This window comes from Mycobacterium sp. D16Q16, from assembly GCF_002013745.1.
Classification (GTDB): Bacteria; Actinomycetota; Actinomycetes; order Mycobacteriales; family Mycobacteriaceae; genus Mycobacterium.
In genome coordinates, this window is sequence record NZ_MAEY01000022.1 from 1 (window position 1) to 54,634 (window position 54,634).

General features: G+C 64.7%; 66 protein-coding genes, 1 tRNA gene and 2 pseudogenes (1 of these 69 cut by a window edge). 23 read left to right on the plus strand and 46 right to left on the minus strand.

Annotated features, from left to right (window positions below):
• The 20 genes from B4394_RS19675 to B4394_RS19770 all read right to left on the minus strand — a co-directional run.
• Positions 1 to 721: hypothetical protein (locus B4394_RS19675; RefSeq protein WP_217697779.1), on the minus strand; the 721-nt coding region annotated here is incomplete at its 3' end.
• Positions 722 to 946: 225 nt separating this feature from the next.
• Complete coding sequence (locus B4394_RS19680; protein WP_078316020.1) at positions 947 to 1,267, minus strand: hypothetical protein; 321 nt, start codon at positions 1,265 to 1,267, stop codon at positions 947 to 949.
• Positions 1,264 to 1,569: a hypothetical protein gene (locus B4394_RS19685; RefSeq protein WP_078316021.1), complete on the minus strand. Its 306-nt coding sequence runs from the start codon at positions 1,567 to 1,569 to the stop codon at positions 1,264 to 1,266. Before B4394_RS19685 ends, B4394_RS19680 begins: the two co-directional genes overlap by 4 nt.
• Entirely contained in the window at positions 1,566 to 1,928 is a 363-nt protein-coding gene (locus B4394_RS19690; protein WP_078316022.1) for a hypothetical protein, read from the minus strand. Before B4394_RS19690 ends, B4394_RS19685 begins: the two co-directional genes overlap by 4 nt.
• Entirely contained in the window at positions 1,928 to 2,518 is a 591-nt protein-coding gene (locus B4394_RS19695) for a hypothetical protein (protein WP_078316023.1), read from the minus strand. The genes B4394_RS19690 and B4394_RS19695 overlap by 1 nt, the downstream gene beginning before the upstream one ends.
• The gene (locus tag B4394_RS19700; RefSeq protein ID WP_078316024.1) at positions 2,515 to 2,877 is read right to left on the minus strand and encodes a hypothetical protein; all 363 of its coding nucleotides are present in this window, start codon (positions 2,875 to 2,877) and stop codon (positions 2,515 to 2,517) included. Before B4394_RS19700 ends, B4394_RS19695 begins: the two co-directional genes overlap by 4 nt.
• 300 nt (positions 2,878 to 3,177) lie before the next feature.
• The gene (locus B4394_RS19705) at positions 3,178 to 4,014 is read right to left on the minus strand and encodes a DNA adenine methylase (protein ID WP_286142122.1); all 837 of its coding nucleotides are present in this window, start codon (positions 4,012 to 4,014) and stop codon (positions 3,178 to 3,180) included.
• Positions 4,011 to 4,427 carry a hypothetical protein gene (locus B4394_RS19710; RefSeq protein WP_078316025.1) on the minus strand — a complete coding sequence of 139 codons (417 nt, stop codon included), beginning with the start codon at positions 4,425 to 4,427 and terminating at the stop codon, positions 4,011 to 4,013. Before B4394_RS19710 ends, B4394_RS19705 begins: the two co-directional genes overlap by 4 nt.
• Positions 4,424 to 4,993 (minus strand): 3'-5' exonuclease, encoded by a 570-nt coding sequence (locus B4394_RS19715; RefSeq protein ID WP_078316026.1) that lies wholly within the window; start codon positions 4,991 to 4,993, stop codon positions 4,424 to 4,426. The genes B4394_RS19710 and B4394_RS19715 overlap by 4 nt, the downstream gene beginning before the upstream one ends.
• A 10-nt stretch (positions 4,994 to 5,003) precedes the next feature.
• Positions 5,004 to 5,864 (minus strand): SPFH domain-containing protein, encoded by an 861-nt coding sequence (locus tag B4394_RS19720; RefSeq protein WP_078316027.1) that lies wholly within the window; start codon positions 5,862 to 5,864, stop codon positions 5,004 to 5,006.
• A 13-nt stretch (positions 5,865 to 5,877) separates the two neighbouring features.
• Positions 5,878 to 6,720 carry a DUF2303 family protein gene (locus B4394_RS19725; RefSeq protein WP_078316028.1) on the minus strand — a complete coding sequence of 281 codons (843 nt, stop codon included), beginning with the start codon at positions 6,718 to 6,720 and terminating at the stop codon, positions 5,878 to 5,880.
• 27 nt (positions 6,721 to 6,747) lie between these two features.
• Positions 6,748 to 7,092, minus strand: coding sequence for a YfdP family phage-associated protein (locus tag B4394_RS19730; protein ID WP_078316029.1), 345 nt, complete (start codon positions 7,090 to 7,092; stop codon positions 6,748 to 6,750).
• 2 nt (positions 7,093 to 7,094) lie between these two features.
• Positions 7,095 to 8,219, minus strand: a complete 1,125-nt coding sequence (locus B4394_RS19735) for a hypothetical protein (RefSeq protein WP_078316030.1) — start codon at positions 8,217 to 8,219, stop codon at positions 7,095 to 7,097.
• Entirely contained in the window at positions 8,216 to 9,112 is an 897-nt protein-coding gene (locus B4394_RS19740) for a PD-(D/E)XK nuclease-like domain-containing protein (protein ID WP_078316031.1), read from the minus strand. Before B4394_RS19740 ends, B4394_RS19735 begins: the two co-directional genes overlap by 4 nt.
• Complete coding sequence (locus B4394_RS19745) at positions 9,109 to 9,360, minus strand: hypothetical protein (RefSeq protein ID WP_232784698.1); 252 nt, start codon at positions 9,358 to 9,360, stop codon at positions 9,109 to 9,111. Before B4394_RS19745 ends, B4394_RS19740 begins: the two co-directional genes overlap by 4 nt.
• Positions 9,361 to 9,365: 5 nt before the next feature.
• Positions 9,366 to 9,896, minus strand: a complete 531-nt coding sequence (locus B4394_RS19750; RefSeq protein WP_078316033.1) for a DUF7448 domain-containing protein — start codon at positions 9,894 to 9,896, stop codon at positions 9,366 to 9,368.
• Positions 9,896 to 10,105: a hypothetical protein gene (locus B4394_RS19755; protein WP_078316034.1), complete on the minus strand. Its 210-nt coding sequence runs from the start codon at positions 10,103 to 10,105 to the stop codon at positions 9,896 to 9,898. Before B4394_RS19755 ends, B4394_RS19750 begins: the two co-directional genes overlap by 1 nt.
• Positions 10,102 to 10,485, minus strand: coding sequence for a DUF732 domain-containing protein (locus B4394_RS19760; RefSeq protein WP_078316035.1), 384 nt, complete (start codon positions 10,483 to 10,485; stop codon positions 10,102 to 10,104). The genes B4394_RS19755 and B4394_RS19760 overlap by 4 nt, the downstream gene beginning before the upstream one ends.
• Positions 10,486 to 10,591: 106 nt before the next feature.
• Positions 10,592 to 11,410, minus strand: coding sequence for a phage antirepressor (locus B4394_RS19765; protein ID WP_078316036.1), 819 nt, complete (start codon positions 11,408 to 11,410; stop codon positions 10,592 to 10,594).
• Positions 11,407 to 11,634: a helix-turn-helix domain-containing protein gene (locus B4394_RS19770; RefSeq protein ID WP_078316037.1), complete on the minus strand. Its 228-nt coding sequence runs from the start codon at positions 11,632 to 11,634 to the stop codon at positions 11,407 to 11,409. The genes B4394_RS19765 and B4394_RS19770 overlap by 4 nt, the downstream gene beginning before the upstream one ends.
• 93 nt (positions 11,635 to 11,727) lie before the next feature.
• On the opposite strand from B4394_RS19770, the pseudogene B4394_RS25960 reads away from it, so the two are divergent.
• Positions 11,728 to 11,946, plus strand: a pseudogene (locus B4394_RS25960) (helix-turn-helix domain-containing protein); the annotation flags it as partial.
• 34 nt (positions 11,947 to 11,980) lie between these two features.
• On the opposite strand, the gene B4394_RS19780 reads toward B4394_RS25960, so the two are convergent.
• Positions 11,981 to 12,053, minus strand: a tRNA-Thr gene (locus tag B4394_RS19780).
• A gap of 57 nt (positions 12,054 to 12,110) precedes the next feature.
• Positions 12,111 to 13,316, minus strand: coding sequence for a DNA polymerase III subunit delta' (locus B4394_RS19785; protein ID WP_078316038.1), 1,206 nt, complete (start codon positions 13,314 to 13,316; stop codon positions 12,111 to 12,113).
• Between the two features lie 163 nt (positions 13,317 to 13,479).
• Here B4394_RS19785 and B4394_RS19790 point away from each other — a divergent pair, with 163 nt between their 5' ends.
• Positions 13,480 to 14,970, plus strand: coding sequence for an adenylate/guanylate cyclase domain-containing protein (locus B4394_RS19790; protein ID WP_078311551.1), 1,491 nt, complete (start codon positions 13,480 to 13,482; stop codon positions 14,968 to 14,970).
• On the opposite strand, the gene topA is transcribed toward B4394_RS19790, so the two are convergent.
• The 3 genes from topA to B4394_RS19805 all read right to left on the minus strand — a co-directional run bounded on the left by topA (position 14,967) and on the right by B4394_RS19805 (position 18,852).
• Positions 14,967 to 17,756 (minus strand): type I DNA topoisomerase, encoded by a 2,790-nt coding sequence (gene topA / locus B4394_RS19795; protein WP_078311552.1) that lies wholly within the window; start codon positions 17,754 to 17,756, stop codon positions 14,967 to 14,969. The genes B4394_RS19790 and topA overlap by 4 nt on opposite strands.
• A gap of 188 nt (positions 17,757 to 17,944) precedes the next feature.
• Positions 17,945 to 18,532, minus strand: a complete 588-nt coding sequence (locus B4394_RS19800; RefSeq protein WP_078311553.1) for a hypothetical protein — start codon at positions 18,530 to 18,532, stop codon at positions 17,945 to 17,947.
• A 116-nt stretch (positions 18,533 to 18,648) separates the two neighbouring features.
• Positions 18,649 to 18,852, minus strand: a complete 204-nt coding sequence (locus B4394_RS19805) for a cold-shock protein (RefSeq protein WP_078292536.1) — start codon at positions 18,850 to 18,852, stop codon at positions 18,649 to 18,651.
• A 337-nt stretch (positions 18,853 to 19,189) separates the two neighbouring features.
• Between B4394_RS19805 and B4394_RS19810 the strand changes: the two genes are divergently transcribed.
• A complete protein-coding gene (locus B4394_RS19810) occupies positions 19,190 to 21,499 on the plus strand; it encodes a DEAD/DEAH box helicase (RefSeq protein WP_139360329.1) in 2,310 nt (769 codons plus the stop codon).
• Here B4394_RS19810 and B4394_RS19815 read toward each other — a convergent pair.
• Both B4394_RS19815 and B4394_RS19820 read right to left on the minus strand, forming a co-directional pair.
• Positions 21,496 to 22,599 (minus strand): NADH:flavin oxidoreductase/NADH oxidase, encoded by a 1,104-nt coding sequence (locus tag B4394_RS19815; protein ID WP_078316040.1) that lies wholly within the window; start codon positions 22,597 to 22,599, stop codon positions 21,496 to 21,498. The genes B4394_RS19810 and B4394_RS19815 overlap by 4 nt on opposite strands.
• Before the next feature lie 93 nt (positions 22,600 to 22,692).
• Positions 22,693 to 23,652: an alpha/beta hydrolase gene (locus tag B4394_RS19820; protein WP_078311556.1), complete on the minus strand. Its 960-nt coding sequence runs from the start codon at positions 23,650 to 23,652 to the stop codon at positions 22,693 to 22,695.
• A 46-nt stretch (positions 23,653 to 23,698) separates the two neighbouring features.
• Here B4394_RS19820 and B4394_RS19825 point away from each other — a divergent pair, with 46 nt between their 5' ends.
• Genes B4394_RS19825 through B4394_RS19835 form a run of 3 tightly spaced genes read left to right on the plus strand, consistent with a single transcriptional unit; the run spans position 23,699 to position 25,659 of the window.
• Positions 23,699 to 24,343, plus strand: coding sequence for a TetR/AcrR family transcriptional regulator (locus B4394_RS19825; protein ID WP_078311557.1), 645 nt, complete (start codon positions 23,699 to 23,701; stop codon positions 24,341 to 24,343).
• Between the two features lie 30 nt (positions 24,344 to 24,373).
• Positions 24,374 to 25,294, plus strand: a complete 921-nt coding sequence (locus B4394_RS19830) for a carbon-nitrogen hydrolase family protein (protein ID WP_078316041.1) — start codon at positions 24,374 to 24,376, stop codon at positions 25,292 to 25,294.
• Positions 25,291 to 25,659, plus strand: coding sequence for a hypothetical protein (locus tag B4394_RS19835; RefSeq protein ID WP_078316042.1), 369 nt, complete (start codon positions 25,291 to 25,293; stop codon positions 25,657 to 25,659). The genes B4394_RS19830 and B4394_RS19835 overlap by 4 nt, the downstream gene beginning before the upstream one ends.
• A 93-nt stretch (positions 25,660 to 25,752) precedes the next feature.
• Here B4394_RS19835 and B4394_RS19840 read toward each other — a convergent pair whose 3' ends face one another.
• Positions 25,753 to 26,769, minus strand: coding sequence for a LacI family DNA-binding transcriptional regulator (locus tag B4394_RS19840; protein ID WP_176138344.1), 1,017 nt, complete (start codon positions 26,767 to 26,769; stop codon positions 25,753 to 25,755).
• A gap of 154 nt (positions 26,770 to 26,923) precedes the next feature.
• Here B4394_RS19840 and treA point away from each other — a divergent pair, with 154 nt between their 5' ends.
• Entirely contained in the window at positions 26,924 to 28,594 is a 1,671-nt protein-coding gene (gene treA, locus B4394_RS19845; protein WP_078316044.1) for an alpha,alpha-trehalase TreA, read from the plus strand.
• 53 nt (positions 28,595 to 28,647) lie between these two features.
• On the opposite strand, the gene B4394_RS19850 is transcribed toward treA, so the two are convergent.
• From B4394_RS19850 to B4394_RS19865, 5 genes are all read right to left on the minus strand, one after another.
• Entirely contained in the window at positions 28,648 to 29,082 is a 435-nt protein-coding gene (locus B4394_RS19850; RefSeq protein WP_286142162.1) for an Rv3654c family TadE-like protein, read from the minus strand.
• Positions 28,991 to 29,266, minus strand: coding sequence for a TadE family type IV pilus minor pilin (locus B4394_RS25815; protein WP_286142125.1), 276 nt, complete (start codon positions 29,264 to 29,266; stop codon positions 28,991 to 28,993). Before B4394_RS25815 ends, B4394_RS19850 begins: the two co-directional genes overlap by 92 nt.
• A 50-nt stretch (positions 29,267 to 29,316) precedes the next feature.
• Positions 29,317 to 29,484, minus strand: a complete 168-nt coding sequence (locus B4394_RS19855; protein ID WP_502688392.1) for a DUF4244 domain-containing protein — start codon at positions 29,482 to 29,484, stop codon at positions 29,317 to 29,319.
• Positions 29,485 to 29,559: 75 nt separating this feature from the next.
• Positions 29,560 to 30,144, minus strand: coding sequence for a type II secretion system F family protein (locus tag B4394_RS19860; protein WP_078311562.1), 585 nt, complete (start codon positions 30,142 to 30,144; stop codon positions 29,560 to 29,562).
• Entirely contained in the window at positions 30,141 to 30,914 is a 774-nt protein-coding gene (locus B4394_RS19865) for a type II secretion system F family protein (RefSeq protein WP_078311563.1), read from the minus strand. Before B4394_RS19865 ends, B4394_RS19860 begins: the two co-directional genes overlap by 4 nt.
• Positions 30,915 to 31,253: 339 nt before the next feature.
• On the opposite strand from B4394_RS19865, the gene B4394_RS19870 reads away from it, so the two are divergent.
• From B4394_RS19870 to B4394_RS19890, 5 genes are read left to right on the plus strand one after another with little or no spacing between them, the layout of a single operon-like run.
• Complete coding sequence (locus tag B4394_RS19870) at positions 31,254 to 32,021, plus strand: hypothetical protein (protein WP_078316045.1); 768 nt, start codon at positions 31,254 to 31,256, stop codon at positions 32,019 to 32,021.
• Between the two features lie 58 nt (positions 32,022 to 32,079).
• Positions 32,080 to 33,282, plus strand: a complete 1,203-nt coding sequence (locus tag B4394_RS19875) for a helix-turn-helix domain-containing protein (protein WP_078316046.1) — start codon at positions 32,080 to 32,082, stop codon at positions 33,280 to 33,282.
• Between the two features lie 15 nt (positions 33,283 to 33,297).
• A complete protein-coding gene (locus B4394_RS19880) occupies positions 33,298 to 34,506 on the plus strand; it encodes a tyrosine-type recombinase/integrase (protein WP_078316047.1) in 1,209 nt (402 codons plus the stop codon).
• Positions 34,493 to 36,745 (plus strand): tyrosine-type recombinase/integrase, encoded by a 2,253-nt coding sequence (locus tag B4394_RS19885; RefSeq protein ID WP_078316048.1) that lies wholly within the window; start codon positions 34,493 to 34,495, stop codon positions 36,743 to 36,745. The genes B4394_RS19880 and B4394_RS19885 overlap by 14 nt, the downstream gene beginning before the upstream one ends.
• Positions 36,738 to 37,136, plus strand: coding sequence for a DUF6262 family protein (locus tag B4394_RS19890; RefSeq protein ID WP_078316049.1), 399 nt, complete (start codon positions 36,738 to 36,740; stop codon positions 37,134 to 37,136). The genes B4394_RS19885 and B4394_RS19890 overlap by 8 nt, the downstream gene beginning before the upstream one ends.
• Before the next feature lie 229 nt (positions 37,137 to 37,365).
• Here B4394_RS19890 and B4394_RS19895 read toward each other — a convergent pair whose 3' ends face one another.
• Complete coding sequence (locus B4394_RS19895; RefSeq protein WP_078316050.1) at positions 37,366 to 37,725, minus strand: Rv2640c family ArsR-like transcriptional regulator; 360 nt, start codon at positions 37,723 to 37,725, stop codon at positions 37,366 to 37,368.
• A 94-nt stretch (positions 37,726 to 37,819) separates the two neighbouring features.
• Here B4394_RS19895 and B4394_RS19900 point away from each other — a divergent pair, with 94 nt between their 5' ends.
• From B4394_RS19900 to B4394_RS19915, 4 genes and pseudogenes are all read left to right on the plus strand, one after another.
• On the plus strand, positions 37,820 to 38,323 hold the full coding sequence (locus B4394_RS19900; RefSeq protein WP_078316051.1) for an ArsI/CadI family heavy metal resistance metalloenzyme: 504 nt from the start codon (positions 37,820 to 37,822) through the stop codon (positions 38,321 to 38,323).
• Positions 38,320 to 39,372, plus strand: a pseudogene (arsB, locus tag B4394_RS19905) (ACR3 family arsenite efflux transporter); the annotation flags it as partial. The gene B4394_RS19900 and the pseudogene arsB, both read left to right, overlap by 4 nt.
• Positions 39,373 to 39,435: 63 nt before the next feature.
• A complete protein-coding gene (locus B4394_RS19910) occupies positions 39,436 to 40,104 on the plus strand; it encodes an arsenate reductase ArsC (RefSeq protein ID WP_078316052.1) in 669 nt (222 codons plus the stop codon).
• A gap of 74 nt (positions 40,105 to 40,178) precedes the next feature.
• Positions 40,179 to 40,592 carry an arsenate-mycothiol transferase ArsC gene (locus tag B4394_RS19915; protein ID WP_078316053.1) on the plus strand — a complete coding sequence of 138 codons (414 nt, stop codon included), beginning with the start codon at positions 40,179 to 40,181 and terminating at the stop codon, positions 40,590 to 40,592.
• Positions 40,593 to 40,843: 251 nt separating this feature from the next.
• Here the strand turns inward: B4394_RS19915 and B4394_RS19920 are convergent, their stop codons facing one another.
• A complete protein-coding gene (locus B4394_RS19920; protein WP_109558416.1) occupies positions 40,844 to 41,302 on the minus strand; it encodes a hypothetical protein in 459 nt (152 codons plus the stop codon).
• Between the two features lie 288 nt (positions 41,303 to 41,590).
• Positions 41,591 to 41,854 carry a helix-turn-helix domain-containing protein gene (locus B4394_RS19925; protein ID WP_078316136.1) on the minus strand — a complete coding sequence of 88 codons (264 nt, stop codon included), beginning with the start codon at positions 41,852 to 41,854 and terminating at the stop codon, positions 41,591 to 41,593.
• A 62-nt stretch (positions 41,855 to 41,916) separates the two neighbouring features.
• Here B4394_RS19925 and B4394_RS19930 point away from each other — a divergent pair, with 62 nt between their 5' ends.
• Positions 41,917 to 42,615 carry a hypothetical protein gene (locus B4394_RS19930; RefSeq protein ID WP_078316055.1) on the plus strand — a complete coding sequence of 233 codons (699 nt, stop codon included), beginning with the start codon at positions 41,917 to 41,919 and terminating at the stop codon, positions 42,613 to 42,615.
• A gap of 314 nt (positions 42,616 to 42,929) precedes the next feature.
• On the opposite strand, the gene B4394_RS19935 is transcribed toward B4394_RS19930, so the two are convergent.
• Complete coding sequence (locus tag B4394_RS19935; RefSeq protein ID WP_078316056.1) at positions 42,930 to 43,298, minus strand: helix-turn-helix transcriptional regulator; 369 nt, start codon at positions 43,296 to 43,298, stop codon at positions 42,930 to 42,932.
• Positions 43,299 to 43,703: 405 nt separating this feature from the next.
• Between B4394_RS19935 and B4394_RS19940 the strand changes: the two genes are divergently transcribed.
• On the plus strand, positions 43,704 to 44,195 hold the full coding sequence (locus B4394_RS19940) for a hypothetical protein (protein WP_005112744.1): 492 nt from the start codon (positions 43,704 to 43,706) through the stop codon (positions 44,193 to 44,195).
• 87 nt (positions 44,196 to 44,282) lie between these two features.
• On the opposite strand, the gene B4394_RS25820 is transcribed toward B4394_RS19940, so the two are convergent.
• Positions 44,283 to 44,477: a hypothetical protein gene (locus tag B4394_RS25820; protein WP_236743267.1), complete on the minus strand. Its 195-nt coding sequence runs from the start codon at positions 44,475 to 44,477 to the stop codon at positions 44,283 to 44,285.
• A gap of 117 nt (positions 44,478 to 44,594) precedes the next feature.
• On the opposite strand from B4394_RS25820, the gene dcd reads away from it, so the two are divergent.
• The 3 genes from dcd to B4394_RS19955 all read left to right on the plus strand — a co-directional run bounded on the left by dcd (position 44,595) and on the right by B4394_RS19955 (position 47,698).
• Positions 44,595 to 46,184 carry a dCTP deaminase gene (gene dcd, locus B4394_RS19945; protein ID WP_237161458.1) on the plus strand — a complete coding sequence of 530 codons (1,590 nt, stop codon included), beginning with the start codon at positions 44,595 to 44,597 and terminating at the stop codon, positions 46,182 to 46,184.
• The gene (locus B4394_RS19950; protein WP_078316057.1) at positions 46,165 to 46,506 is read left to right on the plus strand and encodes a hypothetical protein; all 342 of its coding nucleotides are present in this window, start codon (positions 46,165 to 46,167) and stop codon (positions 46,504 to 46,506) included. The genes dcd and B4394_RS19950 overlap by 20 nt, the downstream gene beginning before the upstream one ends.
• A 304-nt stretch (positions 46,507 to 46,810) precedes the next feature.
• Positions 46,811 to 47,698: an alpha/beta fold hydrolase gene (locus B4394_RS19955; RefSeq protein WP_078316058.1), complete on the plus strand. Its 888-nt coding sequence runs from the start codon at positions 46,811 to 46,813 to the stop codon at positions 47,696 to 47,698.
• A gap of 108 nt (positions 47,699 to 47,806) precedes the next feature.
• Here B4394_RS19955 and B4394_RS19960 read toward each other — a convergent pair whose 3' ends face one another.
• The 6 genes from B4394_RS19960 to lpqS (B4394_RS19985) form a co-directional block, all read right to left on the minus strand.
• Positions 47,807 to 48,385, minus strand: a complete 579-nt coding sequence (locus B4394_RS19960; protein WP_078316059.1) for a carbonic anhydrase — start codon at positions 48,383 to 48,385, stop codon at positions 47,807 to 47,809.
• A 136-nt stretch (positions 48,386 to 48,521) separates the two neighbouring features.
• Positions 48,522 to 49,556, minus strand: coding sequence for a PLP-dependent cysteine synthase family protein (locus B4394_RS19965; protein WP_078316138.1), 1,035 nt, complete (start codon positions 49,554 to 49,556; stop codon positions 48,522 to 48,524).
• A gap of 220 nt (positions 49,557 to 49,776) precedes the next feature.
• A complete protein-coding gene (lpqS, locus tag B4394_RS19970; RefSeq protein ID WP_286142129.1) occupies positions 49,777 to 50,310 on the minus strand; it encodes a putative copper homeostasis (lipo)protein LpqS in 534 nt (177 codons plus the stop codon).
• Positions 50,307 to 50,699: a putative quinol monooxygenase gene (locus B4394_RS19975; protein WP_078316060.1), complete on the minus strand. Its 393-nt coding sequence runs from the start codon at positions 50,697 to 50,699 to the stop codon at positions 50,307 to 50,309. Before B4394_RS19975 ends, lpqS (B4394_RS19970) begins: the two co-directional genes overlap by 4 nt.
• The gene (locus tag B4394_RS19980) at positions 50,693 to 51,013 is read right to left on the minus strand and encodes a hypothetical protein (protein WP_078316061.1); all 321 of its coding nucleotides are present in this window, start codon (positions 51,011 to 51,013) and stop codon (positions 50,693 to 50,695) included. The genes B4394_RS19975 and B4394_RS19980 overlap by 7 nt, the downstream gene beginning before the upstream one ends.
• Before the next feature lie 120 nt (positions 51,014 to 51,133).
• Positions 51,134 to 51,568 (minus strand): putative copper homeostasis (lipo)protein LpqS, encoded by a 435-nt coding sequence (gene lpqS / locus B4394_RS19985; protein WP_078316062.1) that lies wholly within the window; start codon positions 51,566 to 51,568, stop codon positions 51,134 to 51,136.
• 153 nt (positions 51,569 to 51,721) lie between these two features.
• Between lpqS (B4394_RS19985) and B4394_RS19990 the strand changes: the two genes are divergently transcribed.
• On the plus strand, positions 51,722 to 53,275 hold the full coding sequence (locus B4394_RS19990; protein WP_078316063.1) for a multicopper oxidase family protein: 1,554 nt from the start codon (positions 51,722 to 51,724) through the stop codon (positions 53,273 to 53,275).
• 91 nt (positions 53,276 to 53,366) lie between these two features.
• On the plus strand, positions 53,367 to 54,014 hold the full coding sequence (locus B4394_RS19995; protein ID WP_078316064.1) for a DUF1942 domain-containing protein: 648 nt from the start codon (positions 53,367 to 53,369) through the stop codon (positions 54,012 to 54,014).
• A gap of 77 nt (positions 54,015 to 54,091) precedes the next feature.
• On the opposite strand, the gene B4394_RS20000 is transcribed toward B4394_RS19995, so the two are convergent.
• Together B4394_RS20000 and B4394_RS20005 are read right to left on the minus strand one after the other, a co-directional pair.
• On the minus strand, positions 54,092 to 54,442 hold the full coding sequence (locus B4394_RS20000) for a hypothetical protein (protein ID WP_078316065.1): 351 nt from the start codon (positions 54,440 to 54,442) through the stop codon (positions 54,092 to 54,094).
• Positions 54,443 to 54,550: 108 nt separating this feature from the next.
• On the minus strand, positions 54,551 to 54,634 hold the final stretch of the coding sequence (locus tag B4394_RS20005) for a hypothetical protein (protein WP_078316066.1). It continues 354 nt past the right edge of the window; only the last 84 of its 438 coding nucleotides appear in the window; its start codon lies off the right edge, out of view — the gene reads right to left on this strand; the stop codon is at positions 54,551 to 54,553.

Sequence of the window (54,634 nt, forward strand, 5' to 3'; positions counted from 1 at the left end):
GGTCGTTGGGGTCCGGGGCGGGCGGCTCTGGTGACGTTCCCCTGTTACTTAACCCCCTTTGGCTGCTGGCTGTAAGGCTGTAGGGCTGAGGGCTGCAGGGAATCGGCACCGAATTCGATTGGTTATCCGGTTGGTAATCGACACCGGGGTCCGGATCGCCGTTGCGATTGGTAATCCCATTGGTATTCGGGACCGTAAGGGGATCACCGTTCGATACCGCATAGGCATTGGTATAACCGATCGCCTCGGCATCGGGTCGGTTCATCAATCCGGTCAGGTCGGTGGCGGTGTCCTTGTGGGTCCACGACGAGAATGCGGGCGACTCAGAACGCACCCGTTTGACCTCGGTAACGATTGCTGCGCGTAGCGATTTCGATGCTGCGCTGCCGTAGGCCTTGACGACCGCAGCGGCCATCTTGGGGTTGCGTAACAGCTCGTCGTTGCGGATGTAGGTGCGCACGAGCGCTTCCTCGGTGTCCAGATCGAACAGTACGAACCGATCCCGCTCCAAGGCTGCAGCGGCGCGTGTGAGGCGCTCCAGGGTCATGTCTGCGGCCTTGCCCACGAGCCGCTTAGGACGCCAGTCGACGACGCCCGCAAGGGACAGGTCGGGATGGGTCAACAGCACCCGCGTGTAGAGCCATTGAGCGTCGGCCGGCAAAGCCTCGAACTCGTCATCGCCGTTGATACTCACCCGAATACGGGCATAGTCGCGTGCCACTATCCAGCCTTCCTAGTTGTGCCGATTGCGTGCATACCTCCAGTATTGAGCCGGGTGTGCACCCCCCTCACACCCCAAAATCTCAGTTCCATGCCCGGCATCACGCAGCCCTGCGATGCGTCTTGTGGCATTCCTCGCACCTCGGACGGCCGGGGCTGTGCGGCGCGGTCTTGCAGTCGACACACAGACCGGCGCGATATGCCGCTGAACTCTCGGGAGTGCGGGTCACGACAAGCACCCCCATGACGTGCACCCAGGAGCCCCGCACATGCGCGCGCAGTCACCCTGCCGGGTCGGGTTGTGCTCGCCGTTCAGCGGCACCTGGTGCACCTGGTCGAGTGCGTGCAGCGCCTTGCGGACGAGTGCCCAAGGCCCGTCGCCGTACCGGTGCTCGACGGTGACCGTATGCCACTGTCCGTCGCACTTAGCCTGGACGACATAGTTGTTCACGTCGTCGAGTAGCGGTCGACCCGGGGAGGTGCGTTGAATCGTCATGCCCTCGCGGATCGACTGGCCGTTGACGTGCAGCTCGAAATGAAGCGTCACAGCATTGGCCAATCCGCGATCGAGTGCTCCGGATCGTGGTTGGGCGTACCGAGCGTGAACGAACTGCCGTCAGCTTGGTAGTGACTGATCCGGTGCCAGCCCCTTGCTTTCGGGGTCCGTATGGACACCACCTCGCCACCGATGACCGGCGAGTGAGCGCTCCACACATGCATGCGTCGTAGGTTGATCAGCCGGTGCTCGCGGTCGGTGAACTTCCACTTGCGGCCCCAATAGATGAGCGTGCAGCGGTGCGGTATCTGGTTGCGCCACAGGACCACCAGGGGCTCGGGTGGCGTACTCATGGCACCACCTCGAACATCGGTTCCATCTGTGCCTCGAGCGCCGCCGTATGGGTGCGCTGCCGGGTCTGCGCGTGGTGCTCCGCGTCGTAGTGCAGATGGCACCCTTGGCACATTGCGCGCAGGTTCTCGTCGCGGCAGTCCTCGGGGGTGTGGTTGAGGTGCGCGACGGTGAGGACAACCGTGCTGCCGGTGCCGTAGGCGTCCTCTCCATTGCGGTTTGGGCAGCGGCCAGCATGGGTACCACGCCCGCACTCGCCCACGCATTCACAGCGGTTCCCGGCGCGCACCTCACGGATGCGGCCTGAGATCAGACTCCAGGCCTTGGGGTATCGGGCGCGGTTCTCTGGACGGATGGGCATTACGAAACCGCCGTCTTGGCCGTGTCGTACCGGCTGATGCCCCACACGATCGCGTGCAGCGCGACGAGGAAGTGAAAGTCAAAGTCCTTGAGCTCCCACTCGCACGAGTCATAGAACTCGAAATCGCCATGACGGAAACGGATTAGCGCGTCGTGCGCCATGGCCTCGTCGGCCATGTCGCCGTAGTCGTCGCGCAGTACCTCATCACGGATGGCCCGCCAGAGCGGCCGATGCGGTCCTTCCTTCCACCTACACCAGTCGCGGAAATGGTCATATACACGTCGCTTGAATGTCTCCTGGGAAAACGACATTGAGCGCACCGGACCGCACAGCTTTTCGGCCCAATAGTGCGGGTTGACGTACCCGACTGGGTGCCGGAAGAACTCGAACATGTCGGGGATGCGCGCGAAATGAAAGTCCTCCAGGTCGCCCGTGATCACCAGGTGGCCAGGCCACGTCACGAGATCGAATCGCCAGATGCCGGTACCCGGCTCTTGGAACCGGATGTGCCGGTACAGGCCTTCATCTCGAAGCACCGTCATCTGGTGCTCGCGGGTGGATACTTCGAGCATTTCCTCGGGGGTCGTCATCCCTGCACCCACTCGCGAACCGTTGTGCCGTCCGGGCATTCGATGACGAGCGCAGGATCCTCCGGCCGGCCCGGGCGAGCACCGAACCTGACGGGCCATCGCCACCCGTGCGCCGGATCTGCGTGCAGCACGGACAGCACCCAACCCTCGCCAACGCCACGCAATGACGGGTCCTCGTCGTGCAGCGCACGGACCCATAGGCGCTCACCGCTCGGTGCTTCCATAACCACGATCACGCCGCCGTACGCGCCGAACTCCTCATCGAACGCGCCCGCGACCTCCAGCAGGTCGTCGCTGGCGCCGTAGATGATGATCTCGCTCATGCCGTTGTCTCCGTTCGCTTTCGGGTTGTTGCTCATGTGCCACTCAATTCGATGACCTCAATGGGGCCGTGTGGGAACGCATCTTGCTGGGCCGTCCGGCATTTGAAGCACTCGCGGGCGATGCGGTCGGACTGGAATTCGCGTGCGCACCGCATGCAGACGAACCGGAACCATGCCCGGGCGGTGGTCATACGCCCGCACCGAAGTCGAGCATGGTGTCGGCGTGTAGGCAGGCCGGGCTGAACCACAACCGTTCTCGGCGCCCGGCCTTGGCGTCTGTGTTGTACCCAGCGCCCCCGCCGGCGCGCCCCACGTCAACCGTCCAACCGTGCTCGATCAGCGCATCATGCTCGGTGTCAAAGCCGCACAGCACGATCCGGTAGGACGGGTCCGCGGTGAGGCACCATTCACGGACTGCGGCCGAGATGTTTTGGGCGGCCTCACTGTCGGTGTTGGTGGTGGCGTACAGGTCGGCGCTGACGGCGTACGGCGGGTCCAGCAGCACCCCGATGTGGCTATTCCGGCGTTGACGCCGCGGCCCGCGTTCCCCAGAGCGGGCAGCTCACGGTTCACCCCCTTGCCCGCATCCCCGAGGTGCGGCAGCGCGCGGTTGACACCTTGCCCCGCGGTGCTCAGGCACGGCAGTTCCCGGTTCACGCCCCTGCCCGCGTTCCCCAGACTCGGGATCATGCGTGTAATCCCCGGGGCCCCCGAGCGTTCCTGCTTGCGAAGGTGTCCGTTCACCACACGCCACGGGCCCGGGTTCCACGGGTCACCGATACCGCAGGCCATGACATACAGCCACCATCCCGCGGCTTTGGCGTCGTAGTGTTCTGGGTCGCCCTCCAGCCACGCAACCAGCTCGGGTGTGCGGCGGTCCTGCAGCCATGCCAGGCGGGCGTGGTAGTCGATCTCGGTCACCGGCCCGGCCGCGTGCGCGGCCGCATCGGCAGGTCCGAGTTGTATGGCGCGCCAGGCGTTGACGAGCCAGCCGTCGGAGTCGTTGAGAGTTTCGACGCGGCGGCCGGTGAACCGGGGACGGGCCAACAGGACGGCGGCGGATCCGGCGAACGGTTCCACGTAGCCGCCGACGTCCCCGAGAGCGTCCCAGATCTTCGGCGCGGCGCGGCGCTTGCCGCCGAAGTACGGGAACGGGGCAGAAAGATCAGTCATGCAGCGACCTTCGCTTTCTCGCGTTCCTCGCGGGCCAACTCGATCAGGAGTTCTGAGCGGCCAAACCCGTTGCGTTGCATCTGTTCAACCATGGAGTTGTAGGTGATGCCCATGCGGCGGGCGGCCTCGTGATCGGGTACGCCGATGAACTGGTACTCGGCCCATCGGCGCGCGAACGGTTTCCCGGTCTCCGGCGGCAACTTGGGGTCCATCCACATCACGAGGTCGCGGGTGGCTGGGGAGCAAGTCCTCTGTTGGCCGCGAAGGATCTGGCGCAACGTGGTGACCAGCTTTCCGGGGCTGCCATTGGCGGCTGCGATGGCGTTGATGGTCCAGCCGATCGCCTGGAGCTTGAGCAGGTGCTCGCGCACAGGGGTGGCGTCGATATAGCGAGGCAGGGTCGGGGTGCTCACCGCGCACCCCCGCGTGTTCCCAGCCGGGTGTCCACATAGAACTCGCGCATATCCGCATAGCGCTCGCGCAGCTTCACGAACGCCTTGGCGGTGGCCTCTGCGTCCCCGAGTGCCGAATGCGGGCAGCGGTTCTCAACGTTGAGCAAGGTGAGCACGTCGTGCAGTCCCGGCAGCTCGGACGGGTCACGCCCGAGTGCCGGTGCCGCGTAGGCTGCGAGATCCGCTTTCCGGTGGTGCCAGGTCGGTTTGGCGATCTCGCGTGTGACCAGTGCTGCGTCAAATGTCGGGTTCGACCCGGCGAAGGTGTTGTCGCGCAGCAAGCGTGCGAGCTTCGCCCACATGTCGTCGGTGTCGTCCGGGTTGAGCATCTTGTGGAACACGCCACGTTCGAAGTAGCGGTTGATGGCGAACGCCTGCGGCTCGACATCGACTTTGGTCAGATCGACGTAGGGGACGAATTCGAGTACTTCGCCGGTGTCGACGTTGATGGCCGCAACCTCGATCGGCGCGCACTGCGGACCGAGGCCGGTGGTTTCCAGGTCTACGACGATGAGGTTGCGGGACATCAGATCTCCTCTACTTGGCGGCAATGGTGGGCATGACGGGGGTGGGCCAGCACAGCAGGGCCAGGCCCTTCTCGCGGGCAATGTCGAGGCACTTGGAGACCAGGACGTTGGGGTCATGTGAGACCGAACCGGCCAGCTCACCGTTGGCCTTGGCCTGCTCGACGGCTGTCTTCTTTGCCTGCTCGGCAACAGCTGTCGCTGCCCGTTCCTGGTTGAGCTGGTTGATCTTCTGCTCGGTGCCGTCGTCGTAATCGATGGTCGGCACAGCCACGTCGAGGATGTCGACTTGATCGCCCACCTTGGCCGCCAGGATGACCTTCGCTTTCTCTGAGAGCTCGGGCAGCGGCGAGCGGTCGAGGTTCTGCGGCGCCAAGGGATCGAACGACGCGAACACCTCATTGAGCGCCACCTGCAGATTGCGAGTGACCAGGTTGGCGCGCACGTTGTCGAATGTCTTGTACTGCACGAACAATTCGGGTGTTGCGTCCTGCTTGATCTGCCAGCGCACCGACACATCGGCATCCGCGGTCGAGCTATTGCCCAGGCGCACCTTGATTCGGCTGTCGCCCTTGTGCTGGTCGATCTGGACGGCGCCGTCCATCTCGGTCACCTGCGCCCATGGCGCCTTGAGGTGCAGGCCGTTGGACAGCGTCGATCCAGTCGGCCGGCCGAACGTCGTCTCGATACCGATCTGCCGAGTGCCGACAACGGTGGTCGAGGCGAACACCAGGAAAATCAGGCCGATGAACCCGGCAATCACGGCGACGACGAACGACGCTGACCGCTCGTCGCCCCGCAGGAACAGCGCGACAATCACGGCGATCACCGTGATGACCGCGGAGATCAGGAAGAACCACATTGATATGGGCATCGTTGATCCCCCCTTACTTTCCGAGGTTCGCGGCGTAGACGGGCACACCGAGGGCTTCGGCGAGCTCACCGGTCTTCTGGGTCCACGCGTCGCGCACCAGATGTAGGTACGGCTGCGGGAAGAGGCCGAGCCCCAGTTGCCCCTGGGAGATGTTCAGGCGCAGCCAGCACCGGATCTCGATCAGCGGGTAGTCCTCGAATGGCCTCGCCGCCAGGGTGATCTCACGTGGCACCTCCAGTTGTCGGGTCGCGGTGCCCGCCGAGGCCTTGACCTCTTCGCTGTAGGTCAGGTTCACGCTGCCGGTGGCGCGTTTGATGGTCGACTCGAATGCCCCCTTGCTTGATGCTCGGACGCTGTCGGCGATCTCCACGATCTCGGCTGCGGGGTGGCTGGTGATCAGATGCCCGGCCTGCTCGATCAGGTCGCCGAATTCCAGTTGGGTGTGGAATCTGCCGTCGGCGGCGTTGAACAGGGTGGCCCAGTCGGGATCGGCGACGAACTGCAGGGCAAGCACGTCGTTGCGGCGGGTGTAGTCGGCGGCGGCGTCCGATCCGAGCTCGTTGTAGATGACGCTGACTTGGCCTTTGTCGCGATTGCCCCACACGGTCGAACGTCCGTCGAGCAGCGGCCGACGGGTGACCTCGGCCAGGAATGAGGCGGTGTCAGTGACGGTGCGACGCTCGGGGGCCCGCGGTGGGAAGGCCTGTGGCGCTCTGTCGCGCACGTCGATGATCTGGTTTTCCAGACCGTTCTCGCCGTTGACGGTGGCCAGGTAGACCGGTCCGTCGCCGCTGATTGTCTCGGTCGGCACGAGCTGAATCGTGTGGTCGGGAAGTTCAAGAGTCTTGTCGGACATGGGTATTACTCCTTCGGTGGTGGTGGGTTACTTGCTGAGGCCGTAGTACATAGCAGCGTTGTCCCGGGACAGGTGGCCGTCGCCGTCGTCGAACCAGATGGACTTGACGGACTCTTCGACCGGCTTGCCGTCAACATCGATTTCGATTCCGACAGCGCCGGATTCGAGCGCGGTCACGGTCGCCTTGATCGTGATGGTTCCGCCCTTCTTGCCGGTCACATGCGCGGCCTCGACACACTGAGCCAAGAGCTTGGAGGCCTTGAGCTGGGCGCGACCCTTGTCGTGGGCGGTGAGCACGACAATGAAGTCGGTGACCTCACCGGGGCCAACTTCGGTGCTCGCCTTTGCTTCGCTGGTTTCGTTGTCGGACATGGTTATTCATTCCCTTCGGTTGTGGTGGGTTGTGCTGCTGATTGGTTGAGAACGTCGGTCACTACCTCGGCCTCGGCCTCGGATAGGTCGTTGATGTCGGCGATTTCGTGGCCGATGACCGTGGCCAGGTGTGCGAGTGTCTTGGCGGTTGCCTCGGCGCCACGCAATGAGTAGCCCGCGTTGCCGAGTAGTCCACGGATGGTGCCGATCGCCTTCTTGGTGGCCCGGAACTCGCCGCGTGAGTTGTACTCGCCGGGTGCTTCGGCTGGTGCCGGTTCGTCCGGTCCGTCCGGTTCCGGTTCCGGCGCTGGTTCTGCCTGCGGCGTCTCGGCGGCCTTGGCCTTGATCTCCTCGGCGCTCACCCCGGCGACCGGTGGGAACATCTCGGCCTTGTCGAAACCGTCACGGGTGATGGACGTGTAGGTGATGCCCATCTGTGCGACATCGCCCGCGTCCCAGGCCCCGCGCTTCTTGCCGAGTTTGGTTTCCATCTGCGCCTCGGTGATGTTGATGGCGCGGAAGGCGGCGATCATCTTGTCGATGCGTGCCGGGAGAGGCTCGCCCTCGCCGTTCTCCAGGGTGGCTTTGCAGATGTCTTGCGCCAGTTCGGTGAACCACTTGGGCAAGATCGCCGAGATGCATTCACGGACCGCGCGGGCGCCCGCATTGCTGTTGTTGTTCGTGATGTCGCCCAGGTCGGTCAATTCTTCGCGGCGCCCCTTTGCCATGCGGGCGTGCGGGACGATGAACGTGCGGTTTGACCGGGTGTTGGTCTGCACGTCCCATGCCCAGGATTGGATCTCTGATTCGCCCTTGGTGTCGTTGCGGGCCAGCTCGTTGACGCCGTACTGGGTATTGCCCCAGATGCGTGCGAGCTCGCGCAGCAGGTGCACAGATGGGCCGGTGCCCCGGTTGGGGACGCGATAGAACGCCTGCTTGGCCATGGCCATCCGGCTGCACGCGTCCCTCATTTCTGCCTCGGCGCGCTGCAAGTCACGTGGAATCTGTTGGGCCACAATGACGGCTGACTGGACCTCGGCGACGGCACGTGACTGCTCGACCGATGTGGCCTGGCTGACTGCCGTGCGCGGTGCGGCGCCAACCGGCTGGTACGGGGTGACGGTCATTGATCAAGGTCTCCTTCTTGCTGGTAGCGGGCGTAACTGGGCAGAGAAACCGAATGCACGCGCTGGCCGTAGTCGGGCCAGTGGTCGGCGGCGGTGCATTGGGCGTAGAGGTTGATCGCCTTGCGATTGCGGCGCCGGCCGAGCTCGATGTCCTCGGGGTCGAGCTCCATCACCGTCACCGGGTAGGGCGCCGTCTTGGATTGCACGACGAACAGGAACGCGGCGTCGTCGGCGATCTCGCACGCGGCCAACCCGTCGAGGTACCACGGCGCTTGCTGGTGATAGCCGTATTCGGCTGCAGCCTTGGCGAAGTGGCCCGGATGCGCGCTGGTGCTGGTCTTGTAATCGACCACGATCAGACGCCCCCGGCCGGGATTGGGCAGCCAGTCCGGCCGGAACCGCAGGCGTACGTCCGTCTCGGGGTCGTGCCAATACCCGGACAGCTCCGGTGTCCCATCGGATAGCAGCGGCCCAGCGAGCGGATGCTCGCGGACCCTGGCGGCCATCGCCTTGGCCTTGGCCACCTCGGCGATATGCATGGGGATCTGGCCGAGCTTGCGTGCTTCCGCGGCCGCCTGCTGCCACATGGCCGTAGACGTGGGCGACTTGGAGGGGGTACCGTCCTTGTTCAGCCCGTGAACGGCCGGATCCAGCTCGGCAATCTCGCTGCCCTCGCCCAGTACGAACTTGTGGGCCACATGCCCGAAGTCGTATTGCGGCTTAGGTTCTGGTGGCTGCTGGCGCTGGTGGTGGAAGATCTCCGGGGAGGACGGGGCCAACAGCGCACGGGCGCCCGACGATGACAGGCTGGTGCGGTCGCCGTGGTAGACCTCATCGGGAATGCCGCTGTATATGCCGTCAGCGGTGGGGATTTCGGCGACGCTGTTGTTCACGCTGCCACCCCCGCGATTTCCTCGGCGCGCTCGTCGAGCAGGTTGGTTGTCACGGTGTCCGGGTCGAATCCGATGGCCAGCGCCATCATCAGCTGCGCAGCCTTGACGGGGTGGCGCAACCACATTGAGACGAGCTCGCTGTGCACCTGACGAGGGTCCGTATCGCGCACGGCCTCGACGAGGCGGTACAACACGCCCTTGAGGACGCGCATGTTCGTCTCGTAGCTCTCGTCAACATCGATCTGCATGACGCTCACCTGCCCGCCTCCAGCTCGCGGCGAGCGGAAGGGAGCGCGACTGTCTCAGAGACGATCTCGCCCTCCAGCGGACCAACTGCGATATCGAACCCGTAGCCGTAGTAGAACGCGTTGCCCGCAGACCAGTCGACCTCAAGTTCCATCACGTCACCGAAGTCGGCGAAGATGTGCCACTTGGTAAAACCGTCCGTGCTGGCAACCCCGGTGATGATGTGGTCCACACGCTCGGGGTGCAGGAGGAACTTCTCCAGGGTGGTGCTCGCGCAGCAATCCCAGGTGTCGGCGATGACCACCTGCACCCCGCTATCGAGGGTCAGCACGAGCCCGGTAAGCGACTCGCTGTAGCAGTTGCGCTTGCCGTCATACGGGCCGAGGTTGACCGTTTGGCCTTTGTCGGCCTTGGTGATTCGCCGACCAACGACGCACTTAGCCAGCTCCGCGACGTTCTCAGGCATGGTGCCGTCGTCCTCGGCATATCCGTCAGGGTGGTTGTCCACCGAGTCGGGTGGGTACGGGTTGTTCGTCATCACGCACCCGCCTTGAGTGCGTCACTGTGCTCGTCGCGGTTGTCGCGATCGGTGAAGAATTCCGACAGAGCGCGTTCGAGGTGATCTAGTTCGAAGTCGCTGACGTAAACCCCCGTGTCCTCGGCGGTCTCGGTGAGCGCATCCATGACGGCGGTCACCTTGTCGACCGCCTTGTTGAGTTGCAGGACGTTTGGTGAGGCGATGGTCATGCTGCCCGCCCCTGGCTCTGCAGCGGCGAAGCGTAAGCGTTGATGTAGGACTTGAGCAGTGGCGCATGGCGTTTGCACCAGCCCGCGACCGAGCCGACGATGATCTGCGAGGACTGATCGAGGCTGTACCCGCGCGCGGAGAGCGCCCGATACGAGTACCGGATACCCCCGAAATTGGGCTGCGCGTCCAGCTCATTGCACACCCGCCAGCCGCTCGTGGCCACGAAGTCATCGGTCACCGGATCGGCGTGCGATGGTGGGCTGGCCAGCAGCATCGCGGCCAGCACGGCGATAGCCGTCAGGGCCACGGTGACCTTGTCGTAGCAGCTCATCCGGCGCCGTCGGCGCATGCGTGGCCTGCTCGGGATATGTTGGGACATGCCAATTCCTCTCAGTAGGATTGGTTGAAGGGGAATCCCGGCAGTTTCTGTTTGGCGACGTGACTGCCGGGATTTCTGTATTCAGTTGTGGTGGAGCGGATTTCGGCTATGCCGAGACGGCGGTCACGAGTCTGTCCGCGCCGCCTAGTCGTTTATGAAGTTCTTGAAGCCCCTTGGGTGTGACCCGGATGGTTGGGTCGGATACGCGCATTTCGCCGGATGGCTCATGCAGGAACGGACTGCCGAGTTTTTCGGCGAGTCGGCCGATGTCGACCTGGGCCTGATACGCCTTCCACGCATGAGTGCTCGAGTTGCGGAAGATCCAGCCCTCGGCCGCCATGTAGCTGAACAGCCGGTCGCGGCCGATTGAGATCGCCGGGTCGCGGCTGAGCACCTTGGCGGCGTCGGCCACGCCGTAGTCGCCGCTGGACTCGGCCATGTGCGACCACGCCGATGCCGGCGCTTCGAGCTCCTTGGCGCGAGACTCGGCTTCGAATCGGGCGCGGGACTCGATCTCGGCGCGGTCCTCGGCGTCGATGACCATCTGAGCAAGCTCGCGCTTGGAGGGCAGCTCGCGCGGCTGAGCGGGGTAGGCGCTGTACGTGCCGGTCTTGCGGATCGCGGGTAGCACCTCGCGGGCGATCCAACGCTTGAACCGCTGCGCTCCCTCGATCTGGCTGCCGAGGATCGCCGCATAGAGACCGGGCTCGCTGATCACGCCAAGGGTCTGTGGCCCGCCAGGGGTACTCACTGACTGAGTACCCCTCTCATCCGCATCGAGACGGCGCAGCATGTTGTGGGCATCCCGGTAGCCGAGGGTTCGAGCGACATCTGCGCCTACGAACCACGGCTCACCGTCGACATTGCGCAGCACCCGGATGTGTTGGTGGTCCTCGAAGGTGAAGAACTCCAGATCGGCGGTCACGAGGCCGCCCTGTCCGCGCGCTTGCCCGTTACCTTCTCAGCGCGACGAGCGGCGAACCGTTCGACATCGCGGCGGCGGAACACGAAGACGCCCGCCCTCGCCGTTGGGATGACCCGGAACGGCTTGAGAGCTCCCCGCTTGACCATCCGTGAGACGGCCGAGGGTGTGACGTTCAAGACCTCACATACTTCTCGGGTGAGGATTTCATTCCGTGCGGAAGTCATAAAATGATGATTACACGGATGTTATTCATTCAGCAAGAGATGATCTGATCGTAATATCTGGACAGCACACAATGTTGTGCCTAGAATCGGGTTATGACCACAGCTTATGAACCGGGGACAGTCCCTGAATTTGATAAGGCTGACCGACTGAAGAAGGCGGTCAGTGTGTCGGGCGTAGCGGTCTCAGAGATGGCCGAGTACCTCGGCGTCAGGCAGGAAACACTCAGCCGTTACCTCAATGGCAAGACGGAGACACCGCTCGCGATCGTCAGATTGATCGCGATGCGGACAGGCGTACCGGTGGACTGGATCATGACCGGCAATGTGCCCGGCGGACCGGGACCGGAGCTGCCCGGGGGAATCGAACCCCCGACCTATTCATTACGAGTGAATTGCTCTACCGACTGAGCTAGGGCAGCGTGCCGGGCGAACCCAGCGCCCGAGAGTCTACGGCACCCCCGCCACGACTCCCAATCTCATTCCGACGGGCGCAGCGCCTGCCCTGCCGTCGCGACCAGGGCATCGATTGCGAACTTGGGCTTCACGTTCATCGCCAGTGCTTCGCGGCACTCCAGGACGGCCTCGATGCATTGCAGGAGCTGTTCGGGCGGCACCCTGTCGACCATCGGCCCGAGCCGGTCAGCCATATCGGGGTGATGCAACGTCACACGGCCTTCGTCCGCAGCGCCGAACGACAGCACCAACGCGTCTCGGAAGTAAGTGGCCAGATCGATGAGCGTGCGGTCCAGGGCATCTCGCGATGCCCGGGTCTGGCGCGATTTTTGCTTACGTTCAAGGTCCTTCAGGACACCTGCGGAACCGCGCAGCGCAGTCGCCGCACCCTTACCGGTGCCCCCGGCCCCCAGCGCGGTCTTCAGTTCTTCCTCTTCGGCCTCGTTACGCGCGGCCGTCAGCTCCTTGGCCTCGACATCGGCGCTGCTCACGAGTTCCTCGGCCGCCGCATACGCCCGCGTCGGGGTGGCGGCCTCCCTGGCCAGGCCCAGCGCTCGCAGACGCCGTGCACGGGCCTGCTCATCGGTGGCAAGTCTGCGCGCCCGCCCCACATGGCCGCCGCTCACCGACGCCGCCCACTGCGCCTGCTCGGCATCAATCCCGTCGCGTTCCATCAACACCTGCGCGATGGCTGCCACCGAAGGAGTGACGAGCGCCACATGCCGACAGCGGGAGCGGAGGGTGATCGAGATATCCTCGGGGTCCACCGACGGCGCGCACAGCAGAAACACCGTCCGTGGCGGCGGCTCCTCAACAACCTTCAGCAGAACATTGCCGGCGCCCTCGGTCAACCGGTCGGCATCCTCGATGAGCACCACGAGCCAACGCCCGGTGCTCGGCCGGCGCCAGGCCGCCTGCACAATGGCGCGCATCTCGTCCACACCGATCGATAACCCCTCGGGAACGACTCTGCGCACGTCAGCATGGGTCCCGGCCATCGTGGTCGTACAGGCACGACATTCCCCGCAGCCCGCGGCACCTTCGGATTCGCACTGAAGGGCAGCGGCAAAACACAAAGCCGCCACCGACCTGCCCGACCCCGGCGGTCCGGTAAACAACCACGCATGGGTCATCCGGCCCGCGTCATTGCCGCGTGCAGCCAATGCCGCAGATGAGAGCGTGGAAACCACCGCTCCCTGATCCACCAGGCGACCGAAAACCCCGCTCATCGTCTACCAACCCTAGCCGCCGGATCCGACGCGAAGAACAAGCCGCACAGGCGTGTGAAACGCTGCCGTCACCGCCGACAGCTACGGTTAACGGGTGACTGGCGCGGAGGGAAGGGCAGACCAGCGCCCGCTTGCACGCGCAGCCCGGTATTCGCGGTGGGTCATGCGCACGCCGTGGCCCCTCTTCATCATGGGTATCGCCCAGTCCAACCTCGTCGGCGCACTGTTCGTGTTGGGCTTCCTACGGTTCGGGCTCCCACCGAGTGACCGGGTGGAGCTGACCGAGCTCGGCACGCAGCGGCTCATCATCCTCGGTGTCTCACTGTTCATTCTCTTTGTTGCCGGCGCGATCGTGAGCACCTACCTGCTCCTGCCCGTGCTGCGCTGGCAGTACAGTTCCCCGGACTTCGAGTCCGAGGGGTCCGAGGATGTCCGCGTCCGCGCCCTACAGATGCCCTTCTACCGCACCGTCATCAGCGTGGCGACGTGGCTTGTGGGTGGCGCGATATTCGTCGCCGTCACCTGGTCATCTACCCATAGCTCGGTGCTGGTCGCCGCATTCGCGACGGTGCTCGGGGCCACCACGACCAGCATCATCGGGTACCTGCAGTCCGAGCGCGTCCTGCGCCCCGTGGCGATTCAGGCACTGCGCCGCGGAGTGCCGGAAAATGTCACAGCCCCAGGCGTTATCGTCCGCCAGGTCCTCACCTGGGCACTGAGCACCGGCGTGCCGATCCTGGCAATAGTGCTCACCGTCGTGGGGCAGCGCGCGGGTTACCTGAAGTCCAATGCCGATAACCTCACCGGCTCCATCCTGATCCTGGCGATCATCGCCCTGGCGATCGGACTGATGGGCACCCTGCTGGTGGCCACCTCGATCGCCGATCCGCTGCGCCAATTACGTTGGGCACTCAGCGAAGTGCAGCGCGGCAACTACAACGCCCACGTACCGATCTACGACGCCAGCGAGCTGGGACTGCTGCAGGCCGGGTTCAACGACATGGTGCGCGATCTCGGCGAACGACAACGCCTCCGTGACCTCTTCGGCCGCTACGTCGGCGAGGACGTCGCACGCCGGGCGCTCGAATACGGCACCGAGCTTGGCGGTCAGGAACGCAGTGTGGCAGTACTTTTCGTGGACTTGGTGGGCTCCACTCAGTTGGCGTCCACGCGTGGCCCCGCAGTGGTCGTCCGGGTCCTCAACGAGTTCTTCCGGGTGATCGTCGACACCGTCAACAAGCACGGCGGATTCGTCAACAAGTTCCAGGGCGACGCGGCGCTGGCTATCTTCGGCGCTCCCATTGATCATCCCGACGGCGCCGCGGCCGCGTTGGCGGCCGCCCGTGAGCTGGCCGACGAGCTCACCAACGTATTGGGCTCCAACGATTTTGGTATCGGCGTCTCTGCCGGACGCGCCATCGCCGGCCACATCGGGGCGCAGGCGCGCTTCGAGTACACCGTCATCGGCGACCCCGTCAACGAGGCGGCCCGGCTTACCGAGCTGGCCAAGAACGAACCCGGAAACGTGCTGGCGTCAGCTTCCGCGGTCATGGAGGCTCGCGACGAGGAAGCACTGCGCTGGAACGTCGGTGAGACCGTCGAGCTGCGCGGCCGGAACGTGTCGACACAGGTCGCACGTCCGCGCCACAGCTAGGTCGCTTTCTTGGCAGCAGCCTTCTTCGCGGGGGCCTTCTTGGCCGGAGCCTTCTTCGCGGCCTTCGCCGGTGCCTTCTTGGCCCGCTTCACCGGACCGCGCGCGCGACGGTCGGCAAGTAACTCCGAGGCCCGCTCGTCGGTGATCGACAGCACGTCATCGCCCTTACGCAGGCTGGCATTGGTCTCGCCATCGGTGACGTAGGGACCAAAGCGGCCGTCCTTGATCACCATCGGCTTGCCGGTCGTCGAATCCACACCCAGCTCACGCAGCGGGGCCGCCGAGGCCGCCTGTCCGCCACGGCGTTTGGGCTCGGAGTAGATCTTCAGCGCCTCGTCAAGGGTGATGGTGAACATCTGATCCTCGGTGGCCAGCGATCGAGAGTCCGTGCCGCGCTTGAGGTACGGGCCGTAGCGCCCGTTCTGCGCGGTGATCTCCTCGCTGCTGGCGGGATCGACACCGACCACACGCGGCAAGGACAGCAGCTTGAGTGCGTCCTCAAGCGTCACAGTCTCCAGCGTCATGGACTTCAGCAGCGAGCCGGTGCGCGGCTTGGGCCCTTCCACCTTCTTGGCGCCCCGCTTCGGCTTCGCATCCGCTTCCACGGCGTCGAGCTGCTCGGGCGGCGCGGGCAGCACCTCGGTCACGTAGGGGCCGAAACGTCCATCCTTGGCAACGATTTCGTGTCCGGTCTCCGGGTCAACACCCAGCGTCCGGCCCTCCTGCGGAATCGCGAACAGTTGTTCAGCCATCTCGACCGTCAGCTCATCGGGCGTGACACCGTCCTTGACGTTGGCACGCTGCGGGATGAGCGCCCCGGCCTCCCCGTCCGGATCGGCCACCATCCGCTCCAGGTACGGCCCGTTCTTTCCGACGCGCACATAGATGGGGCGGCCCTGGTCGTCGTCGAACAACTTGATCGAGTTGACCTCGCGAGCGTCGATCTCCTCCAGGTTGACACCCACCAGGCGCTTCAGACCGCCGGCGCGGGCCACCGAGCCCTCGACGCCGTGCTCGCCACCAAAGTAGAAGGCGTTCAACCAGTTTGTGCGCCGTTCGTTACCGGAGGCGATCTCGTCGAGGTCGTCCTCCATGGCGGCGGTGAAGTCGTAGTCGACGAGACGGCCGAAGTGCTGTTCGAGCAACCCGATCACCGCGAACGCGGTCCACGAGGGCACTAGCGCGCTGCCGCGCTTATGTACGTAGCCGCGGTCCTGGATGGTCCGGATGATCGACGAGTAGGTCGACGGACGCCCAATTCCCAACTCTTCCAACGCCTTGATGAGCGAGGCCTCGGTGTAGCGAGCAGGCGGATTGGTGGTATGCCCATCTGCGGACAGTTCGGTGACCGTGACGGTCTGGCCCTGCTTGAGCTGTGGCAGGCGGCGTTCCTCATCGTCGGCCTCGCCACCAGCCAATTCATCCACGGTCTCGACGTACGCGGACAAGAAGCCGGGGAACGTGATGGTGCGACCGCTCGCGGTGAACACCACCTGCTCGCCGGAGGTGGCGGTACCCGCGAGGCGCAGGCTCAGCGTGGTGCCACGGGCGTCGGCCATCTGCGAGGCAACCGTGCGCTGCCAGATCAGCTCGTACAGGCGGAATTCGTCATTGTCGACCAACGAATGCAATTGCCCCGGAGTTTTGAATGTCTCGCCTGCCGGGCGAATAGCCTCGTGCGCTTCCTGCGCATTTTTCACCTTGCGGGTGTATTGCCGTGGCGAGGGATGCACGTATTCGCTTCCGTACAACTCCGCGGCCTGGCTGCGCGCGGCAGTCAATGCCGATTCCGACAGCGTCGTCGAGTCGGTACGCATATAGGTGATGTAGCCGTTTTCGTACAGCCGCTGCGCGATGCTCATGGTGCGCTCGGAGGAGAACCGCAGCTTGCGCCCGGCTTCCTGCTGCAGCGTCGACGTCATGAACGGCGGGTAAGGCTTGCGGGTGTACGGCTTCTCTTCGGCGGATGCGACCGTCAGGGTGGCGTGAGACAGCCCAGCGACGAGGGCGTTGGCCCGCACTTCGTCAAGGACCAACACATCGTCGGCCTTCTTGACCTGGCCCAGGGAGTCGAAGTCGCGGCCGGAGGCCACTCGCAGTGCGTCAACGCTCAGCAGACGGGCATTGAAACGTGGGGGCTTGGCCTCACTACCGGCGTCCAGCTCGGCGCCCAGGTCCCAATACCCGGCACTACGGAACGCCATGCGATCGCGTTCACGCTGGACGATGATCCTGGTCGCCACCGACTGCACACGACCGGCGGACAGATTCCGGCCGACCTTCTTCCACAGCACGGGGCTGACCTCGTAGCCGTAAAGGCGGTCCAGGATGCGACGGGTCTCCTGCGCATCGACGAGGTTGTTGTCGAGGTCACGAGGGTCCTGGGCGGCCGCAAGGATGGCCTGCTCGGTGATCTCGTGGAAGACCATGCGCCGCACGGGCACCTTGGGCTTGAGAGTCTCCAGCAGGTGCCAGGCGATGGCCTCACCCTCGCGGTCACCGTCCGTTGCGAGATAGAGCTCGTCAACGTCCTTCAAAAGGCCCTTGAGTTCGGTGACGGTGCCCTTCTTATCCGGGCTGACGATGTAGAGCGGCTCGAAGTCTTGATCGACGTTCACTCCAAGACGGGCCCAGGGTTCGGACTTGTACTTGGCGGGAACATCGGCAGCGGCACGGGGCAAGTCCCGAATGTGGCCACGCGACGACTCGACGACGTATCCGTCGCCGAGATAGCCAGCGATCTTGCGGGCCTTCGTCGGTGATTCGACGATGACGAGCCGTCGCACCTGCTTCGTCTCCTTACCTGCGCATTAAGCCGCATATGTACGGTGTAGGGGGCGGTCCACCGTGGTCACAAGATGACACCCCCGCGCCAATTGCGCAAACCTAGCCTTCCATATAGGCGTCGGTATTCCCGATGTCAGGGTGGCCAAAAGCGTGTCCGAGTCCTCACTAAACCGCTGCTAAAACCCGGTCAGACCCTCGGCCAGACGCGGAATGCATCGGTGTCGCCGGGTGGTTCTCCGATGTTTTCCAGTAGCCGCCCCAGTCTGCGTCTTCCACTGATCCGCAACGCGGGATTGGCACCGCGTGTTCCGATCAAGGTCGGAGCAATGCCCACTCGCATCAGCGCTGCCGCCAGCGGGGAATGCGTATCGGGGGCATGTGGGTCCAGTCCCAGGAGGTACCTGTCGGCCTCCGGTGAGCCTGCGGCGAGTACCCATGCCCGCAGCTCACGTGCACCCGGTAACCATTGCGCGGGCACGGTTTTCACCGCGCCGCGAGTCCACTCGCGCGCAACCGGCAGCACTGCGGGATCCATGGCGGTACGCACCAGCGGATGGTTCTCCGCGCCCGTCTCGGTGTGGCCCAGTTCCGCCTGCAGACCGGTTTCGGTGATCATCTCGGCCAGTGCCAGCGCACGCCACGGCTGGTCCACGACCACCGAAATCCGGGCACCCCCCGCGCCGACCACGACCTGGCCCGGTCCGGCCAGCAGCCCCGCCAAATCGGTGACCTCCGGAGGCACCGACTCGGCGGAAAAGAAGGACAGCTGGCTCACAGTCACAGACAGTACTTTCTCCGCGAGCTAGGGGGCTCTCCCCGCGCGCGGGGAGTTTCTTGGAACGAGAAACGCCCCCGGCACATGGCCGGGGGCGTTCCTTCGACGGATGTGGGTCAGACGGCGCGAACGCCGGTAGCCTGCGGGCCCTTGGGGCTCTGGCCTACCTCGAACTCGACCTTCTGGTTCTCTTCAAGGGTACGGAATCCGTTGCCCGAGATTTCGGTGTAATGGACGAAGACGTCAGCGGAGCCGTCCTCGGGCGCAATGAATCCGAAGCCTTTTTCCGCGTTGAACCACTTCACAGTTCCCTGTGGCATTTCTTTGATCTTTCTTTACTTGGGTTCGACATACCCGTTCGGCACGTCGGGCCCCGTTCCGACCGCCATACCCCGTGGAATGATCCTCGCAGTAACCGCGATCACAACGTCGATCCTGCGAGTGCAAAACACGAACACAGAAGCTGCGACCCCCTTAAGTAGAGCATGTTTGGGGCGTTGGCGATAGCGGTGTGCCACATAATTGCCGGGAAGTTCGGTGAACAGTGGCGAAACTTCGACCCTCTTTCGGCCTGCCTTACCCTGGCGTTATGGCCATCTGCGGTAGCGAGCACGGCGCCGTTTTGGCACAAGTGTGCAGGTCACGAGGTGTTTTGCGGTGACGGTTGGGTACGGTCGCGAACTGCTGGATCTCATCGTGGCGGGCACGCCCAGCGGCGAGACCCCGGTGCGGCATGTTTGTGATATCCCCGCGCGAAATGCCGAGGTGGCGGCCTGGCCCCCGTGGGCGCATCCCAACGCAGTCGCCGCGTTTGCGGCCCAGGGGGTGACCGTTCCGTGGTCGCACCAGGTCGCTGCCGCCTCCCTGGCGTTCGCGGGACGCCATGTGGTGGTAGCCACCGGAACCGCATCCGGGAAGTCCGTCGCCTACCAGCTGCCGATCCTGACCGCCCTGGCCGAGGAGCCGCGGGCACGCGCGCTCTATCTGGCGCCCACCAAGGCACTGGGCCATGACCAGCTGCGCTCGGTACGCGAATTGATCACGGGGATGGAAAGTTTCGAGCGAGTGCTGCCCTGCGCGTACGACGGGGACAGCTCCAACGAGTTACGGCGGTTCGCCCGCGAGAGCTCGCGGTGGATCTTCACCAATCCCGACATGATGCATGTGTCCTTGCTGCATAACCACACCCGGTGGTCGGTGTTCCTGCGCGGATTGCGCTACCTCGTCGTGGATGAGTGCCATTACTACCGAGGAGTTTTCGGGTCGAATGTGGCTCTCGTCCTGCAGCGGCTGTTGCGCATGTGCGCACGGTACGGTTCGCATCCGACGGTGGTATTCGCCAGCGCCACGACCTCGAACCCCGGTTCGGCAGCCCAAGCACTCATCGGACAGCCGGTCGAAGAAGTGATCAGCGATGGGTCGCCTCACGGGATGCGCACGGTGGCGCTGTGGGAACCGCCCTTGCTGCCAATCACCGGCGAGAATGGGGCACCCGTGCGGCGCCCGGTCAGCACCGAGGCCTCCCGACTACTGGCCGATCTGGTCCAGGAAGGCGCGCGAACGCTGGCTTTCGTCCGATCGCGGCGCGGAGCGGAGATGACGGCGCTCGGTGCCGCCCATCGGCTCGCCGAGGTCGATCCGGCGCTGGCATCCCAGGTCGCGGCATATCGGGCTGGGTATCTGCCGGAGGACCGCCGGGCATTGGAGCAAGCGTTGTCGACGGGCGTGTTGACCGGCGCGGCAACGACGAACGCTCTGGAGCTGGGCGTCGACATCGCCGGATTGGATGCCGTTGTGGTGGCAGGTTTCCCGGGCACTGTGGCCTCATTCTGGCAGCAGGCCGGCCGCTCCGGCCGCCGGGGACAGGGCTCGTTGGTGGTGCTGGTCGCTCGTGACGATCCACTGGACACCTACCTGGTTCACCATCCGAGCGCGCTGCTGGACAAGCCGATCGAGGCAGTGGTGATCGATCCAACCAATCCGCATGTGCTGCGACCTCATCTGCTGTGCGCGGCAACAGAACTGCCGTTGACCGAGGACGACGTACGATCCTTAGACGCAGCGGATGTGGTTTCTGAGCTCGTCGACGACGGCCTCCTACGCAAGCGGCCCGGCGGATACTTCGCGGCCCCGGGGCTCAATCCCTATGCAGCCGTGGATATCCGTGGATCGATCGGCGGCCAGATCGCGATCCTGGAGGCCGACACCGGGCGGGTACTGGGAACCGTCGACGCTGGCAGAGCCCCGGCGGCGGTGCATCCGGGAGCGGTCTATCTGCATTCCGGCGAGACGTATCTGGTCGATTCTCTCGATTTTGGTGACGGAATTGCCCTGGTGCACAACGCTACTCCTGACTACTCGACATTCGCCCGGTCCACCATCGATATCGCGATCACGGGTGAGGGCGAGCGGGTAAACCTGGGTGACATACAGATTGGGCTGGTGCCGGTGGATGTCACCCACCAGGTGATCGGCTATCTGCGCAAGCTGACAACCGGCGAGATCCTCGACTTTGTCGAGCTCGACATGCCGTCCTCGACATTGAGCACCAAAGCGGTGATGTACACGATCACCCCGGAAGCGTTGGCAGTCATCGATATCGACACGCTCGCCACGCCCGGTGCCTTACATGCCGCAGAGCACGCCGCTATCGGCCTGCTCCCGTTGGTCGCCAGCTGCGATCGCGGCGATATCGGTGGGGTGTCGACCGCGCTGCAACCCGAGACCGGCCTACCGACGGTATTCGTCTACGACGGCCATCCCGGCGGCGCGGGTTTCGCTGCGCGTGGATACGAGCAGCTGGCGATCTGGCTGGGTGCCACCGCCGACGCCATCCAGGCGTGCGAATGCGAGGCGGGGTGCCCGTCATGTGTGCAATCGCCCAAGTGCGGCAACGGGAATTCCCCGCTGGACAAGGCCGCGGCCGTCAAGGTGCTGCGATTGGTGCTGTCCCGGCTGCCGGGCTAGAAGGCGCGCGCGTACTGCTTGGGCACTGCGGGGCTCAGCTCGGCACCCAGCTCACGCGCTGCCCGCCGTGGCCAGTATGGGTCGCGCAGCAGCTCGCGGCCCAGCAGCACCGCGGAAGCATCACCGGCGGCAAGGATCGATTCGGCCTGATGCGGCTCGGTGATCATGCCGACTGCCGCCGCCGGAAGGGTTGTTTCGGTCTGGATGCGCCGAGCGAACCGCACCTGGTATCCGGGTCCTGTCGGAATCCGGACATGCGACACATTGCCACCCGTCGATACGTCGATGAGGTCTACCCCTCGTTCCTGCAACTGCCTGGCCAGCTCGACCGTCTGGTCGGGTGTCCAGCTGCCGGCCTCCAGCCCGGGCTCCTCGGACACCCAGTCAGTCGCCGACACCCTGACGAACAGCGGCAGGTGCGCGGGCCAGACAGTGCGTACCGCCGTGACGGTGTCCAGGGTGAGCTTGGCGCGGCCAGCGAATGAGCCACCGTATTCATCGCTGCGGAAATTGCTTGCCGGAGAAAGGAACTGATGCTGGATGTAGCCGTGCGCAGCGTGCACCTCAAGCACCTGGAAGCCCGCCCGCAACGCACGCCGCGCGGCCTCCACATAATCCTCGATGATCGTGGTGAGATCGGCGGGGGTGGCAGCCGAAGGTGGCACGAAGTCGCCATACGGCGCATCGGTAGGGCCAATTGTCTGCCAGCTCAACGGGTCCGAGGGGTCCAGTGAGCGGTGCCCATCCCACGGCGCGACGGTCGACGCCTTGCGCCCGGCATGTCCGAGTTGCACCGCGGGGACGGCGCCAAAATCCTTGACACGTTCCACGATGGCCGCCCAGGCCCGTTCCTGAGTGACGTTCCACAGTCCGGTGTCATACGGAGAGAGCCGGCCCTGCGCGTTGACGGCGGTGGCCTCGGTGAACACCAACCCGGCGCCGCCGACCGCGCGGCTGATCAGATGGGTGCGGTGCCAGTCGTTCGGCACACCGGTCAACGAACCGGTCGGGTCCGCCGAGTACTGGCACATGGGCGACATCCAGATCCGGTTGGGGATTGTAATGTCGCGCAGCCGGTACGGCTCGAACAGCAGGCTCATGGTCCGAAGGCTCCTCGCGTCGGGTCGGCGGCCAGCACGGCTGGCCCGGCACAATCCAACGCAGACGCGTGCCGAATATTTCCCGCGCCGGATTTACCCGGTCTGCTCGGTCGCCTGCTCCTGGTCGGACACCGAAAGCGCCTCGCGGATGAAGTCGGCGGAGAGAACGACGGCCTCGGCCGTATCGCGCGAGACGGCGATGGCCGGGAAGGCATGCAGCTGCCACGAGTAGCTGTGCACCTTGGCCACCACACCCGCACCAGTAAGCTTCTCCGCGAGCTCCAGAGCGTCAGGCTCCAGGAACTCGTCCTGTGCGGTGATGAGCAGCGTTGGCGGGAATGCCTCGACCGGTACCGATATCACCCGACGTTCTCCAGTGAATTCCACTGGACCCCTGTCGAATTTGGGTGCCAACTTCGCCAGCTTACCCTTGGGCAGGTATGCGTCGTGTCGGCTGGTGCTGGACGGATTGGCGGCCAGGTCCAGATCAAGCAACGGTGAATACCCGACATAGGCAACGGGTTTCGACAGCCCGTGGGTGTGCGCATATTCGATGACCTTGCCGCTCAGGTAACCGCCTGCCGAGTCTCCGACGACGATCACCCGTGTGTAGTGCTGGAGTAGCTCGCGGTAGGCCTGCACTGCATCCGCCACCGAGGAGCCCACACCGACCTCCGGCAGCTGCCGGTAGTCGAGCACGTAGACGGGGATCTGAAGCTGGCGCGCCAGCAGACCGGTGATCTTGCGGTGAGTGGCGGGGCCGCACGCGATGAACGCACCGCCGTGCAGATAGAGGATGGCGGTATCGGAGTCGCCGGCTTGCGTCCCGGCCGGCACCATCAGATCCGTCGGTCTGTCGGCCAGCGCGATCCGCGTCCGCGCGATGCCGGGTGCGTCGGGACCCCGCTGGGCGCCCCGGTCCAGCCATTTCAGCTGCCGAAGACCCGCGTCGAAGATCGGGAACAAGATCAGCAGCGGCTTGACGAAGAGCAGGACGAACAGAAACGGCAACCGGGCCTTGAGACCCAACTTGGGGTGCAGGGTGACGACCATTCGGTAACGCTACCGCCATCAGTTCGTGCGCCCGTAACCTCGGTGGGTGTCTGAGACCAGGGCCCGACGTCAAGACCGTCGCACCGCAGTAACGACCGCGGCCATCCTCGATGCGGCCGAGGGACTCTTCGTGGAGCGCGGGTTCCACGCGGTCACGATGGATGCCATCGCCGATGCCGCCGATCTCGCGGTCGGCTCGATCTACCACCACTTCAAGAACAAGGAACGTCTCTACCTCGCACTTGTTGAGCGGGCCCTGTTGGTCAACGAGCAAGCGATGGCCGCGGCCTTCGGCGATGGGCGTACACCCATGGAGGAACTGCGCGCCGCCAGCGACGCCTACTGCGATTTCCATCTGCAGAACCCGGGGTACTTCCGCATGATCGCCCTGCGCACCCTGGACGTCCCCCCCGGCGATATGGCCGACGAGGTCGAGCGCCGGATCGCCGACAAGGTCGAATCGCTGGTCGGCGACATCGCCGACGTGCTCCGCCGTGCCGACACCGCGGGTGAGCTGCACTGCCCCGATCCGGTCCGGACGTCGATCTTCCTATGGGGCGCCTGGAACGGTGTGCTGTCACTCAATTTGCGGCCCGACCGGCTGCGACTTGAGCCCGCCGAAATGCAGCGCGTCCTGGCGCTGGGTCGCGAGATCATCGAACGCGGCCTCATCCGCAACAAACTCTTGTAGGAGCGTTCAATTTTGTAGTAGCGTTCGGTTATGGTGCTGGCGGCGGCGATCCAAACCGAAGCAGTCATGGGAGATGTGGACGCGAACCTGGACAGATGCTCCGCGCTCGCTGATATGGCCGGGCAATCCGGGGCGCGGATCATCGCGTTGCCCGAGTTCTTCACCAGCGGGATCGCCTTCGACCCGTCCTTGAAAGATGCCACTCTGCCCTTCTCGGGAGCCGCCACCGAACTGCTGTGCTCGCTGGCTCGTCGCTACAACGCGCTCGTCGGCGGCTCGTTCCTGTGCCGAGACGAGGACGGGCACGTCCGCAATGCCTACGTCGCTGCAGACGCAACCGGGGTGGTCGGACGTCACGACAAGGACCTGCCGACCATGTGGGAGAACTCCTTCTACATCGGCGGTCAGGACGACGGGGTGTTCCGCGCGGGGACGTATGCGGTCGGGGCGGCAGTGTGTTGGGAGTTGATGCGCACCCGCACGGCACAACGCATGCGTTCACGCGTCGACCTGGTGATGACAGGCTCCGGCTGGTGGTCAATACCGCCGTGGCACCCACGCGCGACCTTTGAAGGGATGGAACGTCGCAACCGCGAGACGGCCCGGGCCGCAGCGGGAACTTTCGCGAAATATGTTGGAGCTCCAGTGATTCACGCCGCGCACGTTGGCGACTTCCGCTGCGCCATGCCCTGGCTCCCTCTCGAATACCGGGGCCATTTCGAGGGATCCACCCTTATCACCGATAGCGCCGGGCACATCATCGCCGAACGACGTCCCGAGCAGGGCCAGGGCATCCTTCTCGGCGATATCGACCCGGGGCGTCAGATACCCACGGCCGAGATTCCCCATCGCTTCTGGCTGCATCCCCGTGGCGTACTGCCCACCGCGGCATGGCATTACCAACGATGGCATGGCCGACGGTGGTATCGCAGAAACATGGTGGGCGCATGAACCTCGTGGTGCGCATAGGACTGGCCGAGCTGGCGTTCGGCGCGATGATGGGGTGGACGGTGGCCGCGAACTTCCTTGCCCCGCAACTACTCAGACGCATCGGCGTGACGAACGGGCGCAGGTTTCTGCAGGCCCACCTGGACTACATCATGATGGGTGTACTCCTGATCGCGGTGGGCCTGGCCGTACCGGGTATACCCGGCTGGCTGGCCGCGGTCGTGGTCTTTGGCGCGCTATTGAATCCAACCCTGTTTCTCCCCATGGCGTTCAAGGAGAACATCACATCCTCTGCCAGCTTCAAGGCCGCCACGTTCACCTCATTCGTGGCGATGAGCGGCGGACTGGTCCTGGTTGCGGCGTTCTGATGCGTAAGAGCGTGCACACCAAGTACATCGGCCATGTCGACGATCGTGGATGCCCGCGCATCGTCAGTCGCCACACGCTCAGCAATGTGGCGTTCAGGTTGTGGAGCGGATCACCAGCTGTGGGATGAGCACCGTCCTGGTGGGGGATTGCCCAGGGTTGCTCATCAAGGATTGCAGAAGTCCGGCGCCGATCCGCCCGGCTTCTTCGAAGGACAGCCGGATCGTTGTCATGCCCAGGCTTTCGGCCAGGATTCCGTCGTCGAACCCCACGACCGCCAGCTGCTCGGGCACTACTACTCCCATCGCCCGGGCTCCGGCCAGAACACCGGCCGCGAGTGCATCGTGATGAGCCACGATGGCAGAAGGGCGTTGCCCACCAGCAAGAAGGCTGGTGGCGGCTTCCGTTGCCAGTGTGATGTCGTTGGCCGCGAGCACGATCTCGTCGAGCTGGTATCCATTGGCGGCGCCGCCCGCCTCATTGAATGCACGACGCATACCGTCGCCGCGCAACATCACTGACGACACATAGGCTTTCGAGCGCTGCGGTTCACACAGATACACGATGCGGCGGTGCCCGCGGTCTATGAGGTGGCTCGCCGCAAGGTAACCCGCGTGCTCGTCATCGAACCCGACATGAGAGAAGTTGGGATGGGGTGCATCGACGAGCACCACCGGCGGCCCCCAACGAGTCAGCCGGTCGGCTCCCTCTGCCGACAGCGGCAGCCCCATGACGATGGCCCCGTCGACATCACCGCGAATGGGCAACGTATCTAGGCGTGGCGATGGAGCCTCGGCCGCCGACGGCGCATCGCAGACGAGCACGTCCACGTCATGCGGGCTGAGTGCGTCAAGCACTCCCACCAGCTGAAGCCGGAAGGAGTCGTAGCTCGTAAAGGGCGCGATCACCGCGATGCGTCCGGTGCGTTCCTTTCCGCGTTCCGACGGGGTAGAGCCGGGACGGTAGCCGAGTTCGCCCGCTGCCTCGACAACCCGCTCCCTCGTCCTCTCACTGACGCGGTTCGGATGGTTGATGGCCAGTGACACCGTCGAAATGCTCACCCCTGCGCGCTCGGCGACATGGTAGATCGTCACTCCCCCAGAGCTCGTCACGACCATCAGCCTAGCCGCCCCCGCGACCACGTATAAAGTGGTTCATCGAAGCACTTCGACACGCGACGGTCAGCTACTTAAGTTCTTGCGGTCGGCCCTGTCCAAGGCCACATCTGCGGCCCAACCCAGAACACACAATGAGGAGACACCTACGGTGAAGCCATGGCAGGCCGAATCAGCCACCTTGACCAGAACCAGATCTGCACTGCGGCTTCGCAAGACGATTACCGTAGCCACCGCCTGCCTGACCATTACTGGCTGCGTTTCGCTGACAGAAAGCGAGAATCGGGCCGCTACGCAGTCCACTCAGCCGACCGCCAGTGCCCTACTGCCGCAGCCGCCACACCAACTCTACGGAGACCTCTTCGTCGCGGTGCAGAGCTCACAGCTATACCCCGATCAGAAGACCTTCGTCGATTCCGTTCTAGATACCGACCCGGCCACAATCGTTCAGCTATACCAGCGACAGAAAACAGAACCGGGCTTCTCCCTGAAGGCCTTCACCGAACAGCACTTCACACCACCTGCCGATGAGGGCGTCACACCACCACCAAACCAGACGCTGCGTGAGCACATCGACTGGCTATGGCCCAGGCTCACAAAAACCAGCGTCTCTGTGCCACCGAACAGTTCGTTGATCCCGCTACCCAAACCGTATGTGGTGCCGGGCGGGCGGTTCCAGGAAGGCTACTACTGGGACACCTATTCCACGATGCTTGGTTTGCAGGTGTCAGGGCGCGAGGACCTCGTCGACGACATGCTCGACAACTTCGCACACTTGATCAACACGGTAGGCCATGTGCCGAACGGCAATCGCACGTATTACGCGAGCCGCTCGCAACCGCCCTTCTTCGCGAACATGGTCGCCCTCGCCGCGCAGGCCGAAGGCGACGACGTCTACCGAAAGTATCTGCCAGCGCGGCGCAAGGAGTACGAGTACTGGATGCAAGGCGAGCACGAAACTCCGCCAGGCACCGCGGCACACCATGTGGTCACCATGCCCGACGGCGCGGTCCTGAACCGCTACTGGGACGCGAGCGACACCAGGCGCGACGAGTCGTATCTTGAGGACACCGTGACCGCGGACGAAGCGCCTAGCCGTCCCGCACACGAAGTCTGGCGCGACTTGCGGGCAGGCGCAGAAAGCGGCTGGGACTACAGCTCTCGTTGGCTTGGTGACGGCCGGACACTCAAGACCATCCGGACTACCGCAATCGTGCCGGTAGACCTGAACAGCCTGATGTTCCAACTCGAGACGACAATCGCGAAAGGTTGCACCATCACACGCGATGCCCCGTGCACCGCCGACTTCTCCACCCGCGCTCAGCAGCGCGCGACAGCGATCAACCGTTACTTGTGGAATGACCACGGCTACTACGGCGATTACGACTGGCAGCTACGCGAGCCACGTGACGCGATCACCGCGGCCGCCCTGTACCCCTTGTTCGCAGGCGTTGCGTCGCCTGAACGCGCCACGATGACGGCCAGTGCAACACGCAAATCGTTGCTACAACCCGGCGGTCTCGTAACGACAACCGAGACGACCGGCCAACAGTGGGACGCACCCAACGGCTGGGCGCCGCTTCAATGGATCGCGGTCGATGGCTTGCGGCGATACGGAGAGCCCGCACTTGCGAAGGAAATCGGAACCCGTTTTCTCACCACTGTGAAACACGTCTATTCGACCGAAGGCAAACTGGTCGAGAAGTACGTGGTCTCAGCCGGTAATACCGGTGGTGGAGGCGGCGGGGAGTACCCCCTGCAAGATGGCTTCGGCTGGACCAATGGCGTCACGCTAAAGCTGCTTGATTTGTACGGCGCGTGAGGTCGCCGTTGGTCCGGTGTGACGTGAACTGAGCCGCGAAAGTCGTCATTGCGTCACCCGCCTTCGGTAACCGGTCCCGCGCGAGCCGCGGCCCGGGCCTGGCCCACACCGAACCGGCCCAACACCACCGGGATATCCACGCTGACAACAATATCGAGATCATCGACAACGCAGCGGGTGACGGCGGCGCCCATCCTCCGGGCGACCACGGTCGCCTCCGCACAGGCGGGAGCGGTACCGTAGAGCGCCCGTTGCGCCCCGGCCAGCGCGGACAGATCGGCGGCGGCCTGAGCCCGATGCCGTGCCACCACGGCCTCGCCCACCGCGGCGCCCCCAGCCGTCAACGCCAACAGCACCGCCATCATCGCCACCGCGACAATGGTCGCCGAGCCGTTGTCAGCCCTCGGGTTCCATCGCCGAAACCGACTCGGCGGCAATCGTGATGGCAGGCAGCAATCGGCTCGTCGCGGCGACCCGTGCCACCGCATAGTCGCCGTCACGCCGCACCTCGAGCACCGCACCGCGCGGAGCAATCCGGTGTGCGACCGTTCTCGCATCGGCGTCATCTCCGCGTGCCACCAATCGCGCCGCCTCCCGCGCGGCGTCCACACAGCGCACCTGCATCGATACCGCATGGATTCCCGCGGAACAGAGCACGAGTACCGCTACCAACGCCGCTATGCCGAAGGCGGACTCGACGGTGGCGGCTCCGGTGTCGTCGCCTAGACGCTGGTGTTGAGTGCGCGCGCGATGATGTTGGTGAGAGCACTGACGATCGAATCCCCGGTGACCACCGTGTAGAGAATCGCCCCGAAGGCCGCTGCCGCGATTGTGCCGATCGCATACTCCACGGTGGACATGCCATCCTCGGACTCGACGACCACCATCATCCGCAGACGTAACTTCGTCAATATGTTGTGTATCAATGGATTCCCTCCCTCTTGATCCCGCGGCCCTTCCGCGGATCACAGCACACCGCTGCTGAACACATCCCTCGCCAAACCCATGACGACAGGCACGATGCCCAGGCAGACGAATGACGGCAGAAAACACAAGCCCAGCGGCGCACCGATGAGCACGCCGGCGCGTTCGGCGGTAGCCACGGCCGAGTCGACCGCATCCCTACGACACTGAACGGCCAGCGACGCAATGCCCGCCGCCATCACCGCACCGGAGTCGGCCGATCGCCGTGCCAATCTGGCCAGCGCCTGCCGCTGTTCGTATCCCAGATCATTCGCAGATCCCGCGTCAGCCCACGCCGCCGACGGCGATGCACCCAGGGCGAGCATCTCCCCCGCACGGTTGAGGACACGGCCTAATTCTGATGGCGCGCAGGAGGACACCACCAACGCCGCAGTCGCCACTGGCATCCCCGATCGAAGGCACACGCTCAGCATGTCAAGGCTGAACGCCATTCCTAACAAACCCTTTTCGGTGGTGTCACGATCCGCCGCGACAAGTGCATCACCACACGACAGCCTTGTACGGGCCCGCAGCGCCCCCGGCAGGCTCAAGATTGCCGAGGCCAGCAGCAGCAGAGCCGTAATCACCGCAATGCCTTCGCAGTGATTGCGTCGGACCACAGCAGACCGACAGATGCCAGCGCCACCCCGACAACGAGTAGCACGCCACCCATTCCGCCCGCACAGAGCACGCTCAGCGGCTTGGCTCCGATCATCTGCCCGAGCCCGATTCCTGCTACCGGCAATCCGGTAAGTACCGCTGCCGTCGCACGCGGCCCCGCGAGGCCGGCATTCACCCGTGCCGTAAATCGTTGTCGCTCTTGCAGATCTGTTCTACACACATCAAGCAGGTCCGCGACGGCGAGGCCGTGACGCTGTGCCAGCATCCAGCCACGGCTGATCCGCCCCCACTGCGTTGCCAATGGACCCGACCTGGGCACGGCCGGATCGAGCGTCACCCCCAGGCGCGCGCGGGAGGCGATGGCGGCGAACACCTCCCCGGTCGTTCCGCCAAGCTCTGTTGCGGTGACCTCGAACGCGCGCACAGGATGCGCGCCCACCCTCAGCTCACCGACAATCACCTCGAGACAAGACTCCAAGACGATCAGTTCCTCCGATTGGACTCTCAACCGTCGACGACGGCGCCACCGCACACACAGCGTGCCGCCCGCAATACCCACCGCCATCACCACCGACAACGGCAACAACCACACGGCCACCAGCATCAGACCACCCAGTGGGGCCGCCACCAGTTTTCCATTCCATCGCCGAGGAGATGCTCCACCCCGCCCCACCCTCGAGTGCCTCTGCGGCACAAGGAGAAATGCGGCAGCTAGTAGCAGCAGAGCCTGCGTCATGTCGCACTCCGTGCGATCAACGCCTCGAGCTGCGCCGCACCGGAACAAGGCCTGCCGTCAACATTCCATGCGGGTATCACCCGCGCAATCCCATCCTCGCCCTTGCAGACCACCGCGATCTCGGTCAGCCTCCGGATGTTTCCAAATCTTCTGATATGACAAACACATTGGAAAGTTTATCAGTAACTTACTGATGTAGATTTCCTGAATTCTGCTCTGGCACAATAGAATTTTGTGATCTATACATGTATACTAAGATGATGCGCCGTGATAATTGCACTGAAGAGAAACCGGTGTGTACCTATTGCGAAGTAGGTTCATCTATGGAATCCTTCGGGTATGAACCTAGAAGTGCAGGTGGAGTGCGACACCTTGGTTCGGCAGCATCACGCGGCGCTTTCGCAGGTGCGCAAGGACGTGGCCGACGCGGTGTTGAAGACGGCTGCGTTGTGGGAGTCGGTCTTTTCGGATCCATCAGAGATGCATGGGCAACTGCATTGCACTTCGGTGCGTGGCTTATTGATCAAAGCACGCACGGACCGCGAGGCCGGTGTGGGTCTTCCCGAGGGGGAGAAACCGCCGAAGGGGTCATTGACGACGCGCTGCGGGCAGGGCATGTCGGCGATTTTGGAGGACGGCCGCGGCGGGGAAGGGATACGGGTCCGCAAGGCGCCGTCGAAGGTGGTAGCCGAGCACGATCGGCTGGTCGTGTACCCCTCCAAGGCGCAGAGAGAGGCGGCGCTGAAGGCCCACGAGGCCGAGGCGCAGAGAGAGGCCGAGAAAGATGCGGCCAAGGCCGGAGAAGGCGGCGTGCCCGAACCGGAAGTCATCAATGGGCAATACACCTTTGGTGGCGAGTTCGACCAGCTCGAACGCAAGCCCACCGGCTACGACTGGTTCGTTTTGTGGACGTTGAGTCCGGACAGTCTGCACGTTCTCGAGGTGTTTTTGGCGGCGGTGATCGGAATCGACGACAGCACGAACACGGTTATCGTGGCCTCCACTGCGCTGCCGAAGTTGGTTACCCGGCAAGAAGATACGTCCAATTCCGATTTCGAGGACTTCGGCAAGGACGGCGAAGAGGGTACTGGTCCTGCACCAGCGTGACGGGTTTGTCACACCCGTCGGTTAGCGTCACGGCACTTAGTGTTGAATCGGGATCGCTATGACGAAGATGGTGGAAATTTTCGGTTTGCGGGTCCGTCAGGCCCGCTTGATGAGACGACTGACAGCAAAGTACGTGATGGAGGCGGTGGGCTGGTCTGGTGCGCGTTTGTCGCGGCTTGAACGGGCGGAGACCACCCAGGTCTCCGAGGACGAGCTGGCTGCCTTGATGGATGTGTTACGGGTTCCTGCATTGTTTTTCACTTCCGTGCCGGTGTGCCGGGTGGAGCCAGATCAGTTGTTGTTTCGTGCTCCCAAGTCAACGACGGAGACCGAGAAGAACCGGATGGCGCAGTTCATTGCGCTTTCTGGCGACTTTCTTCTGGAGATGAACGGGCGCCATAAGCTGCCGCCCGTTCAGATCAGCTCGGCCCCTGATCCTGACCCTGTCGCTGCGGCCCTGCATGCGCGCCAGTGCCTGGGTGCTGACCGTGACGCCCCGATCGGTGATCTGACGCATCTGCTTGAGCGCGGCGGTATCCCGGTGGTGATGCGCTATGAGCGGTTCGGCGGCAGCGCACCGGAGGACAATTCACGCGGCCGGCTGGAGAAACATTTGGGCTGCTCGACGTGGGTGGGCGAGTTCCGGGAGCGGCCGCTGATCGTGCTGCGGGAACTCGATTCGTGGGAACGGACCCGCTGGACATTGGCGCACGAGCTGGGGCATTTGATTCTGCACACCAATGTCGCGGAGTTGACCGATGATCACGAAGATCAGGCGTCGCGGTTCGCTTCGGAGTTTCTGGCACCGTTCAGCGCGGTATCGCAGGCAGTCAAGAACGCCCCGTCTCTGCTGAATTTGCTTCCTGTCAAGCAGAAGTGGGGCATTTCGGTGGGTGCGTTGCTTCGGCATTTCCACGATTCCGGTGCCCTCGATACCGAGCGCTACGACATGCTGCGCACGCAGCTGTACACCCGGATCAACGCCGATACCGGGTTCACTTGGGGGCGAACAGAGCCGGGCTGGGACGACCGCAAACCCGAGCGGCCTCGCTTGATGAGCAAGTGGATAGAGTTCGCGTTCGGGGTCAGCTCCCCGGAAGCACTGACCGCGCACCGGGTGATGTGGCCACTGGACATGCTGCAGGAATTCCTGGTCGGCCAGCGCATGGCCGTGCCAGCCTCGAAACCGCCGACACGGCCGACTGCCAGCGGTTCCGGTGGTGTTGCCGATTTCGCCGCCTACCGGCGCCGGCGGGCGTAAGCGGCGGGGCTGGCGGTGGCGCGTGTGCAGCGGGTGCTTGATGCAACCGATGGTTCGCGCTGGTACACGGTGGTGGGTGCCGATCACCTGCCGATCGCGCCGGTAGCCGAGTACATCGGGTTCCTGCGCGATGATCAAGCCTCCCCGCACACGGTCCGCGCCTATGCTGCGGGCCTGGCGGCCTGGTGGACGCTGCTGGAGCACACCGAAACCGGGTGGACACAGATCTCGACGTCGCTGTTCGGCGGGTTCCTGACGTATCTGCGCACCGGGGACCTGCCCGGGACCACCCGGGTCGGGCCCGAGGGCAGCTGGCTGGCCGCGGCCACCGTGCAACAGCGGGCCGCCGCGGTGCTGGCGTTCTACCGCTATCACGCGCACGCCCACAACCTTGATGTGCCGTACCAGAAGCTCTACGGCTCCCTGGGTAAACGGGGCCGCTCTCGTTATGTCCCGATGCTGGCCGGGGTGGGGCGCCGCCGGGCCCGGGACCGGCCGATCTACCGGGTGCGCGGCCAAAACGCCGCCCGCACACCCCTGTTGTTGCCCGCGCAGGTGCAGACGATCCTGGATGCGTGCGCCACCCAAGACAGCGATGGGCTGTGGTCGGGTACGGCCGCCGGGCTACGGGACCGGCTGCTGTTCGCCACCCTGGCCGAGACCGGGATGCGCCTGGGTGAGGCGTTATCGTTGCGGCACCAGGACTTTCACATCGGCGCCGGGGGCACCCCGTGGATCGATGTGGCGGCCCGCCAAGATCATCCGCACGGTGTGCGGGTCAAGGGCCAGCCGCGGCGCATCTACGTCGGCGATGACCTCGAAGCGTTGTATTCGGCGTATGTGTGGCAGCTCGTCGATGCCGGCGCAGACATGGCCGTGCCGAACCTGGACACCCATTTCGTGTTCGTCAACCGCGCCGCCGGCACCCCGTACGCGCCGCTGCGCCCCGAAACCGTGTACGCCAAAGTCCGCTCGATCAACAGGGCCGCCAAAGACCTTCTCCCGGAGGGCTGGACGCCGCACTGGCTGCGCCACACCCACGCCAGCGCGCTGCTGGCCTCCGGTGTGCCTGCCCATGTGGTGATGCGCCGGCTCGGACACCTGGACATCCAAACCACCCTGTCCACCTACGGGTGGGTGACCGAAGACATTGCGATGCGCACCACGGCACAGTGGACGAACTATGCCGCCGGCTGGAAAGGCCTGCACGATGAGCACCATTGACCCGCCCGCCGACACCCCCGGCCACCAGCAGGGGCCGGGTTCGGCATGGGAGCAGCAGTGGGCGAAAGTGCCTGCACCGTGGCAAGAGCCGGTGTACCGAATCGATGCGGCCCCGTTCACCGAGGTGTTCGTGCAGAACCGCTACTACAGCACACCCACACCCGGATGCGACGGTTATGACTTCACCCCGCCCGGGCCGCCGCGCTTCGCCAACGAGCTGGCCTGGTGGGTGTACATGTGCTGGCGCGAAGGGCTGCGCCGGATCGACCCGGCCAAGATCGCCTGGTTCACTGCGGCCCTGCCCGGCGCCGCCGCCGAGTACCGGCGCCGCCACGGCACGGCGCCGGTAAGCCTGCTCGACTTCACTGTCCCCGACATTGTGCGGCACGCGACGGTGCTCTTCGAGCAGCGCCGCCATCGCCTGCCCACCCCCTCCTACCGCCGCAACCTGCAATGGACCGTCGAGCATCTCCATACACTGCTGGCCGTACGCACCGCCGCCGCCCCGTGGTGGAGCTTTGATACCTGGGACCTGCGGATCGACCCCCGGATCCCGCAACGCGAACATGAACCCCATCACGAACGCGTCCTCAAACTCGCCGGTATCGCACCGCCCTGGCTGCGCGAAGGGCTGCGGTTCTGGATGCGCACCGCCATCACCCATCAACTGTTCACCTGGACCACCGCGGTCACCCGCAGCCAAACCCTGGGCCGGCACCTGGGCCGGTTCGCCCTAGACAACAACCACCTCGATGATCCGCTGATTACCACCGACCCCGAACGGCTGCGGGCGGTGTTCCTGGACTTTCTGGCCTACCTGCGCAGCCCCGAGGCCACCACCAAATCGGGCACCCTCAGTGACTATCTGGTCGCCGAGATCCAATACCAGGTGCAAGCGTTCTACACCTTCATGCACGATCACGGCACCGAGGCCGCCGCCGCCACCGGCAACAGCCGCTGGAAAGACATCGGGATCAGCCATACCCGGCTGTGGGCGCCGGCTTACCTGCCCCGCAAAACCCGCCGGGCCCGCGAACTGACCTGGTACAGCACCGCCGATCTGCAACGCATGCTGGCCTACCTGCCAGTGCTCTCCGCCGACACCGAGCAGCGGGTGGTACTCACCCACCCCGACGGGCAGATCTCGGTGATGGCCGGCCTAGGCGATCCGCAAGCCGCCCGGGCCTGGCTGCTGCAGGCCATGACCGGGCGGCGAGCCTCAGAGATCCTCATGCTCGATCACGAACCGCTGCAAGCCATTCCAGGCACCAGCGCATCGGCCGGCCTCGATGCCGGGATCTTCGTGGCGCGGCTGCGCTATCAGCAGACCAAGGTCGACGGCGTGGACCCCACCATCCTCATCGAGCAGCAGATCGTTGATGTCATCCGTGAGCAGCAACGCTGGCTGGCGCGCCGCCACCCAGGCATGGCCCCCAAGTACCTGTTCGTGGGAATGGTGCACCAACACCAAGGCCAACGCGCCCGCCCCTACACCTCATATCTGAACGCGCTGAAAAAACTCGACGCCGTGCACCGACTCGCCGATGCCCAGGGTCACCCGCTGCGGTTCTCCCAAACCCACCGGCTGCGGCACACGCGTGCCACCGAGCTACTCAACGACGGTGTCCCGTTCCATGTCGTGCAGCGCTACCTGGGCCACAAAAGCCCGGAGATGACCGCCCGCTACGCCGCTACCTTGGCAGCCACCTCCGAAGCAGAATTCTTGAAACACAAGAAGATCGGCGCGATGGGCGCCGATATCGCGATCAGCCCCGCCGACATCTACGAGATGACCCAACTCGGCAAGCGCACCGACCGGGTACTGCCCAACGGGGTGTGCCTGCTGCCGCCGCTGAAATCCTGCGACAAAGGCAACGCCTGCCTGTCGTGCGGACACTTCGCCACCGACGCCACCCATCTCGATGATCTGCGCGATCAACTCACCGCCACCGAACACCTACTGGCCGGCCGCCGCCAACAGTTCGCCGACCGCACCGGCCGCGAGCTGACCGACGAGAACGTCTGGGTCAGCGAACGGCTGCGTGAAATCAACTCACTACAGGCCATCATCGCCCGCCTATCCGGCCAAGCAGATGCCCTAGCAGACAGTAGATCTGGCGATACCGCGATCGCAGGCCCGGCCACTGCGGGGCGCCGACCCCAACTACCCATCCTCACCCGCGGCGCCCACGAATCCGCCATCAACCACACCAGCGGACACCGGCACAGCGATGACTGACCACAGCCGCGGCACCGACGGGCTGCGCCGCCACGCCCAACAACGCTCACAAGACGCCCGACGCCGCATCGACACCGCTATCCGCCACTTACGTAAACGCGGCGAGCCGGTAAACGTCAACGCCGTCGCCCGCACCGCGCAGGTCACCCGCAAAACCATCTACGCACACCCCGACCTGCTCGAACGGATCCGCGCCCACACACCACTGCACATCACCGCACCCCCACCCGCACCGCCTGTTGCGCAGAACAGCATCGTGGCCGCGCTACGCCGCCAGCTCACCACCCAACAAACCCAACTCGTCAAGCTCAAGGCAGAACTCAAAGCACGCGAGGACGCGCTGGCCGCGGCCCACGGCGAAATCGCCCGCCTCTCACACGGTCAGCATTAGAGCAGCTCCGCCAGCAGTGGAATCGGGCCACAGCGTTCATGGCGGTGACAAGCCGACTTCACCCGCCGCGGCGCCCCGGTGTCCTCCCGGTAGGTTCTCAACACGGACCCATGCATTTGATGGCCGCGGCCAGCCCCTGCTCGCCGATTGCACCGCAGGTACTTTCACTGCCGAACAAATGCGCCAGCGATGCTCTTTATCGCATCCTGGCTGCGTGCGCCAGTCCAGATTATCGGCAGCAGGCCGGATCGAGCACGGCACACAATGCCGTCAGCGCATCAGGCACGGGTCGGTGAAAAACATTCATGCCGCGCCGATCTGACTCCACCAACCCTGCCTTGCGCAACTGATTCATGTGATGGCTCACGGTCGACTCGCTCAACTCAAGTCGCTCGGCCAGGTCACCGCTAATCATCTCACCGTCCGGGGCACTGAACAGCTGGGACATGATCTTGACCCGCACCGGGTCGGCCAGGGCTTTGAGCCGCAGCGCCACCTCCAACGCCTGGACATCGGACATGGGGCCAGCGGCCACCGGCGCACAACACACCGGGCTAGTGGTGTCCACCACGGGCAGCGCTTTGGGCATACAGAGATTCTCCCCGGTGCATTGACATATGTCAAAGAGGTGGCATACTTGCGACTAGTTCGATGAATATCTCATTAGTTGTGGAGGTGGCGCAATGTCCCGTGTACAGCTTGCCCTCAATGTCGATGACCTTGATGAGGCAATCCAGTTCTATTCCAAGCTCTTTAGTGCCGAGCCAGCCAAACGCAAACCGGGCTATGCGAACTTCGCGATCAATGAGCCGCCGCTGAAGTTGGTGCTGCTGGAGAACCCCGGCCACGGCGGCACCATCAACCACCTCGGCGTACAGGTGGACTCCAGCGAGCAGGTGCATTCCGAGATCGCTCGCCTGACCGACGCCGGGATGTTCACCGAAGAGGAGATCGGCACCACGTGCTGTTTCGCCACCCAGGACAAGGTGTGGGTCACCGCACCCGATGCCGAGAAGTGGGAGATCTACACGGTTCTAGCCGACTCGGAGACCTTCGGGACCACCCCGGAACTGCTGGGGCAAGGTGAGGCCTGCGCCTGCGATCACGCCGAGCCAGACGACACCGATGATTCGGCTCACGGCGCCCAACCTGCCGAGGCCACGGCCTCGTGCTGCGCGACTCGATGAGCCAGGCAAGCACCCCGACCGCCCCGGCTGCGGCCGGGAAACTCTCCACGCTCGACCGGTTCTTGCCGGTGTGGATCGGTATCGCGATGGCCGTCGGGCTGCTGCTGGGCCGGGGCGTCTCTGGCCTGAACACCGCCTTGGAAAAGGTTCAGGTCGACGGGATTTCGCTGCCGATCGCGATCGGGCTGCTGATCATGATGTATCCGGTGCTGGCCAAGGTCCGCTATGACCGCCTGGACACCGTCACCGGAGACCGCAAGCTACTGCTCGGTTCCCTCGTCTTGAATTGGGTGCTGGGTCCGGCATTGATGTTCGCGTTGGCGTGGCTGCTGCTGCCTGATCTGCCCGAGTACCGCACCGGCCTGATCATCGTCGGCCTGGCCCGCTGCATCGCGATGGTCATCATCTGGAATGACCTGGCATGCGGGGACCGGGAAGCCGCCGCCGTTCTCGTCGCACTTAACTCGGTGTTCCAGGTCGTGATGTTCGCGGTCCTGGGCTGGTTCTACCTCTCGGTACTGCCCGGCTGGCTGCACCTGCCCCAAACCGAGATCAGTACCTCCCCGTGGCAGATCGCCAAATCGGTGCTCATCTTCCTGGGCATCCCGCTGCTGGCCGGATACCTTTCGCGGCGCATCGGGGAACACACCAAGGGCCGCCACTGGTATGAGTCGAAGTTCCTGCCGGTGATCGGGCCGTGGGCGCTCTACGGGTTGCTGTTCACCATCGTGATTCTCTTTGCCCTGCAAGGCGATCAGATCACCTCCAAACCCTGGGATGTCGCCCGCATCGCGCTGCCGCTGCTGGCGTACTTCGCGATCATGTGGGGCGGCGGCTACCTGCTCGGCGCCGCCATGGGCCTGGGCTATGCCCGCACCACGACACTGGCGTTCACCGCCGCCGGAAACAACTTCGAGCTGGCCATCGCCGTAGCCATCGCCACCTACGGCGCCACCTCCGGCCAAGCCCTCGCCGGCGTAGTGGGACCCCTGATCGAAGTACCCGTTCTGGTGGCCCTGGTCTACGTGTCACTGGCGCTGCGCCACCGATTCCCCCCAGCCCCGCAGCAAGTTTCACCCACCCCTTCCACCACCAGCGTGACGGAGTAGGACATGACTGAAAGCCCTGTGACACATAATCTGCGCACTGATTTGTCGATCGATCAGCGCCATGCCCTGCTGACCGCGGCCACCCGGCTGCAGACTGAGTTCGACGGCACCTTCGGCACCGAAACGATCGAACGGTTCCTGCACTCCTCCTACGAGCAATACGCAAGCCGGGCCACCGTTCCCAACTTCCTGCCGCTGCTGGCCGAACGCTTCGCCCGCCAACGCCTACACGCCCTCGCACGGGTCGAGGGCAAGGTCAGCGACGGCAAACCCACCGTGCTGTTCCTGTGCACCCACAACGCCGGACGCTCTCAAATGGCCCTGGGATTCTTCAACCACCTGGCCGGCGATCAAGCGGTGGCCTGGTCAGGTGGCAGCGAGCCGGGCCGGGAAATCAATCCTGCCGCCATCGAGGTCATGGCCGAAGTCGGTATCGATATCACCGGCGAGTACCCCAAACCCTGGACCGATGAGATCGTGCAGGCCGCCGACGTCGTCATCACCATGGGCTGCGGAGACGCCTGCCCAGTGTTCCCCGGGAAACGCTACGAGAACTGGAACCTGCCCGACCCCGCCGGACAATCTGCCGAGGCGACTCGTCCGATCCGCGACGACATCGAAGCACGTGTCCGCGCCCTGCTCGCTGAACTCAGCGTCCCGGTCACCCGATAAACCAAGCAATGACTCTGCATATCGTTGGTGCGCAATAGATTCCACGTACCTAACTCTCAAGGAGCCGATCAACCATGACAGCCGGCAAGCCCTCGGTGCTGTTCGTGTGCGTCCGCAACGGCGGCAAATCCCAAATGGCCGCAGGACTCATGCGCAAAGAGGCCGGCGACCTGATCGACGCCTACTCGGCAGGCACCGATCCCGGACAGGCCATCAATCAACTCTCCGCACAGACCCTCCGAGAAGTAGGAGCGGACATGAGCGGCGAGCACCCCAAACCGATCGACCCGGCCCTGCTTCGCGCCGTCGATCGGGTGGTGGTCCTGGGTCGGGAAGCCAAAATCGACGCCGTCGACGGCCTCCAGATCGAGTACTGGGACACCGACGAACCCTCAGAACGCGGCATCGACGGCATCGAACGCATGCGCCTGATCCGCGACGACATCGCAGCCCGCGTAAAACAACTCGCCACCTACATGACCACATAGGGCTCACCCAACCGCACGGGGACGCTGCCCCAGATTCAACGAACCTCGCCATGGTGCTCGTACCAGAGGCGTTGATGATCCAGGCGTTAAGAAACATGTGGGGCGCCCGCGGCCCCGAAGACCTGCGGGGGGATCGCGGTCGAGTTGAACAGAGGCAACGAGCTCCGATTCCCATAGCGCGTTTCCGGGCAAGCGTTGCAGCAGTGGACCGACGCGCAATGGTGTTGGCACCGCGCACCGCAACTATTCGTTCAGCGTGTGCGGCAGGGGACAAACAAGTCCCCGGCGCGTCGTTTGAGTTTCACAGCAAGCATCGCAGGTCTGACAAGCAGACCCGGATGCGGCTCAGGTGCGCGCCGAGTCAGCGCGTGCACAATGGTTGCCTTGTCGGCGCCAAGCAGATACTTGATACTTCCTGTGCTGTAATGGATTTGGCCGGAGCCGTACGGGTTGATGAGGATCCAAAACGGCGGCGGCGCGCCGGCACTGTCCTTGACCTGCTGCACCCACGCACTGTCGGGGTCGCCGCTGAGATAGAACTCGGGCTTGCCCTTAGCCGTCTTGCGCACGCCAATGTATTGCTGAATGTGCGTGTAAAAGTCGCTCTGCGCAGAGGTGTCGATAACCCCTACCCCCTGCCAGTGATCGCCGGGACGATCTGCATCAGCGTCAACCTCAGCTGTGGTGGTCGATACCCAAACAGTGGCCATCGCACTATCGTGCCGCACGTGCCTGCCAACCCGATCCGCAGGCCAGCGGTGACCAATGCGCAGGGTCTGCCCCCGGCGATGCGCCCCGGCCTGTTTTCGCATCGTCTAGCCGCGGTGCGCCATGCCCGGGCACGGACCCATCCGGACATCAATATCGCCACGCGCGACGTCAGCAGATCTCAGCAGGCACCAGCAGAACACGTTGGTGCACTTGATATTACATCTTGTGCACGGCCCTTGGCCCTGTAGACTGGGCGCTGCACCAGCACAACCATGCCCGCGGCCTTCCTAGTGCTCAACATCCTCAACAAGGACGCCCACGCCGACCTGTAATGCTTCGGCGATGTCGAACAAGCGCTCATAAAGCAGGCCCCTGCGGCCGTGTTCAACGTCAATCAAGACGTTGCGCGTCACACCCGAGCGCAGTGCGAGCTCTTCTTGGGTCAGCCCTTGCCGCAATCTGGACGCACGAATCCTACGGCCGACATCGGAACGGATCTGCTCCCACCGAACTACACGCGCGGGGTCGTTCTGGCTCGGTCGGGTGGGCACGCACCTCAGTAATGAGGCGGGCGTACCAAAAGTCTGCCCCACTAGTAGTACATTGCTGCATCGTGTTCGAAACTGATTCTGACTTTGACCCCGACTTCGGCCCCCAGGAGAGCGTGTCCTCACTTGCTCTGGACGTCATCGACGAACTGCGCATGAAGATGCTCGAATGCCTTCTGGTGCTGCACACCCTGCCTGATGAGGCCGACCTCAACTTCGCCGACTTGGCCAATGACATTCTGGCCGCACACCGCGGCACACAGGAGGCCTATCAGGCGGCCAGCATCGTGCATCAGGGCGCCGAGCTCGACGAGCGGTGGGGCAACAACCTCTCGCGCCCCAAAGCCATCTTCGCCCGCCACAATGCCGCGGTGCGCCAGGGCGCAACGAAGGTGATGCCCATGCCTGCGCTCTGTGATCGGCTGGAGCGGCACCTATACCAACTGCCCAGGCCCGACCGCACCCAGACCATCGCCGCTGCACGCCCTAAATGCTCGGGCATGGTCAAGACAACCGGTCAGGACTGCACCAACTCGGCAATCTACCTCGGTGCAGGAATGTTTGGCGCCCACTGCTATTCACACGCCACCCCCACCGAACGTGAGCGGTATCGAATCCATCACGAGGCCAACGACGCCCGCCAGGCGCGCTCCCACACCGATCTGCGCAACCTGCAACGGGCCGTGGGCGAAAAGATCGCCGCCCACTGGATATCCACCCGTGAGCAACGAGCCCAGTGGGTCAATGACATCGCGGGCAACTAACGCAAGAGCCAAACACACTGAAGCACTGCGCATCCGGGAAGAATTGGACGCGTGTTTCCGCAGCTGCAACATGGCAATGCCCGAGAACAGCCCGCGACGATGGCGGCGGCAAACCACTGGGGAGCCAGATCCAGGCACCGGATCATCGCAGCGTGTTCGGTATCGGTTTGCGCTATCGAAGACGCCGCGGCTGGGTGCGGCGGGCCGCCTATGTGCCGCCCGCACGCGCCCCTGTCGGCGGCTCGGCTAGAGCAGAGGTGCAGTTGTTTGTCGGTCAGGATCAGTGCAGTCCATGACTGGCCATCGCAAGGACGTCAACTTCCCTGCCCCCACGGTCCGGGCTCGCGGGCCTCAGGTGCTGAAGGCTTGCCGCCTTGCCAGCCCTGGGCATGCCACGTGGCGGCGAGCACTTCGGAATGAGAGGGCCCCAGCAATGCCTCCAGCGAGCCCAGCCGATAGGTGAGCATCAGGGCCAGCAACGTGCTCAAGTGAGGATCCGGGAATTGTTTTTTCTCCAGCGCGGCAAGGGCTCCGCGGGTAATACCGGCCCGCACAGCAGCCTGCTCCTGGGTGAGCTTCGCCCGCTCTCGATGCGCACGCAACACCTGGCCAAGATGCACAGTTGACTGGACAGCTTGCGTGTCGTGAACGACACGCAATGCACGGTCCTTGCGTGTCGACATCGTGCCCTCTATCTCGTCTTATTGATGTCACGAGGACCACTGTCACCACTGGCCGGAGTGTCACAACTCTTTCTTGACTATGCACAGTAGACTATGCACAACTGACCGAACAATGGACAACACCATGGGCCTCGTCTCACCATGCAAGGGCAAGCACCGGATACCTGGGGCGCGGCTGGCACTATCGAGCTACCATGGGTTCTCCACAGCACAAGGGGGTGGGTTGTGAGGGCAAGTTTGATAACGACAGGCAACGAGACGAGCCGGCGCGAGGCCGATCATGATGCGGCCCCGCTGAGCGTCTATATGTCGGTGGCTCCTGGCACCCTCGCCTTTGGGCGGGTAGCAGCGCCGGGGGTAACCCGCACCATATTTACCGAAGGATGTTCCACCAAAGGAGTTGCCATGATGGGCAGCAGCACAGTCGATGACACGCTGGACAACCAGATGCGCGCTGCTTCCGCCGGTCTTGTCGCCTCGGATGCTGTTATCGCTTTAGGGCGGGCGTTGCGTGGTTCGGATCTGCAGCCCCGCGAGACCGCAGTTCTGACCGGACTGGCGAAAGGATTCGGTCAAGAAGCTGACCTGCTGACCGGTTCACGGCCACGCCCGCGCACAGCAGACGGCGGGTACATGCGCTCGGCACACGCATTGGCCGGCGCAACAATCCTGGACGGACCGCATCTGAGGTCGCTGGAAGATATCAAAGATCTGGATCAGAAAACTCAAGTCATCGAGATATTCCGCAGCTTGAGCCAGGTGCTAGACAAGGTCGCCTCCGGTAACAGATCTGATGCCGACCATATTTCTTGGGCACGGGATGTTTTGCGGGATCTATCCGATACGATGAATGCCAGGTTAACTAGCTCGGGAGAATCCGCAGAATTTTTTGAGTAGTTGTCTCAGCTTGGGGGTATGTTCTTGGACGACTCAGTTCGAGTGCAAGTCCTTGCCGAGATATTTATAAGTCGGATTGCCTGGTTCTCAGAGAAGATCGAACGGGCACAGATCGATGCCCCGCGCCGCTCCACCGGTCATCGCCGGGTTTTCGAGCTTTTCAACGAGTACGTGGATCAGGTCCGGGCCCGGGTAAACGAAGACCTGGCGGCCGACGATATCGAGCCCGCCGATTTGGCCCGCCAGCTGCGGCTGTTGATGACACAGTTCGTCGGCCTGCACCGCACATTCGATGACCTGTTCTCCCGAGATCGCAGCCGGGTACCGCAATCGCTGCCTTTCTTCGTGCAGGAAGCATGCCGTCAGTGGGAGCTACCCGCGGCCGACACGGTCATTACCGTGGGCAAGCCCGGTAACTTCACCACACGAAATCGCAGTTCATGGAACACCATGTTTCTGTACGGCTCTCCCTCGAACATTTTGTCCATTGCGGTACCCGAGCACGAGGGAACACAAGCTCGCTGGCTTCCCATCACCTTGGGACATGAGCTGGCCCATCACTATCTATTGGCGGGGAACATTCCTGAGCTCGAAGAGATCGAGGCGCAGATCGCCGAGCAATTCGCTGCTGCACTTAAGGGGGAAGACGGTCAGGGGGCCGAAAGTACGTTCGCCGATCAATGGCGTGCTGAGGAAGTCCTGCACGAATGGGTCGAGGAACTGGTCTGTGATGCCTATGCCGTCGATCTTTTCGGGCCAGCCGCTGTCGCGGCCAGCCTCGAATTTCTTCATTCGCTCGGCGACCCATCGGCGCCGACGAAAACCCATCCGCCAACGTTGTTCCGAGCCGAATTGATGCTTGCATGGTTGGCTGATATGACAGCTGAGGCACCCGATCACCGCACACTCAGTGCGCAGTACCTGGGCGATGAAAAGATCACGCACCCCCAAAGCGCTCTGCTATGCGACGCCATTCGTACACAGTCCCAAGCAATTTGGGACGCAGTGCGTTCGTGGTCGAAGGAACGCTCCTACTGCGCCACCGAACGCGAACCCCATGTCGATGCTCTGGCGCGCCTCCTGTCGCAAGGCATACCGGGAGCCTTCACACCCGATACACCCCACGACGTCATCGACATCGTCAACGCCTATTGGCGTGCCCGCTCTGCGGGCACGCAGTTCCCGATCGACCGCCTGGCCCTCAAGGCGATCGATGATCTCTACTTCATCAAACTATGGACGAGCGCCGACGGCGCCATCCATGAAGACCACGCCAGCTGCGATTGGGTGGGCGGGCCCGGGGTGCTCACTAACGCCGACTTCCGTACCCGGATAAACAACGGGGACGACAACCAGATCAGCATCACCCCCATGCTTCCCGGGGCGCTGGGCCCAGCCAGCGTGGACCTGCGACTGAGCAACCAGTTCATCGTCTTCGAGCAGACATCAAACGCGTCGTTCAACGCCCTGGAAATGTTGCAGGACCCCCGATCGATGCAATCGCGGCTGGAAAAGGACTGGGGCGACGAGTTCTACCTGCATCCCGGCCAAATGGTTTTGGCATCAACGTTGGAATACATCGTGTTGCCCTCGGACCTATGCGCTCAAGTCATTACCCGTTCATCCTATGGGCGGCTAGGACTTCTGAGCGCCACCGCAGTACAAGTGCATCCCGGGTTCAGGGGCTGCCTGACCCTGGAATTGGTGAACTTAGGCAAGATGCCACTGGCGATCACACCCGGCGAACGGGTGGCGCAGCTCATGTTTTTCGGCGTGTCCTCACCGCATGCCCCCTCAGCGGAAACCGCCCGCAAGTATGAATGCCCCACTGGCCCGGAATTCTCCAAAATCAAAACCGACCCCGAACTGAACACGCTGCGCAACATCCGCAACTACTCAACGCGCACCAGCACAGCCGTTAACGTGGAAGCCACGCGCGGGCGACCCGAGAAATCACAAGGGGGAACAGATGGGAACACCAGAGGTTGATCAACTGCTGGCGGCGCCGGATTCCGAGCTTTACGCGGCCCTCGGGCGGGCTGTAGACAAGAGCGCCGCCGACGACGACTCCGCCGAAAACGCCGGGGAGCAGTACTTTCGCAGCAATCTTCCCAAATTCGCTCAGAAGATTTGCACAGACCCGCACGTCACCGCGCTACGGCGCAGCTACGCCGACAGCACCACCCTGGTGGCAGCCATCGCCGATGCCCTCAGCACGCTGGCCGGCCTGCCCGCCGTTCTCTCCATCTCAGTGCTGGTGCTGCGATACGGCCTAGACAAGCTCTGCGGCAGCCCCACACCCCTGACATAGAACAACCGCTGGGCCCCGCATTAGCGCAGGACCCGCCCACGGCGGCCACCGGGGGCACCACAGCGGCGCCCATTTTGGCTGACGCCGCAGAACGGCAACCCAGGGCAGCAGTGTCCGGCCGCGCGTTCCCCAACCGCCTCGCGCGCCCGCCGATGGGCGGGGCTCAACGATCCGCTGATGCAGGTGCCGCACCGCAGCCGCCAAACCCCAAACGCATATACCCCCATGGGGTATAATTGGGTGTCCCGGCGCGGGCGCATAGATGCCGAGGTGCCCTCACGTGCCGGGGAGGAAAGGACTGCCGATGGCACACACCCTGGGTGAGCACGCCGTGGCCCGGCTCGCCGATGGGCGGGCACTGCACTACATGCGTGCCGGTCTCGGCAGCCCGACCGTGGTGTTCGAATCGGGGCTGGGGGCGTCCCGCTCGGAGTGGGGGCTGGTGGCTCCGCTGGTGGCGCAACAGCTTTCGACGGTCGTCTACGACCGCGCGAATCTGGGGCGCAGTGATGCGGACGGGGCACCGCGCACCATGGAGCGCCTCACCGGGGACCTCGACGAACTGTTGACGGCCCTCGATGCCGGCCCCTACATCCTGGTGGGGCACAGCTACGGGGGCACGATCGCACTGGCCGCCGCCCAACAGGACCCCTCGCGCATCGCCGCCCTGGTGCTCGTTGATCACTCCGATGAACACGTGAACGTGTGCTGTGGGTCCCCGCTTAAACAATTACGCCGGATCGCGGTGGCGGGCCGCTGGTTCATCGGCGTGTTGCGCCGCCTGCATCTGCTGGCCGCGGCGGTGCGCCGCGCGGCGCCGGGGATGCCCGCCGACGTGGCCCATGATCTGGTCGCCGAAGACCTAACTACCGGCGCCGAACACGCGGCCGACGCCGAGGAGCGATTCTTCATCGACGCGCTGCGAACCTTGCGCGCACACCCCCGCGATCTGGGCGATATGCCCGTGACCGTCATTTCGGGCACCAAAGCCACGCCGCTGGACCGCTCCCTTCGCGCAGCCTTCCTGGATGCCCACCGCCGCACCGCCGCACGCCTTGGTGCCCGGCATGTCCTGGCCACAAAGTCGGGTCATCTACCGGTTTTCACCGAACCGCAGCTGGTCGCCGAGGAGATCGTGCGCATCGCCGGCCGCACCGCGGCGCCCGGGCGCGGACTATCCGGTCCCCACTGACGGCGCACGGGCTGTTCGGCGCGCAACGGTGTTGTGGTGCAACCGGTTCGGTGCCGATCCGGTCTCGTGTGGCTTTAGCGCCCACGCAGCGGGCACGGCTGCCTGGCGTCACCGGACCCCGGGTGTGGGGATACCGGTGGCGCTGACCTCGTACAGACTTCCGGTGTCGGCGCTGTAGAAGGTGCCGGCCACCTGCAGGCGGCCCGAGACCACAGCGGCGACCAAGATCGGGTGGTGCACAAGGCGTTCGACCTGGATCACGACGTTGACCACGGCGAGCTGGTCGGCCTGGCTGAATCCACGGGCGGCAGCACCTACGCGGGCCAGGTGAAATTCGCGGTAGGCCCCCAGGGTGTCGCGGGCGTTGTCGAGCCAGCGGCCCACCGAGCTGGTGGGTGTGTCAATCGATTCGGAGAGCAGCGAAGCCATGGCCCCGCAGCCCGAGTGCCCGCACACCACGATCGTGCGCACCTGAAGTGCGTTGAGCGCGAAGTCCAGGGCCGCATCGACCGATCCTTCGGCGGGATCGGTGGGCACCAGGTTCCCGATGTTACGCACGGTCAGCAGCTCACCAGAAGGTCCCGAGGTGCCTGCGGTGGCCGCGCCCGGGGGCATCGGCGCCTCCGAGCAGGCCAGATAGAGGGCATCGGGGTAGGCGGTGGTGTCGGTGTCGCGGAGAGAAGTCATGGCAGAAGATCCCCTATCGGGAAGGGGCGCAGGCACACTCGCGGTGTACCGGCGCGATGGAGGTGGGTGCGGGCCTGGTGCCCTGAGCGCTGTGGTGTGCGGTGTGCTCGGGGTGTTTGCGGGTTCATGCCGGTGATCAGGCGATGGCCCGCAGGGCACCTATGGGGTCAATCACGTTGGTGCAGCGGGTCCATCGCTGCACGACACTGTCGGTGGGGCTTTCGATGCGCTCTGGGCCCGCTGCTGGTGCGCGGCCCAGCAGGTTGTGTGTGCGGCAGTAGTCGTCGTCGAAGATGGTGCCGTGGTAGCGCAGCGGCCCGTCGGGGAAGATCGCCGCTATCTGGGTGCCCGGGGAGGCGCGGCGTGCGGCCCACCCGGCGACCAAGGCCACCGCGCCCACGCTCCAGCCTCCGGTGCTGTGGTGGGTCGCTGCCAGGGTGCGGGCGGCCCATACCGCCTCGTGCGGTGCGACCCAATGCACTTCGTCGAAGGCGCTGTAGTCGACGTTGTCGGGGTAGATGCTCGATCCCAGGCCGCGCATGAGCCGGGTGGCGGCCGGTTGGCCGAAGATGGTGGAGCCGATGGTGTCCACCCCGATCAGCTGCATGTGTGGGTTGTGCTGGTGCAGGATCCGGCTCACCCCGGCTGAGTGTCCGCCGGTGCCCACCGAGGCGATCAGCACATCGACGGTGCCCAGCTGGGCGATCAGTTCGGCGGCCAGCGGTGCGTAGGCGGCGACGTTGTCGGGGTTCTGGTACTGATCCGGGCACCAGGCGCCGCGGTCTTGTGCCAGCAGTTGTGCGACCCGGTCTTTGCGTGCTTGCTGCCAGCCGCCCTCGGGGTGCGGTGCGCTGACCATGTCCACGGTGGCCCCGTGGGCGGCCAGCATGTTGACGATGGCCGGTTCCAGGCCTGGGTCGGTGACCAGGGTGACCGGGTGCTGGTGCACGATCCCGGCCAGGGCCAGCCCCAACCCGAGTGTGCCGCTGGTTGATTCGACGATCCGGGCGCCAGGTTTGAGGTCGCCGCGGGCCTTGGCCTGCTCAACCATGTACAGGGCGGGCCGGTCCTTGATGCCGTTGGGGTTGGCGCCTTCGAGTTTGGCCCAGAACCCTTGCCCGGGGCCCGATAACGGTTCGGATATCCGCACCACCGGGGTGTTGCCGACCATGTCGGCGGGGCTCAGATGGCGGGCACCGGTGGGCCGGGTGGTGACCGGTTTGATGCGGCGGCCCAGCCGGTGAGCGGCCGCGCGGGGCAGTGTGGAGGCTGCGGTGATGGTGTCGTTCATGAAAGGTGGTCCCTGCATCGGGGGCCGCATAGGGGCGGCCGGGAACGGCTGATGAGGCGGCGGGGTCACCCATGAGTGATAGGTGACCCGAAGGCGCAGATCAGCGTCGGATGATGCACAGATCGGTCAGCAGCACACGCCCTGACCGCGGGAAGGTAGCGAAGGCCCGCACGGGCGGGCCCCGGCTGATGCTGGCCACCAGCGGCGCGGCCAGGACAGCGGCCAGCACGGCGGAGGCGAACGCGGCCAGCAGCCGCAGTGGATTATCGGCGCGCAGCGCTGCGGTGAGCCCGTCGAGGCTTTGGCACAGCGCGCCGTGCACGGCGCTGCCGGCATGTGGGTGATCGGTGGCCAGCCCGGTGCTCATCGGCGCCGCGGGGCCTGCCGCCGTGCCCCTCGCGACGGCCGAGTTGACCTGGTGGTGCGCGGCCGGGGCCCCGTGATGGGTGTCCCCGGGCAGGCAGTGCAGCAGCAGCGGAAGCGCGGCGATCGCACCGATGAGCGCCGCCACCAGCATGAGCTGGCCGCGGCGCTGCATCCGGATCGCCATGGCCGCCACGCTACCACGGCCAGCCGATACCCCTGGCGGGTATGTGACCGGATTGTGATGCGCCACCGCAGTACCCGGTGTCATGGCCGTTTGCCTGTCGGCGCGGGTTTGGTGTGCGCCCGCTGCACATCGCACACCGTCAGCGCCAGCGGGACCTGCGCGGCCGCCCTGATGGCGCCGATACACCTGGCCACCGGCTCGGACCGCAGATGCCGGTGCAGATGTTGGGGTGTTTTCCAGGTTTGGTGCACCAGGAAATGCCCCGGGTCGCCGGCGTCGCGGAAGATCTCGTAGCGCAGGTTGCCGCGGTCGTAGCGGGTGCGTTCCAGCAGGACGTTGAGCTGGCCCCACACCGTTTCCTCGGCGCCGAGTTTGGCGGTGACCTCACCGGTTACATAGACAAGCGTGCTGCTGGGCCGCGGCGGTGGCGCCGCCGGCGGCACCGGCGCGAGCACGCTGTCGGGGTTCAGCATTGGATGTCGACGTGGTAGACGCTGTAAAGCCACATCCGCCGGGTGGGCCCGGAGGAGATGTTCGGGTAGATCCTCGGGTTGCCGTAGACATCGAGATCTTTGCGTACCCGGGTGGCCACGCATTGCGAGAGCGGCTTGTTGCCGGTCTTGGTGACGATGACCTTGTTGCCCTGGGCTTTGAGGCTGTTGATGACATCGTCGGCGTTCCCCAGATCGCCGGGCCCGGCCTGGGCGGCCGGGGCCAGCAGTAAGGCTGCAGCTGCGGCGGCGGCCAGTGTCCATGCTGCGACACGGCCACGAATAATGTTGTTCATGGCAAAGCACCTTCTACGTGTGGGCTGCGCCCAAGGGCGCGGCGGTGACTGATTGGTCGGCTACAGGCCAGAACCCGCACCGGCCCGGTAAGGGGCATGGCAGGGTTGGGCCGGCAGCGATCAGCGCCGCAGCACGCAGAAACGGTGAATGAGTATGCGGCCGGTGGCGATCGCCACCGGCCCGGTATGTGGTGGCGGCCCGCGGGTCAGTGCCGGGGCTGCCGCCCAGAACGCCGCGCAGGCCACGAGCGTGAGCACCACGATCCACAACACCCGCAGCACAGTTGGGGCGGCAAGCGCAGCGGTCACCGCGTCAGCGGCGGCGGCGCAGATGGCCGAGGCGGGCACCGCGAAGTGGTTGTGGGGGGCGATGGCAGCAGTGCTGCGTTGCAGCGTCGAACCGGCGGCGACCGCATGATGCGGCAACGCCGTGGCGGCCGCCCCGTGGTGGGCCATCGCCCCGCATTGCGCCACCAGCAGGGCCGCCAGTACCGCGACCACCGCGGCACCGAGCCACGGCGCAACACGTGCGCCGTGGCCGCCGATTGCGCTCACCGTGGGGCGCCCCGCCCCGGAATTCCGGAGGGGTTGCCCTTCGCCAGTGGACGGCAACACTTCTTCACCATAACATGATATGCGCATACCCTTACCCGGTATTTGACGTGTGTTTTTAGGTGCCGGGCCGGTGGTCGATGAAGGGAGTTACTGGTGGCTGTATCGCGATCGCAGTGGGGCCGGCGTGGTTTCTTACAGCTGAGCGGGGCCGCGGCGGCGGCCGGGGTGTTGGCGGCCTGCGGTACCCGCGCGGCGCCAGGGTCGGCCGGGCAGATGGTGGGGCCGGACTCGCCGCGGGTGGGCGCGCTGGAGGCGGCTCGCCGCGACGGGGGCGGCCGGCTGGTTCCGGTGAGCGTGCAGGCCCGCCCGCTGCAGCTGGACCTGGCGGGCACCACGGTCTCGACGTGGGGGTACGGCGATCAGGTGCCGGGCCGGGAGATCCGGGTCCGCAAGGGTGAGGTGCTGCGGGTGAGCGTGGCCAACGGGTTGCCTGCGCCCACCACGGTGCACTGGCACGGGATCGCGCTGCGTAACGATATGGACGGGGTGCCCGATCTGACGCAGACGCAGATCGGGGCTGGCGGGGCGTTCACCTATGAGTTCGCGGTGGCGCACGCGGGCACGTATTGGTTTCATCCGCATGTGGGCACCCAGCTCGATCGTGGGCTATATGCGCCGCTGATCGTCGAGGACCCCAACGAGCGGGCCGGCTACGACGCCGAACTCGTCGTGGTGCTCGATGACTGGATCGACGGCACCGGCACCAACCCCGACAAGGTCCTGGCCGGGCTCACCGCTAAGGGCATGCCCGGCATGGCCCCCTCGATGGGCGATATGCCCGGCGGGATGTCGGGCGGGATGCCGATGGGTGGGATGGGGGTCAGTGCGGGTGCGCCGTTGGGCGCCGACGGCGGCGATGTCACCTACCCGCACTACCTGGTCAACGGCCGGGTAGCTGCCGACCCGCAGAGCGTTGATTATCGGCCCGGGACCCGGGTGCGGCTGCGCATCATCAATGCCGCTGGTGATAGCGCGTTTCGGGTCGCGGTGCCCGGGTCGCCGCTGACGGTGACCCACACCGACGGCTTCCCGGTACAGCCCCAGCAGGCCGATGCGCTGCTGATCGGGATGGGTGAGCGCATCGATGCGATCATCACCGTCGGCGATGCGTCGGTACCGCTGCTGGCTGTCCCGTACGGCAAGGACGGCTACGCGCAGCTGCTGCTGCGCGTAACCGGCAAACCCGTCGTCGGCTCAGCCCAGAACGCGGCTGCCACGATGAAGAACATGACCGTGCTGGCCGCCGCGACGTTGAGCGCCACCGACGGCGTCGCCTTGGCGCCACGCGAACCCGACATCTCCTATGACCTGCGCCTGGCCGGGCCGGGCGATAAGTACACCTGGACCATCAACGAGAAGACCTACAACCCCTCCCAGGGGCTGCCCGTGCGCGAAGGCCAACGGGTGCGGCTGCGCTACATCAACAACTCGATGATGTTCCACCCCATGCACCTGCACGGGCACACCTTCGCCGTGCGCTCCCCAGCGGGGGCCTACACCGCCCGCAAGGACACCGTCCTGGTTGCCCCGATGGCCACCGTGGAGGTCGACTTCGACGCCGACAACCCCGGCCAATGGCTCACCCACTGCCACAACATCTATCACGGCGAAGCCGGGATGATGACCGTCATCTCCTACCGCCAATAGCCACCGCGACCACACCGCAGATTTCGCTGCACCGGCCATACCCCGGGCAGCGGGAACACCCCTTTGTCGACCACACAGAAAGAGATCACATATGCGAGGACTACGTTTGGTCCTGCTGGCCCTGACCACCGCAGGGCTGTTCCTGGCCGGGCTATTAGGCGCGCCGCTGGGCAGCGCCGCCGGCGCCTGTCCGCACCGCTACGGGGCCGCCCAGCAGCTCCCTGATGCCGGCGGCGGCACCCAGGAATGGACCGTCACCGCGCTCAAGAAATCGCAGGCTGTACTGCCCGGCTACGCTCCGGCCGGGCAGCTTTGGGAAGCCTCGGCCACCGTCAAAGCTGCGCGCGGCACCATCACCCCGCTGATCCCCAATCTGGCCGCCCACGCCACCGGCGCGCACTACCCGGTGCTCTGGCAGGTCGGGACCGGCCAGGGGCTACCCGGGGCCACCCTGAATGAAGGACAAACATCTTCGGGCACAATGTATTTCGATGTCACCGGCCCCGACCCGATGGCCGTGGTCTACAGCAACGGCGGATCGGCGCCGGCAATGATGTGGTGCTGTAGCGAGTCCATGGGCATGCCTGCGAACATGCCCATGGATCCCAAGATGAAAGCCTCCATGGCCGCCAAGATGGCTGCGATGATGGCGGACTGCCCGTGCTGTCAGGACATGCCCGCACCCACCCCGGCCGGCGGCTGCCCCTGCTGCGCCGGCCAGCCAGGCGCGGCGGCCTGAACCCCGCTACCGGCACCACCAGCTGATCAACAGCCCCCGCCACCAACGGACTTTCTCGCCCGGCTGCGGCTGTTTGGTCAGCACTGCACGTCGACGTACATGGTGCGGTACAGCAGCTGAGTGCCCACCCCATGGGCGCGGGTGGCCCGGTTGGGGCCGACCACCTGCGGATGGGTCCACCAGTACTCGGAGGTTCCTTCGCGTACCGAGGTCACGGTGCACATGTGCAGCGGCTTGTTTCCGGTGCGGTTGACGATGACCTTGTCGCCCTGACGCTGCAGCATCAAGATGACCTGCAGCGCATCAGGGCTCCCCGGGCCTGCCTGTGCCAGCGCGGCACCAGATAGGCCCAGCGCTGAGGCAGCCACAAATATCGCCGCGGCTGCGGTCGCGATGCCGGCACGGCGATGAAAACGTTTGTTGTGCATGAGAATTCCCTACGTGTGAGGCGCCGCATCGAGGGCGCGGCGCTGGCCAGGACACCGGTACGGGCAGCCTGCGGGCCATCACGGCACGCGGGTAGCCCGGGGTGTTCCTCAGCGCCGGATCACGCAGAGCTGATGCAACAACAAACGGCCACCGGCGAGGGCGGCCACCGGTGGGCGCGGCGGCGGCCACCG

Coding starts and splice junctions, on each gene's coding strand:
- B4394_RS19690 (WP_078316022.1), bottom strand. CDS start 1,928: ATGCCCATCCGTCCAGAGAACCGCGCCCGATACCCCAAGGCCTGGAGT.
- B4394_RS19685 (WP_078316021.1), bottom strand. CDS start 1,569: ATGAGTACGCCACCCGAGCCCCTGGTGGTCCTGTGGCGCAACCAGATA.
- B4394_RS19745 (WP_232784698.1), bottom strand. CDS start 9,360: ATGCAGATCGATGTTGACGAGAGCTACGAGACGAACATGCGCGTCCTC.
- B4394_RS19865 (WP_078311563.1), bottom strand. CDS start 30,914: ATGACGCAGGCTCTGCTGCTACTAGCTGCCGCATTTCTCCTTGTGCCG.
- B4394_RS19955 (WP_078316058.1), top strand. CDS start 46,811: ATGGCACACACCCTGGGTGAGCACGCCGTGGCCCGGCTCGCCGATGGG.
- B4394_RS19885 (WP_078316048.1), top strand. CDS start 34,493: ATGAGCACCATTGACCCGCCCGCCGACACCCCCGGCCACCAGCAGGGG.
- B4394_RS19790 (WP_078311551.1), top strand. CDS start 13,480: ATGCGCACGCCGTGGCCCCTCTTCATCATGGGTATCGCCCAGTCCAAC.
- B4394_RS19805 (WP_078292536.1), bottom strand. CDS start 18,852: ATGCCACAGGGAACTGTGAAGTGGTTCAACGCGGAAAAAGGCTTCGGA.
- B4394_RS19980 (WP_078316061.1), bottom strand. CDS start 51,013: ATGAACAACATTATTCGTGGCCGTGTCGCAGCATGGACACTGGCCGCC.
- B4394_RS19920 (WP_109558416.1), bottom strand. CDS start 41,302: ATGGCCACTGTTTGGGTATCGACCACCACAGCTGAGGTTGACGCTGAT.
- B4394_RS19820 (WP_078311556.1), bottom strand. CDS start 23,652: ATGGTCGTCACCCTGCACCCCAAGTTGGGTCTCAAGGCCCGGTTGCCG.
- B4394_RS19830 (WP_078316041.1), top strand. CDS start 24,374: ATGGTGCTGGCGGCGGCGATCCAAACCGAAGCAGTCATGGGAGATGTG.
- B4394_RS19875 (WP_078316046.1), top strand. CDS start 32,080: ATGACGAAGATGGTGGAAATTTTCGGTTTGCGGGTCCGTCAGGCCCGC.
- B4394_RS20000 (WP_078316065.1), bottom strand. CDS start 54,442: ATGCACAACAAACGTTTTCATCGCCGTGCCGGCATCGCGACCGCAGCC.
- B4394_RS19995 (WP_078316064.1), top strand. CDS start 53,367: ATGCGAGGACTACGTTTGGTCCTGCTGGCCCTGACCACCGCAGGGCTG.
- B4394_RS19695 (WP_078316023.1), bottom strand. CDS start 2,518: ATGACGACCCCCGAGGAAATGCTCGAAGTATCCACCCGCGAGCACCAG.
- B4394_RS19890 (WP_078316049.1), top strand. CDS start 36,738: ATGACTGACCACAGCCGCGGCACCGACGGGCTGCGCCGCCACGCCCAA.
- B4394_RS19785 (WP_078316038.1), bottom strand. CDS start 13,316: ATGAGCGGGGTTTTCGGTCGCCTGGTGGATCAGGGAGCGGTGGTTTCC.
- B4394_RS19730 (WP_078316029.1), bottom strand. CDS start 7,092: ATGTCCGACAACGAAACCAGCGAAGCAAAGGCGAGCACCGAAGTTGGC.
- B4394_RS19965 (WP_078316138.1), bottom strand. CDS start 49,556: ATGGTCGGCAACACCCCGGTGGTGCGGATATCCGAACCGTTATCGGGC.
- B4394_RS19760 (WP_078316035.1), bottom strand. CDS start 10,485: ATGTCCCAACATATCCCGAGCAGGCCACGCATGCGCCGACGGCGCCGG.
- B4394_RS19870 (WP_078316045.1), top strand. CDS start 31,254: ATGAACCTAGAAGTGCAGGTGGAGTGCGACACCTTGGTTCGGCAGCAT.
- B4394_RS19975 (WP_078316060.1), bottom strand. CDS start 50,699: ATGCTGAACCCCGACAGCGTGCTCGCGCCGGTGCCGCCGGCGGCGCCA.
- B4394_RS19815 (WP_078316040.1), bottom strand. CDS start 22,599: ATGAGCCTGCTGTTCGAGCCGTACCGGCTGCGCGACATTACAATCCCC.
- B4394_RS19700 (WP_078316024.1), bottom strand. CDS start 2,877: ATGAGCAACAACCCGAAAGCGAACGGAGACAACGGCATGAGCGAGATC.
- B4394_RS19850 (WP_286142162.1), bottom strand. CDS start 29,082: ATGCGGTGGCACGGGTCGCCGCGACGAGCCGATTGCTGCCTGCCATCA.
- B4394_RS19755 (WP_078316034.1), bottom strand. CDS start 10,105: ATGACCATCGCCTCACCAAACGTCCTGCAACTCAACAAGGCGGTCGAC.
- B4394_RS19960 (WP_078316059.1), bottom strand. CDS start 48,385: ATGACTTCTCTCCGCGACACCGACACCACCGCCTACCCCGATGCCCTC.
- B4394_RS19950 (WP_078316057.1), top strand. CDS start 46,165: ATGGGAACACCAGAGGTTGATCAACTGCTGGCGGCGCCGGATTCCGAG.
- B4394_RS19770 (WP_078316037.1), bottom strand. CDS start 11,634: ATGACTTCCGCACGGAATGAAATCCTCACCCGAGAAGTATGTGAGGTC.
- B4394_RS19940 (WP_005112744.1), top strand. CDS start 43,704: ATGATGGGCAGCAGCACAGTCGATGACACGCTGGACAACCAGATGCGC.
- B4394_RS19725 (WP_078316028.1), bottom strand. CDS start 6,720: ATGTCCGACAAGACTCTTGAACTTCCCGACCACACGATTCAGCTCGTG.
- B4394_RS19720 (WP_078316027.1), bottom strand. CDS start 5,864: ATGCCCATATCAATGTGGTTCTTCCTGATCTCCGCGGTCATCACGGTG.
- B4394_RS19915 (WP_078316053.1), top strand. CDS start 40,179: ATGACAGCCGGCAAGCCCTCGGTGCTGTTCGTGTGCGTCCGCAACGGC.
- B4394_RS19895 (WP_078316050.1), bottom strand. CDS start 37,725: ATGCCCAAAGCGCTGCCCGTGGTGGACACCACTAGCCCGGTGTGTTGT.
- B4394_RS19715 (WP_078316026.1), bottom strand. CDS start 4,993: ATGTCCCGCAACCTCATCGTCGTAGACCTGGAAACCACCGGCCTCGGT.
- B4394_RS19855 (WP_502688392.1), bottom strand. CDS start 29,484: ATGATGGTGGTCGTCGAGTCCGAGGATGGCATGTCCACCGTGGAGTAT.
- B4394_RS19750 (WP_078316033.1), bottom strand. CDS start 9,896: ATGACGAACAACCCGTACCCACCCGACTCGGTGGACAACCACCCTGAC.
- B4394_RS19705 (WP_286142122.1), bottom strand. CDS start 4,014: ATGACTGATCTTTCTGCCCCGTTCCCGTACTTCGGCGGCAAGCGCCGC.
- lpqS (WP_286142129.1), bottom strand. CDS start 50,310: ATGACACCGGGTACTGCGGTGGCGCATCACAATCCGGTCACATACCCG.
- B4394_RS19910 (WP_078316052.1), top strand. CDS start 39,436: ATGACTGAAAGCCCTGTGACACATAATCTGCGCACTGATTTGTCGATC.
- B4394_RS19900 (WP_078316051.1), top strand. CDS start 37,820: ATGTCCCGTGTACAGCTTGCCCTCAATGTCGATGACCTTGATGAGGCA.
- B4394_RS19935 (WP_078316056.1), bottom strand. CDS start 43,298: ATGTCGACACGCAAGGACCGTGCATTGCGTGTCGTTCACGACACGCAA.
- B4394_RS19835 (WP_078316042.1), top strand. CDS start 25,291: ATGAACCTCGTGGTGCGCATAGGACTGGCCGAGCTGGCGTTCGGCGCG.
- B4394_RS19735 (WP_078316030.1), bottom strand. CDS start 8,219: ATGACCGTCACCCCGTACCAGCCGGTTGGCGCCGCACCGCGCACGGCA.